This window comes from Sporosarcina sp. P34, assembly GCF_002743375.1.
Classification (GTDB): domain Bacteria; phylum Bacillota; class Bacilli; order Bacillales_A; family Planococcaceae; genus Sporosarcina.
This window is the reverse complement of the sequence record NZ_PDZC01000014.1, coordinates 1-57,671: the sequence shown is the minus strand read 5'-3', so window position 1 is coordinate 57,671 and position 57,671 is coordinate 1. Positions and strand designations below refer to the sequence as shown.

Sequence of the window (57,671 nt, the reverse complement as noted above, 5' to 3'; positions counted from 1 at the left end):
AAGTGACACTTACTGTACTTTAATTCTACATCTAAAAATAAGACGATAAGCTGTGCTGGAAATCGTGAATACACGACTTCCAGCACAGCCTTTTAATTCAGCGGAAGATACTTTCTATTTTTCCAACCCTTCAATTAATTTCACAATCGTAGCGGATGTCTCCATAATCTGCTCTTCATTCGATATAGCTGCTTTACCGTCACCCTTCTGCCTGCCATAATCACCAAAGCCTGCATGATTACCTCCCACTATCTCGACGAACTTCGCATCATGAGGCATACTAGACTTAGCCGCCTTAATCGCTTTCGCTTCCGCCACCTCATCATGACTGGCCCAAATTGACAGTACATCCACCGACGCTTCACTCAAATCCGTATGACTTCCGGGATAAGAAGCTAGTAACACGAGCGCAGAAATCTTTTCATGGCGAGATGCATAATCCGATGCCGTCACACCGCCTAGGGAATGACCTCCTATTACCCACATATCTATTTCAGGGTGATTACGTATCACCTTATCTGCTCGGTCAGGTGAGAAGATAGCCATCTTGAGCGGCAAATGGGGAATGATTACCGTGTAACCATGTTTAGCAATCTCCTTAGCCATGGGCGCGTATGCTTCAGCTTCTACTTTTGCTCCTTGATAAAAAATAAAACCTATGTTTTTCTTATTTAAGGCAGGCTCAAACACTAGCTCTTTTCCATTTGTAACTAGTACATCTGTATCTGATTGCAAATTTTCTTTAGCGTAAGCTTGTGCTTTATAATAAGAGTTAGCGAATAGGAAAAAACCCACCGCAATCATTAATAGGAGAACAGTTAATCCGATCAATAACTTGAATTTCCATGACCTCTTTTGTTTCATACTTGATCCTCATTCCAGTTTATTTCTTCACAATATCGATGAAATGTTTTAACACTCTAGCCGTCAGCCCCCAGACTGTATACTTGCCATATTCATAAAACCATTCTTCAAGCGAATGACTTCTGAATTTATACTGGTCTCCGTTCATAATCTTTTCAAACGGGAAATTATCCGGTGGAGCGATTTCAATCGATACTAAATGCATATACGGTTCATGTTCCTTTAACCACTTAAGCGGGATGGTAAATACCTCTTCCACTTCTTCTTTATTATAACTTCGAATGATTTCTTGATAATCAATGACCGCAACGAACGGATAAACGACGAATGAAGGAGATGCAATATACGGACTTAACTCTTCTATCATCCGTACCGTCTTCGGATCAATCCCGAGCTCTTCGTGCGTTTCCCGTAAAGCCGCTTCCATAGGCGATGCATCTGTTATATCGATTTTGCCACCGGGAAAACTGATGTCGCCCGGCTGTTTCCTCATCGTGAAAGCACGCACCTCAAATAGTACATGCCATTCCCCTTCCACTTCTACTAACGGAATAATTACAGCGGAACGGAACGCAGTCTCTTCCCCAATGAATAAAGATTTATTTTCATACAATTTATTTTGTAGTTGTTCTAAGTCCATGAAGTCCCCCACCTCATCGTTTTACTCTATCGTATCATTTCCAGATGAATCGTTAAAGAAATTAAAGGAGCTACCCTGTCAGAGCAACTCCTCATCCCATCTATATACGTTAGCGCTTCACTAATTTCCCCTGCACTACATAGCGTTTATCTTTACTATTCACAGAGTTATTGCAAGTCGACAGCGTCACAATCCGATCATCCAGTCCTACTTCAACAGGCATATCAATCAGAGAACGTGATTCGATTTCCTCGAGAAATCCCAAAAAATGTTCGTCCGTCTGAAAATCTGTTTCGATATAATAAAAGTCGATTGTCGTTTCATATGCTGCAAACACTTCAATATCGTATCCTTCATACAATGTATCTACGAAAATAATGGGGTGTTTGTCTGCATAGTCTTGCTCGCCAAATTTCTTCAAGCTACCGAACATCGTATCATTTCTCATCGCATGGCCATAGAGAACCGTGTTGCGGCTCATATCCTTAATGTCATTCCGATAATCCATGAAAACACTGCCTGCGCGACTACTTTCCCGTGTGAAGTTACGATTCAAGTAAAAGTCGTTGTCTTCGGCCTGCAAGATAGGGTTATGCAAATTGGTACCTTCTACTGAAATCCAGCCCACGATATCTGCATTTACTTTATGTAACTCTTCAAACTGTGGACGTATCGAACCTTCTTTCAAGGTTTCTTCTTTGACGTCTTCTGTTACCGCAACCTGGGCCGTGTTTTCTAATGCCACTTCATACATCTGTTGCGTTTCCTTCAACGAACTGGCTGATTCTACGTAAGTATACAAATACTGTGCTAGTAGATAACCCGAGTAGAGAAAGATTGCTAGATAAACGAAAGGCATCAGTTTCGACAGGCGTCTCTTCATCCGCTTACCTCCTAAATACCAAGGGACATCATATAAAGACCTAATTCGTCATCTTCCTTAAAGACCGCGTTAACTCCATATACTTCTTTAATGACATCCTTTGTAATGATGTCACGTGGCGGCCCTTCCGCGATGATTTGACCATTCTTCATCATAATGATCTCATCACTGTACCGAATCGCCTGATTGATATCATGCAATACCATGATGATGGTCAAGCCATAGTCTTCGTTCAATGATTTCACGAGCTCCAATAATTCAATTTGATAATAAATATCCAAATATGTTGTTGGCTCATCCAAGCAAAGTATTTCTGATTGCTGTGCCAAAGCCATCGCAATCCATACACGCTGACGCTCCCCACCCGACAATGCTTCTAAGTCATTATGTCGTTTGTCTGTCAGGTTCGTTACGGTTAATGCCCAATCTATAGCCTTGCGATCCTCTTCTTGGTTGCTCTGCAATAGTGTTTTATGAGGCAGCCGACCGAAGCCGACCAATTTTTCAATCGTCAAATCTTTTGGCACATCATTCTGCTGATAAACAATCGCTAACTTCTTCGCAAACTCTTTCGGCTTAAACATCACCAAATCGCGATTTTCCAGTGAAGCCGTTCCCGAAGTTGGCATAGTACTTCGGGAAAGTACACTTAGTAATGTCGATTTTCCACAGCCATTTGGCCCAATGATCGTCGTGACTTTCCCTTTAGAAATAGACGTCGAGACATTATCCAAATGATTCGTTATATTATCATGCGATACAATAATGCGCTTTATCTCCATAATAAGTCACTCTTTTCGCAGTAAGAATATTAAGAACGGTCCGCCGATGATCGCCATTAGCGTCGAAGCAGGTATTTCAAGAGGTGCCACGATTGTTCTACCGAGCGTGTCAGCTAACAAGATAATCAATGCTCCTAATAGTGCAGTAAACGGTATAAGGACCTTATGGTCATAGCCAACTAATCTGCGGGCAATATGCGGTACAAGTAAACCAACGAACGATATCACACCCGCCACTACGACCGAAATAGCTGCTAGTAAAACAGCTACTGCCGCAATGATTAAACGGGCACGCGCGACATGGAAGCCAATACTCTTTGCTGTCTTGTCTTGTAGTACTAATAAATTACACCAGCTATACAATGCAAACGCCAGAATCAGTCCGATAGTTCCGTATGTCGCAATGATCGAAACATCGCTCCACGTACGCATCGTTAAATTTGAACCGACAATACTTGAGGCTGAGACGTTCAACGAACCACCAAAGCTGATGAACGCTTCAGTGAGACCCGTAAACATCGCATTAATTGCAATGCCAACAAGAATTAATTTCAACGGGCTAAGATCGGATTTCCACGATAGTGCAAAGACGAGAAAACAAGCGAACGCCCCACCCATGAATGCAAATAAAGGCGTCATGAAAAAAAGCATCGGAAAGAGCGAAATAATGAATAACTGCACGAATGCCGCACCGGAAGATATCCCGATAATCCCTGCATCCGCAAGGGGGTTACGCATAACGGACTGCAGCAAGACACCCGAAACTGACAATGCCGCGCCTGCAAATATCGCCACAATCATCCGTGGAAAACGCAAATCACGAATGGCTTCCATTTGACTGTTGCCTTGTTCAAAGAGCGCGCTGAAAAACTCGAAAAATCCCATTTTAATACTACCTGTCGTAGCAGAATATACGATAGTTACAACAAGCAGCAGGGATACGATTACATAACTAGCAATTCTTTTTCTCATGACGGACTTCCTTTTCAAACGAAATTCATCGAGTTATCGATAGAATATCTTCATTAGCTCACTTAATGCTTCAGGTACTTGCAATGAAGCCGTTGTACCGAATAACTCTTCTTCCAAATCATAGACTTTGCCATTTTTCACTGCATCAAAATGCTTCCATACATCATTCGTTTGGAACTCTTCGTTGAACATTTCCACGACTTCATCTGGCATACCATGTGATAAACGCAAGATAATATCTGGATTACTATTATGAAGGTACTCCGTATTAGACGATAAGTATTCTGGATCTTGACCTTCCATTACATTCGTTCCACCCGCACGTTTCACGAGATCACCCGCGTAGGAGTTTTCCGTCGCGACTAAGTAACTTCCTGGAATTCCTAATAATATTAATACACTTGGACCTTTGCGATTCGCTGCTACTACTTCTGCGGCTTCTATCTTTTTCTGTAAGTCCCCTACTAATTTATCTGCTTGCGCTTTACGGTCATAGCGCTCTCCAAGACCTTGGATTTCTTGTATCATTGAATCAACACTTTGGAAGTTTAAAAATGTTGCCGGAATATTTAATTGTTCAAAGCCCGCTTCGAGGTCATATTCCAATGTAGAAACGGATAAAAAATCTGTTGGGTTCATTGATTTCACAATTTCCATATCGGGTGTCATCGCATTACCGATGGTTGGAAGCCCATCAAACCGACTCGCCATTTTTTTTTCTGTTTCAGGAATAGCGATGGCATCTATATCTAACTTATCTAGAATATCTGCGATGACTACAGTACCCGCAATAATACGTTGATCACTTGTTTCAGCTGTTTCACTTTTCGCGACAGTATCTGTTGGAGCGACTTTCTCTTCTTTATTATTTCCGCACCCTGCGAAAATCACTACTGTCATGATTACCAATGTCAGCCATATATATCTCCACTTTTTTTGCACAATGTACTCCTCCACTCGTTATTCATTACTCGTAACGTTATTTTTCTTTGTCAGTCGACGTATTAATAAGATGCCCGACAGAATACATAATGTGAACAATACGCCGATTTTCATTGTATCAAAGGGAAGCGTTTGTTCATCCTGTACATGAATGGCCAGCTCTTCCGGTTCGCTTGCTACTTGCGCAAATATCTCAGCTGGCTCTTCCTTCACATCGTCCACCGTACGATCAAATTCCAATTGCACTTCAGGAAGAAGCGGTGGTAACTCGTCTTGTTTTTGTTCTTTTTCTTTGGATGACTTTTCTATCTTCTTTTCTTTTTCGGTCATGGTTTGTTTAGGTGGAGAAGTGGTTTTTTTAGGTTGCTCAGTTCGTTTAGTTAATGACGAAACTGCTGTGTTGTTTGAAGGTACGTTGCTCAAAAACTTCGCTGTTTGTTGTGGATCGAAAGCAATTTGTAAAAACTCTTCCCGTATATGTGAGTTCTCAGCGTCCTCCACTTTCATCCAGATTCTAGTTCCCTTGTGGAAATCTTCTACTTCAAACTGCACAATACGCGTCTTGTTTTGCGATACCACTTTTGGTTCCACTAAATCGCCATGCTGCTCTACTGTGAAGCCTTTAACCTTACTCGGTTGAAGAATCTCTAACTGAGCAAAGTATCGATTATCACGTGTTACAACGCGCAGTACTGGATTGACGTATTCATTCATGGCCGAAGGTTTACCGTCTGAAAGCAATCGGTAGTGTACCGTATCATCACCTGACTGAATGGACTTAGCCGGTTGATTTTGGTCAATTTTCGGTAATGACTGCCCTTGAATCAATACTTCATATGAAAAGGATTGTTGCGTATTTTCCTTTCCTAAACGATATTTACCTGTAAGTTCGATCTTTTGATACATATCCTGTATATCAAACTGAACTAAATTTTCTGTCCGATTCAGTCGCGTGCTCGTTTTGTTTCCTTGCTGCATGGCAGTAATTTGTGTAAGGATATGATCTTTCTTTGCTGAAATGGATAATGTATAGCGATCTTCCTTAACAGTTAATGTGGCCTGCTTAGTAAATAAAAATTTTGCACCCTCGGCTTCATCTGATAGAAAACTTAGTTCAACTTGATATACATCATTTGCGATTTCTTTTCTTTCATTTGCGTTTACGGAATGAAAAGGAAGCCACGCAGAGATGAGTAGCAAAAGTAGAGGTAACAAAACTATTCTTTTCATTTCAGACGTACACTCCTTTACACATCATGTAAAACGACAGCAACTTCCCTCCGCTTTTGGAAACGCGAAAGGAAGTATCTGTGTTGATTCTTATTTTTCCATAAAGTTCAATGAACCGTTTAGGATTTTAGCCATTTGTGTGCGTTGTAATGAATCGCCAGAGTTGATCAAAACTTTACCATTCGGTTGTTTTGCGCCTGTCATGATTTTTTCTGCATACAACAAGGCAAATGCTTGCTTCGCTTCAGGATCTTTAATTGCTTTTCCATCTGCGTAGAATGGGAGTGTTGTATCACCTTTTTTAATTTCTTTACCTTCAGCATATTGAATTGCACGGTATAGCATCAATGCCCCTTGCTGACGAGTCAGTGTGTCATTCGGGTTGAACTTTGCATTCGATTGAACAATACCAGCTTTTGCGAGAGCATTTATTGCGTTGATACGCTCTTTGTCTGTGATCTTCCCTAAGTCCTGGAACCCTGCGGATGGAGCATCTTCTAATTTCAACGCACGTGCAACCATCAATGCGAACTGTGAACGTGTGATGTTGTTACGTGGATTGAACTTATCCGCACTTTTTACAATCCCTTTGTCAAGAAGTGCAAGAATCGCTTCTTTGTTAACGTCTTTTTCAATGTCTTTGAACGGATTTACAGTTGGTTTTGCACCATCTAGAGCAATTTGTACTTTGTGGTTTGAGTCATAATTAATAGGACCTTCATTGACAATAACGTGAATTTCAGCATTTACTAACTTCGTTAAATCCGCTACGTTGAATGTATATGTGCGTACGCCTGTTGATTTATCATCTGTTGCTACAGGTACATCCTTACCGGCAATTTTGAAGCCTTGGATATAGCCGCCTTTAGGGAATGTTACGGTTACTTCATTACTACCCGTTACTTTCTTTACAGATGCAACTGGCAACATGTAGTCATTCATGATAGATTCTTCATTCGTTCCATCTTTATATACTTTTACGTTCACATTGCTTATAGTTTCCGTGTCTGTGTCTGTTTTAGCGACTGTTGCACTCATATCAAATTCATACCACTTATCCATGTTAGCCGCTGGTACTACTACATGAATTCTACCTGAATATACTTTATCCGTAACTACTGGGAAAGTATAAGTAGTCGTGCCATCAGTATTTTTAACTTCCGTTGCATCGGCAAATTCTTCTCCTTGTTTCGTTTGAAAACCTGCAATCATCGGTGCTGATTTAGCTGCAACCGTTACCTTCGCATATGTTACTCCGTCTTTTTCAACTAAAGTACCTTGTGGCACGAGATGACTGCTAATTGCAGGCTCAGGTGTCATAGTTCCAGATTTATATACATTCAAATCAATTACTTGATCCACTGCTGCCGCTTGTTTCAAAGCCGACGTTGCTTGATCGCTTGTGCTAATCGGGCTAGCGGATGCCGCTGTTGGAATAGCGATAGAAGCTGCAAGTAATGAAGCAAGTACTACTTTCGTTGCGCGAGATGATGTTTTTTTCTTCATAATTATTGTTCCCCCTGTTTTCTTTGGAATCTAGTTTTATACAATAAAAATGCTGAACCTGCTAATACAATAATTAATAGGTACGGCGTTGAATCACTAGTTTGTGGATTCTTTACTGGTACTTGAGTAGTTGGTTTTTTTGTGACTGTACTGGTACTAGTGTTGGTATTTGTGTTTGGTGGTGGGGTGGTAGTTGTTGCAGGTTGTTTTACTGCCGGTGGTGTCACGGCGCTTTTATCCTCAAACACTAAATCAACTGTATACTCGTGGTGGTAATTAATATGTTCTACATCCACTTTCATTGGGATCTTCACTGGTTTTGATATATCACTTACGCTAAACTCTACAACACGCGTATCAGCTTTAAGATCTTCGTTAACTACTTCCGCTCCGCCTGCTGGCTCGAACTTCGTAATCCATGAACTGTTTTTAAGCGTTAGCTGTACAATAGCAGATCCATTCGTTACAGTGACAAGTGCTGGTTTTTGGAAATAATCATTTGCAATAGATGCATTAGTGCTGTCTGGCTGATTAACTTGGTAATTTAATTGCTGAGTACCGTCTGCAATTTTGGCAGATGCTTGCGGCAGACCTACTGTCAACACGAAAAAACTTACAACTAAAAAGTATAAAAATGCTTTTCTCACTTGGACATACTCCCTTCTCACTTGTTTATTTTTATGCTACATAAATCCACCAATGGATTTCCATTCACTGGGCATACTTCCACTTCTAAATTATCTCATAAATCACCCAATACATGAATCATTGCAACCTAATCATCGAGCGGTCTATGACAAATATGTGACATTCATAACACGCAAATGAGAATAGTTATCATTTAATATAGCCCGTTTTGTCTGTAATGTCAATTGGCATCTGGAAAATTATTTCAATGTAACTCATAAACTTTTCCACTAGTCACTAAATCAAAAACTTCGCATAGTCTAGATCGATACGGTTTATGGATGAAAGGAGAACTGTGATGAATATTCAGTCTTTCAATGGTGTCGTAATGGTTATAAATGAATTTTATACGGGGCAGAACAATGACGCTGGTTGCTACATGTTGATGACAGTCGATAATGGTAGAGGAAATGTCGTAAACTTTGTAGTAGGACCGACAACTTATTTTGTCAATCATGTAAAAATTAACGTAGGTGATCGCGTTACAGGATTTTATGATGCCGACGCTGCCACGCCTATGATCTATCCTCCTCAATTTGGAGCGGTAGTTATGGCCAAAGATTCTAAACGTGAAAATGTCAAAGTCGACTACTTCAATCGTCGCTTGCAAAGTAGTGATGGAACGCTTCAGCTTAATCTGTCTCCACAAACTGAAATACTTTCGACAAATGGTCAGTATTTCACAGGAAATATAGCAGATCGAACTTTGATCGTTATATATGGTGCAACTACAAAGAGTATCCCTCCCCAAACTACTCCACATAAAATTATTGTGATTTGTTCATGAATAGTGTACTTAGATAAAACAGAGACACGCTTCAATCAGCGTGTCTCTATTTATATGCAAAAAAATCGTTGTGTCGTCTTATAGATTTCTCTATATGCCTCATCAACAGTTACACCTTTAATTTTAGCGATACTGTGAATACTTTCATGCATCATAGAAGGATGTGTCAATTTATCTTTAAAAGAATGATCAAAAGGCCATGGCCCATCTGTTTCGACCATTAGCTGAGTGAACGGAACTTGTTTGACTAGATGTTGAATCTTTTCCCGATACGTAACTTCTGGCGTCACAGAAATCATATAACCGTTTGCGATAATTTGTTCCAATATTATATCGTCGCCTTTAAACCAGTGAAATTGCGCTTTCGAGATTGAATACTGTTCTAACATCTCACAAACAATAGCTGCATCTTCATAAACGGCATGTAAGGCAATTGGCAAGTTATATTTGGCTGCCTTCCGAACAAAAAGTTCCAACACATTTTTATATAATGCTACGTCTACGTTGGGTTGTTTTTGCCGCAAATAATATGGCAACCCTACTTCTCCAATCGCGGTGAGGTAACTTGCATGTTCATCAATCAATTGCAGAATTTCTGAAAGTTCTATTTCACTTGGTAACGCTTGTTCCGGATGATAACCTATTGCAGGTTTGACGCGCCTATCTATTTTCGATAGCTCTAATTGCTTAACTGAAGATGCGAAGTTATTTGAAACCGCCACTATGGCAGTCACATCATTCACATCTAACTCGCGCAAAATTTGAATTTGGTCTTCTTCTTCATACATATCTAAATGAATATGCGCATCGATTATACGTCTACTCAAAACTTATCACCCTCTTTCATGAATATGCTATGTTTCACGTGAAACGTTTCTCCGAGAATGAACCTAAACTATTATCTCAGCGTCATACTAATTTCCATTATGAAAAAGTAGGCGGTGACATATGAGTTTGTATACTTTACGCATGAAAACAATGAATGCAACACGACAACTTTTTATTTTCGGATGGCAACAAGCATTAGCTTGCATTTTTCCTGTTATGATCTTCAGCTCACTCGCGCTTACTCAAATCATATCTCTACCTTTCTTGCCACGATATGACTGGCTACTCATCATTTTTATCGGAACCCAGTGGTGGATGGTACGATCAGGACTCGAAACACGTGATGAACTTAAAGTGATTACGTTATTTCATATTATTGGTCTAACTTTAGAGATATTTAAAGTACATATGGGTTCTTGGTCTTATCCTGAAGAAGGTTATTTCAAAATTCTAGGCGTCCCTTTGTACAGCGGTTTCATGTATGCGAGCGTAGCGAGTTATTTATGCCAGGCTTGGAGGCGATTGCACGTCAACCTAATTAATTGGCCGCCGCTCTGGGCAGTTATTCCGCTTGCCATCGCGATATACGGAAACTTCTTTACTCATCATTATTGGATCGATATAAGATGGTGGTTATCCGCATTAGTACTAGTTATTTTTTGGCGTGCATCGGTTAGTTTTTGGGTAAGCGAGACACATTACCGTATGCCTTTATCCCTTTCATTCATATTAATTGGCTTTTTCGTTTGGGTAGCTGAAAATATTGCTACTTTCTTTGGGGCGTGGACTTATCCCAATCAAGGCGAGACATGGCATCTCGTTGGCATCGGCAAATTAAGTTCTTGGTTACTACTAGTCATCGTCAGTTTCCTCATTGTTGCGGTATTAAAACATATAAAAAAGGAATAGGTAAATACAGAGTAACAAGTAAATACTTTACTATACAATTTATCTTTAGAATAATTCATTGCATGGGAAATAAATGAACTTGCTATATCAAAAACGCAGCAAGCTTAAAAGCTTACTGCGTTTTGTATGATTAGTGTGTGACTGGTTCAGGGTAATCGAAGCCTTTCGTATCTACTTCAACCGTCTTCATCTTCTGTTCTTCGATAGGCTTATCCATAGCATCTGTTTCGTTAGCTACGATAGCATCTACTGTCTCCATGCCTTCTGTCACTTTACCGAAAGCTGCATACTCGCCGTCAAGTGAAGAGTTGTCGTCTGTCATGATGAAGAATTGTGACCCTGCAGAGTTCGGATCTTGCGTACGTGCAGTCGAAATCACACCGCGCTCATGTTTCATATTATTTTCAAAACCATTCGAAGAGAATTCTCCATCAATTGCGTATCCCGGTCCGCCTGATCCGTCACCGGATGAATCTCCACCTTGAATCATAAAGCCCGGAATCACACGGTGGAAAATCAAGCCATCGTAATAACCGTCTTCAATTAGAGAAATGAAATTCGCTACTGTATTCGGTGCAACAGTCGGCTCTAGTTCTAACACAATCTGCTCATCATTTTCCATCGTGATCGTCACGACAGGGTTCTCTTTTACATCTTTCGAGTAATCAACCGCTTCTTCTTTTGGTTGTTCTGTGGTTTCTTCTTTCGGTGTCTCCACTGTTTTTTCTTCATCTGCTCCCCCACACCCTACTAAAAGAATGGCCAGCGCCATCAAACTCAGTAGGAAATACAATGCTTTAGTACGCTTGAACATATCTATCTAACACTCCCTATTATTTTATATCTTCAGTGACCGCTTCCGGTTATGGTTTTACTGATCACGGTAACGTAATGCCAGTCCCTTCAGGAAGTTTCGAGCGTATCGATCACCACACGGTTTATAATTCCGATGACCTTCTTTACGAAGAACAGCACTTAATTCGTTTTTAGATATCGTAACACCTGTATTTTCTAAAATCTCCAGCATATCTTCACTTGTAAGAGATAATGCAATTTTTACTTTCTTCAGCAAAATATTATTGACATTACGGTGACCTTCTTCTGACATAAGAAATGGTTGTGGAGCATTAGCGGCATTTTCCGGTACTCCTCTTTTGGAGCTGATCAAGCCATTTAGAAATGACTCCAACGTTATGTTGTCAATTTCCTTTGCATATTCATTCATCTGCATTTCATCCGTACTATCTTCATTCGTTTTTGTCAGCATCTCTTTTACTTCCGCTCTGTTTGTCTTCAGTCCGCCTAATGCAAACATTTCTACGACAGCGGAATCTTTTAGATCTAGCGCGTAGCGTAATCTGCTTAAAATATCATTATTATTCATGTAATCACCTGTACCCTCTCTACTATATTGATGTGGTTCTTAGTATAGCTTGATTCGTTACAATTTGTCTTCATTCAGTCAACTAACGTTGAATCTGTCTCATGTTCAATTGTTTGCATAAACTGATCGCCAAAATTACAAATCGATGTAACGACTGGTTCCAATAATAAACCCACTTCACTTAATTTGTACTCCACTTTTGGCGGCACGACGGGATAGACATAGCGTGTAATGATTTTATCCTCTTCTAATTCTCGTAACTGTCTGATCAACATACGTTGATTGGCATCCGGAAGTTTTTTCTGTATTTCGCTCAACCTTAACGGTGTTTCGTGCAGTAAGCACCAGATAATAGCAATTTTCCAACGACCTCCTATGACAGACAAAGCCAAATCCTTGCTTGTAAAGTACTGCTTATCTTTATAATGAATGACCATATTGCTTCACTTCTTTCTATACTATTCATGTTCATAGTGACAAAAGAGTCAGTATTGCATGGTGAATTATAATATGTAATGATAGAAAAGTAAACACAATACAGTAAAAGAAAGAAGGGCTTCATTTGAAAAGTAGAGCAGCTGTAGCATTCAAACCTGGAGAACCACTTAAAATTGTAGAAATCGATGTAGAAGAACCAAAAGCTCATGAGGTATTAGTCAAAATTCTTTACACTTCTGTCTGTCACACAGACGCATATACATTATCAGGCGATGACGCAGAAGGAGTATTTCCTGCCGTTTTAGGTCATGAAGGCGCTGGTGTTGTTGTTTCAGTAGGTGAAGGAGTTACTTCCGTTAAACCTGGCGACCACGTTATTCCACTTTATACACCTGAATGCGGAAAATGTAAATTCTGTCTATCCGGTAAAACTAACCTATGTGGGGCAATTCGCGAAACACAAGGTAAAGGATTAATGCCTGACGGTACGACTCGCTTCTCTTACAATGGCGAACCGATTTATCACTATATGGGAACGAGCACTTTCAGTGAGTATACTGTCGTGTCTGAGATCTCTCTAGTTAAAGTGGAAGATCATAACGTACCACTTGATAAAGTTTGTCTATTCGGGTGTGGCGTCACTACGGGTATCGGAGCTGTTCATAATACAGCGAAGGTAGAAGAAGGTGCGGTTACGGCAGTCTTCGGTCTTGGAGCTATTGGTTTGGCTGTTATTCAAGGATTGAAGCAAGCAAAAGCAGGTCGTATCATCGCTATTGATATGAATGAAGATAAATTTGAATTGGCGAAGAAGATGGGCGCAACTGATTTCATCAACCCTTCTACATTCGATAAGCCAATTCAAGAAGTCATTGTAGACATGACGGACGGCGGAGTAGACTACAGTTTCGAGTGTATCGGTAATGTCGAAGTCATGAAAGCTGCTCTTGAATGTTGCCATAAAGGTTGGGGCGAGAGCATCATTATTGGCGTCGCAGCTGCTGGTAAAGAAATTCATACCCGTCCATTCCAACTAGTTACAGGTCGCGTATGGCGAGGTTCTGCATTTGGTGGAGTAAAAGGCAGAACCGAATTGCCAGGGATGATTGATGACTACATGGATGGTGAAATTGATTTAGATTCGTTCATTACACACCAATTAAACTTCACGGATATTAATGAAGCCTTTGATTTACTGCATAAAGGTGAATCAATTCGATCAATACTAACATATGGAGAGTGAGATCATGAGTCTAGAACGCGTTGAGCAAAGACGCTCTTTTGGTGGGGAACAAAACAAATACAACCATTATTCAGAAGTCCTCAAGTGCGATATGACATTTAGTATCTTCTTGCCGTCAAATAAAGAACAAAAAGAAATACCACTTATTTGGTTTTTGTCGGGATTAACATGTACGGATGATAATTTCAGTCAAAAAAGTGGTTTCCAAAGCTTGGCTGAAAAACATCAAGTAGCTGTAATTATTCCAGATACATCACCCCGCGGAGAAGATATAGCGGACGACGAGGCATTTGACCTTGGACAAGGTGCAGGCTTTTATCTAAACGCAACAGAAGAGCCGTGGGCTAAACATTATCAAATGTATTCGTATATAACGGAGGAACTACGTGAAATTGCCGCTACTCTAGTGCCTAATTTCTCTGGTAATGAAAGTATCATGGGCCACTCAATGGGTGGATATGGTGCATTGATGATCGGGATGAAAAATGCAAATCGTTTCAAAGCGATTTCAGCATTCTCTCCTATTTCAAGTCCAAGCGAGGTTCCTTGGGGAATTAAGGCGTTTACGGCTTACCTAGGGGAAGACAAAGCGGCGTGGAAAGAGTGGGACACTGCTGAACTGGTGAAGGAAGCAGGTATTCCACCCATCCTTATTACACAAGGAACTGCAGATGGATTTTATCCTGAGCAATTGAATGAAAAACCGTTCCTTGAAAATGCAAAGCAGTATGACCAAGCAGTGGAATATAACAAAGTAGACGGCTATGACCATAGCTACTTCTTCATCTCTTCCTTCTTGGAAGAACACTTTGATTTTCACATGAAGAACTTAAGGTAACATGAATACATTTTGATAGTTGAAGTAGCTACTGCTTCCAGAGGGTGACGCCTTCGGGGAGTGTGTCTTAAGCTCACCCATTAACAGTCCAAAACATTCACATTGCCACGCAGTGTGGATGTTTTTGTTTTTAAGGGTATATGAACTAAGATAGAAGAACGAAGTGAAAAATATATTACATAGGAGGGATAGCCACGATGGATCTAAAGAAATTGTTAGCCGATGAACGTGTGAAGCCGTATGTTCTGAAAGCTCGGTATGGTATTGAAAAGGAAGGACAACGCGTGGATCTCGATGGGCATTTGGCAACAACCGACCACCCCGCGAATATCGGAATGGGTGACGAGCACCCGTATATTCAACGCGACTTCTCAGAAACTCAAATGGAATTGATCACGCCTGTTCTGAACACACTAGATGAACTATTTAATTATCTATCAGGCATTCACGACGTCGCCTACCGTTCGATGGGCAAGAATGAAATGCTCTGGCCGTTAAGTATGCCCCCTGCTCTTCCTAAAAAAGAGGAAGATATCATGATTGCGAAGCTGAACAGTTTCGAAAATGTACTGTATCGTCGTTCACTCGCCAATTCATACGGCCGTCGTAAGCAAATGATTTGTGGAATTCATTTTAATTTTGAATTCAGTGACGAACTACTCCGCATGTTATTTGATTTACAATCGGATGTCGATGATTATCAGCAATTTAAAACGGATATTTATTTAAAACTGACTAGAAACTATTTGTATTATCGCTGGCTCGTCACGTATTTCTACGGTGCGTCCCCTACAAGTGAAGAAAACTTCTACGGATGCGACGATAAACCAGACGAACCAGTTAGAAGTATTCGAAGTAGCCGATTCGGCTATACGAATCATGACGATGTAAATGTGTCGTTCAGCACGATTCAAAAATATATTTCGGATTTATCTTCCGTAGTTAATCGAGGTTTGCTAGTAGAAGAAAAAGAGTTCTACACGGCTATGCGTTTACGTGGGAGTGATCGGGTCGCAGAATTCGAGCATACCGGTGTGCGTTATGTGGAGTTACGGAATATCGATTTGAACCCATTTGAAACAAATGGCATCAGCTATGAGCAAGCGGAATTCCTACATATATTCCTGCTATATCTACTACAAAAAGAAGAAAATCCCGAGAGCGATGAATGGGGTAAAGTAGGTGATGCTCGCAATGATGTTGTCGCGCTTGAACACCCATTATCGCATACACAGTTTGAAGCCGAAGCATATGAACTCGTTAACGAAATGGAACAGTTATCAAAAGATCTAGACTTCCCTGTTTCCGAAACATTATTTACAAATCTGAGAGAGATGCTTGCCGACCCTTCCAAAACCTTGGCAGGAAGACTTTATTCAGAAAGCCAAAAGACGAGTCAAAGCCAAGTAGCAACAGAAATTGCAAGGGAAACCTATAGTCAGCTATGGGAAAAGCCATACGAACTGACAGGCTTTACGGATATGGAGCTATCCACGCAGATCATGATGTATGATGCGATCCAGAAAGGCATCAAGGTAGAGGTCCTGGACCGCCATGATCAATTCTTAAAACTAAAACTGCGTGATCATATTGAATACGTGAAAAACGGTAATATGACGAGCAAAGATACGTATGTCTCTACGTTGATTATGGAAAATAAAACCGTGACGAAGAAAATTCTTCATCAAGCGGGCTATCATGTCCCGGGTGGCGAAGAGTTCAGTAATAAGAAAGAGGCTTTGCATGCCTATAAGATGTTTGCCAAGACACCATTTGTCGTCAAGCCCAAGACAACCAATTACGGACTTGGAATTTCCATCTTTAAAGACGGTGCCAGTTATGAGGACTATGAGACAGCGATCAATCTCGCGTTCGGAGAAGACTCTTCAGTTTTAATAGAAGAGTTCCTTGCCGGCACAGAGTACCGCTTCTTTGTGCTACACGATAAAGTACTCGCCGTCCTGTTGCGCGTGCCTGCAAACGTCACAGGAGACGGTATACACACGATTCAAGAATTGGTTGAAGAAAAGAACCGTGATCCACTAAGAGGTACAGACCACCGTACACCACTAGAGCTTATTCTACTGGGCGAACTTGAGGTTCTTATGCTGAAAGGTCAAGGCTATCAAATAGATTCCATTCCCGAAGACGGCGAGATCGTCTACTTACGTGAGAACTCCAACGTCAGTACTGGCGGAGACTCGATTGATGTAACCGATCAAGTTTCCGAAGATTATAAGAAGATTGCAGTAGATGCAGTAGCCGCTCTTGGAGCGAAAATTAGCGGCATCGATTTGATTATTGAAGACCTCGATGTGCCAGCAGCAAATCCAGGCGCGTATGGCATCATCGAAGCGAATTTTAACCCTTCGATGTATATGCATATTTACCCTTATAAAGGCAAAACACGACGGGTGACAACGGATATTTTGCATTACTTATTCCCAGAACTGTTATAAACTATTTTTGACTTTCTAAATGAAAATAATCGAATGGTAACTACACATCCATTATAAAACCTTAGTTGAACTACTAAAACAGGCCTATCCAGCTTATCTGGATAGGCCTGTTCATGTTTTATCAAGTCAATAAATCAATTAAAATGGATTTGTAGCAATGAAACTGGCTGTTTTCACGTACACACGTCGATGTAATTTCCTTGGCATGAATAGAAGCTTGTATGGCTACTTTGTAGAGTTAACTACTGTTCTATTCATCGTTCCTTTAGTTATTTTTAATGAACACAGTTTATTATCTTTAAACCTTATTTACTTATGATACAGTTCACCGTTATATAACTAAATGCGGTTATTTCTATAAAGGCTTATAGTATAAGCAAATTAATATTGATATCATAAAAGGCAGAGCCATCAAAAATCCAAAATACTATGAATTTTAGGAGGTAAAGTATGAGTAATTTATATTGGTATAGCCATAGTCTAAAAAATTATTTAACCTTTTCTAACCAAAAAATCATCTCTAAGGGCTTTCTACTAGTAGAAGAAATTTGTTCAACCCCATTTTTAAAACAGTTCCTTTTCCAAAAGGACAATCAACAAATACATGTCTATTTGTATGCAAGTGAAATTCAAGAAGAGATGTACTTATTCGTGCAAGAATGTGATGTAAAAGAAGTATTTATACATAATCTCAAATCAAAAGTATTCCAAGGTTTCCATTCTGATATTTTTATTACAGAGAAGGAGCCATTGAAAATAATTGAGGAAATTGAAAAGGCGATGAAATATAGTGAGGAAGATGAATACTTACACATTTATGGACAGCCAAGTTGGCATGGTGATGCCTTTATCGTTGGCAATCGCGCAGCATTACAAAGGTTAAGGAATACGATTAATCAAGCACTTCAATTTGGCGAAAAAAAAGAAGTGTTTTTCTCTGAAGATGAAGAAGGTTATAGTTTATATATATCATGTATAGATGATTCATTTGATCTTAGCCAATTAGACCCTCCCTATCATGACCCTGATATCTTTGAAAAGTACAAGCCTCCTGTTCCAGCATTTAAACAATACAAATTTCATGACTAAATTAAATATTAACCACCTAAATCGTTGTCATACCAACGCACTAGGTGGTCTATTTTACAAACCTCACTTATTTATGATATGGTTCTCCCTTAATAATCCGAAACCCACGGTAAATCTGCTCCACCAACACCAACTTCATCAGCTGATGCGGAAACGTCATCTTGGAAAAGGATAACTTCTCATTCGAACGTTGCAACACACTACTATGTAAACCAAGTGATCCGCCAATCACAAAGACAATCTTGCTTTTACCGTATGTCATCAATGAATCGATACTAGCTGCGAATTCCTCAGAAGTTTTCATTTTCCCGTCGATTGCTAGTGCAATGACATGCGCATCTGGTGCAATTTTTGCCAGAATTCGATCAGCTTCTTTCTTTTTCACGATTTCCATGTCGGCTTCGCTTAGAGTTTCAGGTGCTTTTTCATCCGCCACTTCGATTAATTGCATTTTTGCATAGCTATTCAGACGTTTCGTATACTCTTCTATTCCTTGTTTCAAATACTTTTCTTTTAACTTACCCACGGTCACAATTGATATATTCACAGTTTATCCACTCACCTTCCAAAAGTTATACATAATACTTATACACATATCCACAGACCTATCTACATATTGTGTCCGATTATTTGTTCCGCACTACATGTAAATCTTACTGATTATTGTATCACATCAATGTGGATAACTTTTCATTCGTTTTTCATTTTGAATAGAATGATCTTTTTACCATAAAAGATGAAAATGCCTCAACCTATTGACCTGTAAGGGATTGGCACTTGTCACTTTGATTTAAATTATTATTTTCTGAACACTTTCTTTTACACAATATTGTACACATTATTGTGATTTTATCCACAATTGGATAACTTCATAAAAAAATCAGGCATCGTAGCGCATTTTCGCTAGATGCCTGATGTGGACGGGAAGTTGTTCACTTTGTGGACAATATACATTCTCTTAGAATGTATTTCCGTCTTTCAACACCATTTCCAAGTCCAGTTTCTTTCCATCACGATAGACTGTAATTTTCAATGGATCGCCAATTTCTTTTTTATTATACAAATACTTACGTAGACTGACCATATCTGTCACTAGCTCATCATCCAACTGAACAATCGTATCATACTTCTTCACGCCTGCTTCTACTGCAGATGAATTCGGTATGACATCCGTTACAACAACGCCATCCGTTACTTCTTTAGGCAAGTTCAATGTCTGTTGCTGTTGCTGAATGGGAATTTGTCGAAGATCAAGTAACGATACACCCATTGTCGGACGGTTTACTTGCCCCGTTTCTTCCAAGTGTTCAATAATCGGTAATGCAATATTGATTGGAATAGCTAGTCCAATACCCTCTACTGTTGCTTCAGAGATCTTCATGGAGTTGATCCCGATCAATTGACCTGCCATGTTGATTAGAGCACCACCGGAGTTTCCTGGGTTGATCGCTGCATCTGTCTGTAAGACGTCAGCCTGCCAATCGACATTTCCATCTTTGTTTAAATCCATTGGAATCGAGCGGTCTTTACCTGAAATTACACCTACTGTAACAGATCCTGCAAAGCCAAGTCCTAATGGATTACCGATAGCAATGACTGTTTCTCCACGTTTTAATGCATCTGAATCACCGAATTCTACCACTGTATCGACGTGTTCCGCATCAATTTCAACTACAGCCAAGTCTGTCCATAGATCACTGCCGATTAATTTTCCTTCAACCTTCGTACCATCATCAAAACTGACTTCGAGTTGTTCGGAATTCTCCACGACATGGTGGTTGGTAACAATATATGCTTTGTCACCTTCTTTTTTATACAAGACACCCGAACCCGAACCCGCTTCTTGAGTAGACGTTGTGGAAGACCAAAAATCCTGGACCGTCTGGATATTCGTAATACCAACGACGGCATTTGCGACATTGTCTACGACTCCTGTCACCTCTGAAGAGATATCCATCGATACTTGTGCGTGCTCGGATGTAGTTTTACCTTCTGTTTTTTCGATCTTTGTAGTATCCTCATTACTCGATGTCCCCGTAGCATACATCATAGTTAAAAATACGATTAATCCACCCAATAATGCGCCAAGTAAACCTGGCCAAAAACTACCTCGGCGTTTAGGGTTGCGTTTGGGTTCCATCGGTGGAATCGGTTGTTGCCGTTCCATCTCCACTTTACTTTCTTCTCTTCTTTCATCATCCATTCGCATTTCCTCCTTATCAGATAGTATTCCTACATGTACTGTACCCCATTAACTCTTTGAAAATGCAAAAAGCCTCACTAATTTAGCAAGGCTTTTCGCATGTACTTCAGACTAGCACAAGCTCTGTAGATTCTGATGCATCCGTGTCATGCAAGTGGACAAATTCCCCTGCACGAATACCGCAGTCTTCAAGGGTCTGTGCTACGCTCATGCGCGCCAAGTCTTTCATATTATTATCTAGGCTAAGATGGGCTAAATAAATATGCGCTTCTTTTTGAGCTACTACTTCACTCATTGCAACAGCTGCATCCTCATTTGATACGTGGCCCACGTCACTTAGTATACGACGTTTTATGGACCACGGATAACGGCCCATCTGAAGCATGCTGACGTCGTGATTGCTTTCGAATACAAAGCTGTCAGCTCCTTGGATATGACCTTTCATACGATCACTAACATAACCTGTGTCAGTAATAATCGCTAGTTTACGATCACCTTCATTGAACGTATAGAACATTGGGTCTGCTGCGTCATGGGATACTGCAAATGATTGGATATCCAGTGAGCCAAATGTTTTCACCGTTTCCATGTCGAAGTGGAAACGCTGATCAACGGGAATCTCTCCTACAAGACCGTCCATCGCCTGCCACGTTTTGGCATTGGCATAGATTGGCGTTTTATACTTCCGGGCAAGTACGCCGATTCCTTTAATATGATCACTGTGTTCATGTGTGACGAAAATGCCGTCAATTTGTTTCATTGAGCGATTGATCGATCCGAGCAAACCTTCAACTTTCTTACCGCTCATGCCGGCATCTACAAGAAAAGCATGCTCATCTGTCTCTATATATATCGAGTTGCCTGTACTGCCACTCGCTAAAATGCTAAATCGCATGTGGAAAACTCCTATTCTTTTAATTCTTCTACTATATCCGATTGGAACTCGATGACCTTTCCTTCAATTGCATTGATGAAGTAATTCTCGATCGTCCCATCTTTCAATTTTACCTGAACATTCCACGTCGGTGCAAATACTTGAGTTTCCGTTAGTTGAACAAGTGTTGAATAACCTGACTTAACTTGCATAACGGTCGAATCAGGTTTTAAATAGCCACGTGTAACAAGAGAAGAGACCGCATCGTCTTGCGATAGTAAATCCTTTTTATGATTAAAACTTAGGAATTCATCGAGCATACTTTGTTCGTAATGCGTCACTTCGCCATCTTTACCCCAGTGTATAACGAGCATGGCATTCGGACTGTAGAAAATGGTTTCGTTCTTTACCCGTTGGAAAAATACAGCGCTCTGCTCCTCTTCATCTACATCCCATAGCACATAATCTTCGCCGTGGAGCACATACTTTTTTAAGAACTCGTCGAAGTAATATTCGCCTTTTCCTTCGGTCACTTTTACTGCTTTCTTCATGTGGGACAGTAATCGCGATTTTTCAACCAAGACGAATGATTGGTTACTTAACCCTTTTAAGCTTTCATTGGAAAAGGTGGCAATATGAGCCGACAAATATGAAACATCTTTTTTAGTGAAAGGGATCGGGTCATACGTAATATTCTCTAACGCCAATGTTTCTTCGATCGATGTTTTCCCGAGACTCTGCATATTTCCGACACTCATTTGTCTGTCTAAATAGAGCCAATACAAGAAGACATTTAGAATGGAAAAGACGATAATAAAGATGGTCTTGGTTCTATTCCAATCCAATTACGCCACCTCCTTGTAATTCTTCTGGAGTGTGGCGAAACCAGTTATCCTTGATAAGGTAATACCAGCAAGGTTGTAATATAAATAATTTGCGTTCTATATCATGGATCATATAATAACCGGGAGTGATTTCCTCAATTAAATCAAAGTTTAGCTCTTCCGATTCACGTAAAGACCCCGCCACTTCCACTCCTGAAGGTAGTTTCTCTTGTACCGGTTCGATGTTCACATCTAGTGAGTAATATGGTCGTATATATTTAAATACACGCATTTCTCCCCACGTCTCTGTGATTTCGCTTATGCCTGGTTGATCACTAAAGACTGGCAAACCATCAATATATAGTTGGAACCGGACATAACGGGAATATGGATTCATATAGGCATAGCGGAACTCATCCGTCCAGCCACCATGTTCATTGATAAAGTCGATAGTATTCAGCAACAACTCCGAAGGTAGCGCGAACTCCTGACTCTCCACTGCAGGCATGACATAACTCAACCTTTTAATCTCGGTATCGACATTCATGAACGCGTGGTCATCTCCGTATTCTTCGTGGGTTGGATTCACTTGATTACGACGAACAGCTTTAGGGTCACTGAACAGTGCGTCACGGAAACGTAATGGATTGATTTCTTCCTGGTAATACGTATTACGCGTAATGGTTATTGGATCTTTTGGCACCGCAAGAAATGGTGCATTGCCACGATCAATTTCTGCATATTCGTCGAATGACTGACCCACATCAACTACATTGCGCAGAAAGCTAGTTTTATTCGGTAGCGTCACTTGTACCTGATAATGCAAGCCGCTCACTTCACTCAGTAAATGAATAACTGGCGCTTGTGTGGATTGACTCCAGTCAATGACCAAACGATTAAAGGTAGCTTCGGGAATGTTCACGTCGTCGACTGGCAATACATTGTCATAGACTAGCATGGGCACTTCCCCCGTGAAGTAGAGCGCCATTTGACTCGGTTGGCGTAAGGTTTGTGCAATATTAAACTTATTCATGTCCTGTCTAACTAGCTGTAGATTAGATAAATCCCATGTATTCATTTCTTTCAGGATTCTGTCGATTTTTTCGGCATCTGTAGAGCCTAGTATCTGATCTTTTAAATTGGTAATTACTTTATATGGCTTTATGATTTCATCGATTGTTTTCTTCTCAGATATGGATATATCAACAGTCTGCAGTTGTTCCATCGGTTCATAATTTGGTGAATAGTTCCAAACCTCAAAAGTAAACAGAACACTGAGTGAGACGAGCAACAACAATACAATGGATTTAATTATTTCGATGTATTTCAATCCCACTCACCATCCTCTTGTTGTTCAAATGGTAGCTTGAAGAAGATTGTCGTTCCTTTTCCTTCCTCACTCTGCGCCCAAATATCTCCTTTATGCGCCACAATCATTTCTTTAGCGATTGCGAGGCCCAGACCGGTCCCGCCAAGTGCACGAGAACGAGCTCTATCTGCACGATAGAAACGATCGAAAATTCGATTGACATTGGACTTTGGTATACCCATTCCATCATCTGAAATCATCACTTTAATATAATCACCTGATATCGTTACACCGAAGCGAACTTCCCCACCATCTGGCGAATACTTCAAAGCATTTGAAATAATATTGTCTAGTACTTGCGTTAGTTTATCGGTATCGATTTCCACGAATAGACTGCTTGAATACAAATTCCGTGTGAATCGTACATTTTGCGACTTAGAAAATTCAAAGCGCTCGATAACCGCATTAAAGAATCGGTTAAATTCCACCCATTCTTTATTCAATTCATATTCTTTACTATCCATACGTGAAAGTTTTAGTAAGTCATTTACGAGACGGATCATTCGCTCGGTTTCATTTTGCGTAACATGTAAGAAGTTTGGAGCGATTTCCTCATTACGCCATGCCCCTTCTGCCAATGCGTCTAGATAGCTACGCATTGTAGTGAGTGGTGTTCGCAGTTCATGTGAAACATTTGACACGAACTCCCGACGTTCCATATCAATTTTTTCTTGCTCGGTATTATCGTGCAATACGACAATCAAGCCGTTTACAAATCCTGTTTCACGCTGGGTAACGGAAATTGTTGCACGTAAAATATATGCTTGATCTTCTGTACTGAAATCCAGTGGAATTGATTCTTTCATCTGGATGAGCTCTTCAAACGTATACTCATCGTCTATACCAAGAATACTGGCGATAGGGCGATTTATAACAAGATCGTTCGTTACTCCAAGCATCTGCAGAGCGGAATCGTTAATTAAGCTAACTCTTCCTTTTCGGTCAGTCGAAATGACACCGTCTGTCATGTTTTCCAGAACCGAAGCCAACTTTCGCCTTTCGCTCTCAGTAGTGGATTGAGATTCTTGCAACTGATTGGTTAAGTGATTGAATGCGATGGCCAGTTGCCCCATCTCATCTGATCCATATACTTTAACCTTTCGGGTGAAGTTCCCTTTTGCCATCGCTTGCGCTTGTCTTCGCATGTCGGATATTGGCCGGGTAAATGCCCTGGCAATGAAGATCCCAACTAGTATTGTAATGGTAAGGGAGACGGCTGCTGCCCCCGCTAATATCCTATTGATTTCTTCAATTTGTTGAAAAACGGATTCAATATTGGCTTCTACATAGAGCGAGCCCACAATTTCATTGCCGTTAAAGATCGGTTTGGCTAAGGAAAGCACGCGATTATGAGATTGCGGATCAATCGTCACAACATCTTTCATGGTCTCTGACGTTATAGACTTTCGCACATTATCATTGGTCGAATGTTGCCCTACCCTCATCTGATTTTCGAAAGAGGACGTCGCTAGAATACGATACTTTGGATTGATAACCCGTATTTCAATAATGTCATCTGATGTGAACTCGACCAAGACATTTTTTAAGCTTTGTTCTAGTGTAGGATCATTGTCTTTACGTTTTTTTGTAATTTCTTCTCGCACACTAAACTCCACTAAATTCATCCGGTCTACAATTGAATTCGTAAAGTTATCTTTAAGTGTTTGTTCCAATTCACGTGCAAAGTACAGCCCGATAATCTGCATGGAGACAAGTATAAGCAGGACGTAAATCAAGACAAACTTGACTTGAATCGACCGGAAAAAACCTACTTTATGCATAGTGGCTTACTCCTGTTCCGGATCACGCAAGTAATAACCTACCCCACGTCTTGTGACAATCCAATTGGGATGGCTCGGTGTATCTTCAATCTTTTCCCGAAGACGTCGAATCGTTACATCGACTGTTCGTACGTCGCCGAAATAATCATAGCCCCATACAGTTTGCAGTAGATGCTCACGTGTCATCACCTGACCGATATGTTTTGCCAAGTAATACAATAATTCAAATTCACGATGTGTCAGTTCGATTGTCACTCCACGCTTTTGAACGTAGTATGCATCCGGTTGGATGACAAGTTGACCCACCGTAATATCGTTCGTTTCTTCCTCTTGATCTTCCGCTATAGTTCTTGCATGACGACGCAAGTTGGCTTTGACCCGGGCAATTAACTCCCTTGTACCAAATGGCTTCGTAACATAATCATCTGCGCCTAGTTCAAGCCCTAAGACTTTATCGATTTCTGAGTCTTTGGCTGTCAGCATGATGATCGGAAAATCATATTTTTTTCGTACTTCCCTACAGACTTCCATGCCATCACGTTTAGGAAGCATAATATCGAGAAGCATAAGGTCCGGCTGAATTTCTTCTACTCGGTTGATCGCATCTTCACCGTCGTATGCGCAAAAGACGTTGAAGCCCTCCTTTTTTAAGTTAAATTCTATGATGTCTGCGATGGGTTTCTCATCGTCTACGATAAATATAGTTTTGTTTTGCATGATTTGTTCCTTTCTCACCCTAATAGGCGATCATTTTTTTAGCTACGTTTTTGTTCCACGACAAATTTATACGATATACACTTGTGTGGCATAGCGAACACGTATCTATCTTTTCTATGGTTAGAACCTTATTCTACAGCTGTAATATATCATTCCATATCCTTTAACTCTATCACGATTTGTGCAAAATCGCACTTTTTCAGGCAGGGACGGCTTGCTTGAAACGATAAAAAAACAGCGCGTCCTTTTCTATGGTCATAGAAGAAGAACGCGCTGTTTTATTCGTAAGACGGTGGTGATTCATGCTGGCTCCAATCGATATTGAGGAATTTATTGTATTCCTTTGCAAATGCCAACGTCACGGTACCGGTTGGACCGTTACGTTGTTTGGCAATAATGATTTCGATCATGTTTTGCATTTCAGTTTCTTTGTCATAGTAATCTTCCCGGTAAAGGAAGGAAACGATGTCGGCATCTTGCTCAATACTCCCCGACTCTCGAAGATCGGACATCATAGGTCGCTTGTCTTGACGTTGTTCAACTCCCCGTGATAGCTGTGATAGTGCAATGACTGGGATTTTTAGTTCACGTGCTAGTCCTTTTAATGAGCGGGAGATCTCAGATACTTCTTGTTGACGGTTGTCACTACCACGACCGCTTCCCATGATTAGTTGCATATAGTCAATCATCACCATGCCGAGACCATGTTCTTGTTGTAGCCGTCTACATTTTGAACGAATTTCATTGACTCGCAGACCTGGAGTGTCATCAATAAAGATCCCTGCATTTGATAATGACCCCATAGCCATTGTTAGCTTGCGCCAATCGTCCGCTTCGAGAGTACCCGTACGCAGTACTTGCGCGTCAATATTTCCTTCTGCACATAACATACGCATGACCAGCTGTTCAGCACCCATCTCGAGACTGAAGATCGCGACGTTTTCTTCTGTCTTCGTTGCCACGTTTTGCGCTACGTTCAACGCAAACGCAGTTTTACCGACAGACGGACGAGCCGCCACGATAATCAAATCATTACGTTGGAAACCTGCCGTGATCTTATCCAAATCACGAAAGCCGGTTGGAATACCTGTTACGTCACCTTTACGTGTATGTAATAATTCAATATTGTCATACGTCTCCACTAATACATCTTTGATATGACGGAAGTCGCCAGCGTTTTTCCGACTGGACACTTCCATCATTTTCTTCTCAGCTTCACCAAGTAAGGCTTCTACTTCATCTTCCCGTGTATAACCGTCTTCAACAATGTCCGTTGCAACGCGGATTAATCTGCGCAGTAATGCTTTTTCATCTACGATATTAGCATAATAGACAATGTTTGCAGCAGTCGGAACTGCATTGGCAAGCTCTGTGATATATGAAATACCTCCAACGTCTTCAAGCTCATTTTTTACTTTGAGCTCTTCGGCGATTGTCACCAAATCGACCGGCTGGCCACGGTCATTTAGTATAAGCATAGTTTCAAAAATCTTTTTATGTGCGATTCGATAAAAATCTTCCGGCAACAATATTTCAGATGCAGTAATCAGTGCTTGTGGTTCTAAAAATATTGCCCCGAGGACCGACTGCTCTGCTTCGTTGTTATGCGGAGGTGTGCGCTCGATCATCTGGTTCAAGCTATTATCTCCTTATCATTCTTCTGTAACATGCACTTTAAGCGTCGCTGTTACATCAGGGTGTAATTTGATCGGAATATTTGTAAAACCTAGTGCACGAATTGGCTCAGGTAATTCCATCTTGCGGCGGTCTACTTTAATTTTGTTTTGCTTTTCTAACGCTTGGGCGATTTGCTTTGATGTGATAGAACCAAATAGACGACCATCTTCACCAGTTTTCGCCTGTAGCTCTACAGTCAACTGTTCGACTTGCTCTTTTAATTCTTTAGCTTCTGCCAATTCCGCAGCTGCATCTTTCATTTGGCGATCCTTCTGACCTTGCAACTTACTTAAATTACCCGGAGTTGCCTCAACTGCTACATTATTTTTTAATAAAAAGTTTTGTGCGTATCCAGTTGAAACCTCTTTCACTTCGCCTTTTTTACCTTTTCCTTTAACGTCTTTTAAAAAAATAACTTTCATCATTCATTTCCCCTTTCTACATATTGATCTAGTACGTCCTTTAACATCGTGATGGCTTCATCCATCGTATCTACGCTTAACTGGCAAGCAGAATTCGTTAAATGACCGCCACCACCCAATTCTTCCATTATAACTTGAACATTCAATTCACCCAATGAGCGGGCACTAATACCAATTTTCCCATCATCACGCTTTGCGACGACGAATGAAGCGGAAATGCCCTGCATAGTCAGCAAAATGTCAGCTGTCTGTGCGATTAGTACGGAGCTGTGGACCACTTCCTCTTGTCCTCGCGCAATCGCAATATCGCCATTGCCCACGAATTCTACAGTCTCAATTAATTTTGATCGTTCAATATACGTCTCAATATCTTCTTTTAATAAACGCTGTACTAGCACGGTATCGGCACCATTCGTCCGCAAATAAGAAGCGGCTTCAAATGTCCGAGAACCTGTCCTAAGTGTAAAGCTTTTCGTATCAACGACAATACCCGCTAGCATCACTGTCGATTCCAGCATCGTCAACTTTTCGTTCTTTGGCTGATACTCCAGCAATTCCGTTACAAGCTCCGCTGTCGAAGATGCATATGGTTCCATATAAACGAGCACAGTGTTATTGATAAACTCTTCTCCACGTCGATGATGGTCGATTAATACAACCTTCTGTGCCTTGTCCAGTATTCGCTCATCAATCACCATACTCGGCCTATGCGTATCGACAATAACGACCAATGAACGCTCCGTCATCAATTCCAATGCCTCTTCAGGCATCAACATGTGATCATACAATTCTTCATCTTGCTGCACTTCATCCATCAAACGACTGACACTAGCATCAAGCTGGTCGAAATTAACGACAACATAGCCTTCAACACCGTTCATTTTTGCCATCTTGCGTACACCAATCGACGCACCAATCGCATCCATGTCAGGCATTTTGTGACCCATGACGAACACGCGGTCACTATCTTGGATTAAATCACGTAGTGCATGTGAAATAACTCTTGCACGCACCCGTGTGCGCTTTTCAACAGGGTTTGTCTTACCACCATAGAATTTAATTTTTCCATCATGGTGTTTAATCGCTACTTGGTCACCGCCACGTCCGAGCACTAAATCCAAGCTCGATTGTGCTAGTTCACCGAGTTCTGTAAGCGACGTAGTGCCTGTCCCTACCCCAAACTCAATGTAAGAGATACGCTGTGTTTAGACGTGTTCTCACGAATCGTATCGAGCAATGAAAACTTAGTCTTCTCCAATAATTCTAAAGTACCTTCATTGAAAACAGCCAAGAAGCGCTCAGAAGAAATTCGTTTTACGAAGATCCCATATTCATCTGCCCATTGATTGACCAATGAAGTAACAAGGGAGTTCATCTGGCTTCGTGTCTGGTCGTCCATCGTCTGAGACAGTTCATCATAGTTATCAACCAACAAAATCCCAATCGTTGTTCGATCAGCATAATAAAGGGATTGCATCTTCATACGTTCTGTTACGTCAAATAGATAGATCAGTTTCTCTTCTGGTTTGTAGTAGACACGGTATGAGCGATCATTTAATACAATGACGTCTTGCTCACTGTCTTCTCTAATCACTTGACGGAATGCTTCATTCATTTCGTAAAGCTGTGACCCTATCCAAGTCTTGTCAGGATAAATGGAGGTAATAAATGGATTGACCCATTCGATTAATTGCTTATCATTCAGCAAAATAATACCGATTGGTAATTCCAGTAACGCTTCTTCTCCTACCCTTTTCATTCGATAGGATAATGTTTCAATATATTTCTCAGTTTCCAGGTAATTATCATTCTCTACTTTCCAAGCAATGCCTAGTGCAAGCGCATAAGCGATGGAAAAAAACAGTCCAATCCAAAAATTCAATAGCATTAGTAGTACGGAACCTACCGCACCAAGTAAAGACAAGAATGCTAATGGAATTCGTATCCCGCGTTTTTTATAAAATAAATTCACTATCTCATCTCCTACGCTCTCTTGTCTTTATCTATCCACGTACGAATGTTAATGGCGATATCCAAAACACCCAACATTACGGTAAAGGGACTGAGGAACATGGCGAATAATGTAGCTAGCACATTGACGATTATTGGAAGCTTCATCTTGCGCAATGCATAGTAAATTAACGCCAAACCTTGTAAGAAGAATAAGAATCTAAAGATGAGAATGGCATTTGCCTCCAGTAGATAAAACATCGTTCCTTGTTCCGGCTGCGACAAAACGGAAATCAACAGCAGTGCTAGATAAACCAATACTGTTGCAAATGGAAGGCGCATAGTAAGGAATGAAGCAAATTTAGGAACTTCAAAACGCAAACGTGTTGCAACCGCCAAAATTGGCATAACGAACAGATAAGCTGTTACAAAAACAGATAAGATGAACAGTGAAGGCACAATAGTTTGGTAATACGTAAATGCCTCTGCCAAGGTTCGTTCTATATCTCCAGTTGAATCTCCCATTCCCGACATGATCACAAGCGCTTCTTGCTGAATAGTTGAAAATTGTTGCATCAGCTGTTCAATCGGATTAATTTTCATGAACCACACAGTACCAAGATACAATAGACTCAATAAGATGAGCAATGTGACACCTGTTGCCATATATACATAAAGTTTCGTCTTGCCCGTCCGCACGGTATCACCAATAACGAATCCAACTGCACTTAATACAACCGCTGCTGGAATGGAAAGTAAACCGCCAATCAATAATGTGATAAGCCATGTACACATCGCCATCATCAGTGTAGATGTTCGGTCATAACGCAAACGATAAATCGTAATGGGCAATGGAACGAGCAATATTGTCAATAAGCCGAGTAATGGTACGTATAAAGTCATTGCCAGTAATATGGCAAAGAGTGCTACCATCATCGCACCGTACGTAATTCTACTTGCTTGATCTTGCATATCTACGCCCCAATTCATTCTTTGCTTCTTTTGCCGCCTGTCAATCATAAGAAGACAAAGTGTTACATTCCTAAATTCATATAAAGTGACAATCATCCTTCTAATTGTATCATGATTCGATGTGAAATCAAAAGTACAGGCAGTTGCGCTTTCCAGTAAAATGGATGCGTAATGTACTTTGGAATATAAGGCTTTCGTAATAAATAAAAAACCGCCACTGACTGAATAATTCAGTCAGTGGCGGTTTATATATTACCGCTCTTCAGATACGAACGGAAGTAGTGCCATGATGCGTGCACGTTTAATTGCAATCGTCAATTTACGTTGGTATTTAGCGCTTGTACCAGTAACTCGACGAGGCAACATCTTTCCGCGCTCAGAGATAAACTTCTTCAACAAATCTACATCTTTATAGTCGATGTGCGTAATGTGGTTAGAAGTAAAATAGCAAACTTTACGGCGTTTGCGACCTCCACGACGTGGTGCCATAATTGTTGTCCTCCTTCCTATTTACGTATCCAGTGAACCGTTCTATCAGAATGGCAAGTCATCATCTGTTACTTCAATCGGACCGCCGCCTGGTTGGAATGGATCATTATCGACACGTGTCATATTTTGCTGATTCGGTTGGTAGGATTGCTGGTTATTGTATCCTTGTCCCTGGTCTTGAGAAGGTGCGTTATAAGAAGGCGCTCCCCCACCATAAGATGGCGTTTGCTGACGTTCTGTATTGGCTCCTCTTGGTTCCAGGAATTGAGTACTATCCGCAACAACTTCTGTCGTGTAAACACGCTTACCGTCTTGACCTTCGAAGCTGCCCGTCTGTATACGACCATCTACTCCGGCTAGACTTCCTTTTCGTAAATAATTCGCGATATTCTCAGCCTGTTTACGCCAAGCTACACACGTGATGAAATCTGCTTCCCGTTCTCCTTGGGCATTAGCGAACGCACGGTTCACTGCCAATGTAAAACGTGTTACAGCAATTCCAGTCTGTGTGTATTTCAGCTCAGGATCTTTTGTTAATCGGCCAACTAAAACGACACGGTTTATCATTCAGAATCAAACCTCCCTCATCATAAATTTTAAAACTTTATATCAGATTACGCATCTACACGAATTGTCATATGACGAATGATACCTTCGTTGATGTTCGCTAAACGTGTAAATTCATCGATTGCTTCTGCACCAGCGTTAGCAGTTACTAATTGGTAGTAACCTTCACGTAAGTCGTCGATTTCGTAAGCAAGACGACGCTTGCCCCACTCTTTCGACTCGATGATTTCCGCTCCGTTTGAAGTTAGAACAGTATCAAAGCGTTCAATCAACGCTTTTTTCGCATCCTCTTCAAGAGTTGGGCGCATAATGTACATAATTTCGTACTTTCTCATCAATAGTCACCTCCTTATGGACTTGGGCCCTACTTTTACAAGTGGGCAAGGAGTAAGTAAAATTTAATATTACTCACATCAGTACATGTTATCACATTGCAATTGGAATATCAACCACTAATATACTATACTAAATGAATAGAAGGAGTGATCTCGCATGGAAAAACAGCAGCCTGTGATTGTCGAGCTTGATTTACAAAAAATAGCGAAGCAAAGTCTTTGGCTTACTCTCCTACCGCTCATAGCACTTTTAATAATCCGTGGTCTGTTACAAGGTGGACTATTTCTGTCTTTTTCAGTGTGGTATTTTATCTATGCTTTGGTCGGATATATTTTATTGATTGTTATACATGAGTTTTTTCATTTGCTCGGTTTCCGATTTTTTTGTAATGTGCCGTGGAAGAACATGGCGTATGGCGTCAATTTGAAGATGGGGGTTGCGTATGCTACCGCAGATCAGTTGATGGACAACAAAGGCATTCGCAAAGCGTTGTTACTGCCCTTTTGGATGACGGGTGTGTTGCCTGCCATTAGTGCATTGTATTTCAATGATGGTGTGCTGTTGCTGTTAGGTGCGATGCTAATTGGCGGGGCAGCTGGAGATTTTGCGATGTACAAGGAATTAAAGAAATTTCCAGATGATGCAATGGTGAGGGATGATCCAGAGCTACCAAAGTTGTATGTGTACCCTGTTGAATGAAATAAAGAGGCTGGAGTTGCCGTCTCCTTTTACCCCTTACTTAACTTTCCACTAAGGATCTAAGTCGTTCTTGACCTCAACCAACTTCAAATCAAAAAAAGCTGATCCCCACGTGGAGAATCAGCCTTTCGTGTTATACGTTAAAACGGAACAACATGACGTCTCCGTCTTTAACGACGTATTCTTTACCTTCCAAACGAACCTTGCCAGCCTCTTTTGCTGCTGTCATGGAACCATGCTCGACTAAGTCGTCGTAGGCTACTGTTTCCGCACGGATAAATCCGCGTTCGAAGTCGGTATGAATTACTCCAGCACATTGCGGTGCTTTCATGCCCTTACGGAATGTCCATGCACGAACTTCTTGCACACCCGCTGTGAAATACGTAGCAAATCCAAGTAAGTTGTAAGTTGCTTTAATCAACTGATCAAGACCGGATTCTTTGATGCCTAGCTCTTCAAGGAACATTTCCTTCTCATCGTCTTCAAGCTCAGCCATCTCTTCTTCAATTTTCGCACAAACTACGATTACTTCTGCATTGTCCTGCTCTGCAAAGTCACGAACCTGTTGTACGTAGGGATTATTGTCCGCATCTGCAATTTCATCTTCTGAAACGTTCGCTACATATAACATTGGTTTAATCGTTAATAGATGCATACCTTTAACGACTTGTAGTTCATCATCCGTCAAATCAACGGAACGAGCTGCCATTGAATTTTCAAATGCATCACGTAACTTCAGTAAAATCGGCTCTTCGACCATTGCTTCTTTGTCTTTTTGTTTCGCCATCTTGGAAACACGCGCTAAACGCTTATCTACACTCTCCATATCTGCCAAGATCAATTCCAAGTTAATGACTTCGATATCATCAATTGGATTTACTTTCCCTGATACGTGTGTAATGTTTTCATCTACGAAACAACGGACTACCTGACAAATCGCATCTACTTCTCGAATATGTGAAAGGAACTTGTTACCAAGACCTTCACCTTTACTTGCACCTTCTACAATCCCCGCAATATCAGTAAATTCGAATGCAGTTGGAACCGTCTTTTTCGGTGTGACGAGCTCAGTTAATTTATCCAAACGCTCATCTGGCACTTCAACTATTCCTACGTTTGGGTCAATCGTACAGAACGGATAGTTCGCTGCCTCTGCTCCTGCTTTTGTGATTGCATTAAATAAAGTTGATTTTCCCACGTTCGGAAGACCTACAATTCCAGCCGTTAACGCCATTATTCCCACACCTTTCTTATCTATCCAAAGCTTACATTATTCGTTAGTCAACCACTTCATTATAAGGACAATACGCTAAATTGTCCATGTGTTCTCAAGACTCGTTCTTCAGTAGAATCTTTTTCATCTTCTTAGCAAACTCATTACGCGGAATCATAACGCTATGTCCACAGCCTTCACATTTAATGCGAATATCCGCACCCATTCGGATGATTTTCCAAGCATTTGTTCCACACGGGTGCTGTTTTTTCATCTCTACCACATCATGCAAATTAAATTCTTTGGCCGCCATTGTGTGAATCTCCTTCCCTCTGTTCTTCACGTATTACCATTCGTGGATAAGGCATTTCAATTCCATTCAAGTCCATGAATTTCTTTAAGTCCTGTCGAAGTTTACGACCTACTCCAAAATTAGCAACCGGCTCTGTTTCCGCGGCAATACGTAGCAAGATTCTTGAAGGTTCCATACTTTGTACGCCTAACACCTCTGGTACACCAATAACTTCTGAATAACGTTCTTTTGGTAACTTTTTAAGGAATTCTTTGATTAATTCTTCAGCATGGTCAATATCCGTTTCATAGGATAACGCCAGATCAAGTAAGACCATTGAATTCGTGACAGAGAAATTAATGACTTCGCCTATTTGACCGTTAGGTACTGTATATAATTCACCGCCGTACAATGCAATCTTCGTTGTGCGAAGCCCGATTTCCATGACGGTTCCTTCACCTGAATTAATACGTACATAATCCCCTACTCCAAATTGATCTTCAAAAATAATGAAGAATCCAGATATGACATCCTTCACTAAACTCTGGGCTCCGAAACCGACAGCAAGACCTAGCACACCCGCACCCGCAAGAAGACCTTTTACATCTATTTTAAATTCCGTCAAAACAGCCAAAATAGCAGAAAAATAGACAATGTATTTCAATGCATTTTCCAAAAGTTTAATCATAGTTTTTTCACGTCGCTCTGTCTTACGCATCGGACTTTTTAGCTTAATGGAGAAAAATCGGCGAATCAATACTTGTCCAACTTTTACCACGATACTTGCCACGACAATAATTAAAGTAATGCGAATTGCAAAGAATCCAGTGCCTAGCCAAAAATCTGCGTCAAATAGAGTTCCTTTTACCTGTCGAACTGCTTCGTCTAAAACTTCCAGGTTTTCTTTCACTTCTTCTTGTGTAGTAGAAGTTGATGCCATTGAAAGAAATCCTCCTTTCGTATAAACCCTTACCCCTGAGGATATACTGCACAGCAATACCTGCGCAGAATACATTTCAGCGTAAATACAACACAAAGGATAGGTGTCGCCCTATGTATACAGCTGAACCCTCTTCTTATCATTACCGTCTTTCTAGTAAAGAAACCGGTGTCGTGTGGAAATTAAGTTCTTATTTCATGCAACATATCCCTTTTAAACAACAACCCATCATTTTTTATTGTATCGGAACTGATCGTTCTACTGGCGACTCTCTCGGTCCTTTGACAGGCTCCTACTTGTCAGAGCTAAGCCTATTCCCATATACAGTAGTTGGCACGTTACAAGAGCCATTGCACGCCCTTAATCTACAACAACGCATTGAGCTCACGAAGTCCTTATACCCCGATGCTTTTGCAGTGGCGATCGACGCCTGCCTAAGTAAGAAGGACGCAGTTGGTGACCTATTGTTTCATAGCGGCCCTATTGCACCAGGGAAAGCCGTGGGTAAAGAACTTCCCCTAGTGGGTGATGTATCAGTTAAAGGAATCGTCAATGTGAGTGGTTTCATGGAGCAAGCTGTTTTACAAAGCACTCGTCTTCATCTGCCATTTGAAATGAGTCGTATGATTGGTCGGGCCTTACAATTAGCACATCATCGTCAGCCGTCAAAAAGCATATACAATCGTTACGATGACCGCAACTACCGCAATACCTGGGATGAAATTAGCTACTCGGATTTTAGTCAAGCCGATTAGATTTAATCCGATTGCCGCAATCATCAAGCCACCTGTAGCTGTCATTTCAGAAATGAATAACTGCATTAATTCATCTGGAACAAATCGACTGAGGATGGTAGCAAGAAAGGTGATACTACCTTGGTAAATCAATAGAGGGATGGTAGCAAATGCTACACCAATACCTAATGTAGAACTAAAGATGATGGAAGTGAATCCGTCTAATATGCCTTTCATTATTAAAACGTTGTGATCATTACGGAGACCACTATCAATAGCCCCAATGATTGCCATGGAACCCACACAAAAAAACAACGTAGCCGTAACGAATCCTTGTGCAATTCCCTGTCCTTCTCTTTTAGACGGTAACTTTCCTTCAATCCATCGTCCCAATTGGTTAACTTTTTGATCGAGGTCAATCCATTCGCCAAGGATTGCCCCAATCACAATACTAAGAATGACGATGACAATTTGTGTGGTTTCAAATGTCATTTGTAAACCAATTGCCACTACGGCCATTCCTATTCCGTACATGATGGTTTCTTTCATACGTTCCGGTATTCCGTATAAAAACCTACCGATTAATGTACCGATAATAATCGTAAATACATTAAATAATGAGCCAAACAATATCATATAGTCACGTCCAAGTTCTTTTCAAGAATAAAACCTATTTTGCAATGAAAGCAAAATAGGTTTGTGTGTCATCACTCGGCGTTCAATAATTCAAGAATACGTTCAAAGTCTTCATCAGAGTGAAACTCAATTTCGATTTTACCTTTTTTCTTCGTTTTCTTGATTGTTACATTTGTACCAAATTGTTCACGCAGTGTGTTTTCCTGTGCTTCAATAAATATATCTTTTTTCTTTTCTTTCTTAGTTTCACGTGGAACATCTTCATTTAAATGTTGAACCAATTTTTCCAATTGACGGACATTCAGCCCTTCCGTCTTGGTTTTTTCGGCAATAGCTATGATTTGCTCTTTTTTACGCAACCCGAGAAGTGTACGACCATGTCCCATTGAAAGTATTCCATGGGAAATGTCTTTCAAAACTTTCTCCGGTAACGCGAGTAAACGAATGTGGTTGGCAATGTGCGGTCTACTCTTGCCGAGTCTAAAGGCTAGTTGCTCTTGTGTTAGCTTCAGACTTTCCATTAAACTTTGGTATGCTTCCGCTACTTCAATTGGAGATAAGTCTTCACGCTGCAAGTTCTCAAGAATGGCCATTTCCATAGACTGTTCATCTGTTAGATCTCGTACGACTGCCGGAATCTCTTTTTTTCCTGCCAGTTCAGAAGCACGGAATCTTCTTTCCCCTACAACAATTTCATACTGCGTCCCTACACTTCGCACGATAATTGGTTGTAGAACACCGTGTTCCTTAATTGACTCACTTAATTCATTCAACGCCACTTCATTGAATTCTTTACGTGGCTGATATGGATTAACTTTAATGCTTTTTAGACGTAAAAGCTCTACTTTTTCCAATGTTTCACGAGGAAATAATGCATTAAGACCTTTACCTAGACCTTTACTCATTCTCCACCACTTCCTTTGCCAGCTCTGAATAAACTTCCGCACCTTTGGATCGTGGATCATATAATATAATTGGCTTACCATGACTTGGCGCTTCACTTAACCGAACGTTACGAGGAATGATTGTTGTATACACTTTGTCTTGAAAGTATTTCTTTACTTCTTCAATAACTTGTATGCCTAAATTGGTCCGGGCATCAAACATCGTCAATAGTACCCCGTCAATATAAAGTGCTTCATTTAGGTGTTTTTGAACGAGGCGGATCGTACTGAGCAGTTGACTAAGTCCTTCGAGCGCATAGTATTCACACTGTACAGGAATTATGATTGAATCCGAAGCCGTCAATGCGTTCAACGTTAACAGACCAAGAGATGGAGGACAGTCAATAATGACATAGTCATAGTCATCTTTAATGTCTTGAATTGCGTGTTTCATGCGAACCTCACGTGATATCGTAGAAACTAGCTCAATTTCAGCTCCCGCAAGTGAAATGGTAGCAGGTACAATTTCAAGATTTTCAATATCCGTTGGTAGAATAACTTCACGTACTGGCACATCATCAATTAACATATTATAAATACAGTTTTGTACATCACCTTTGTTCACACCGACCCCGCTCGTCGCATTTCCTTGTGGATCGGAATCAATCAAGAGCACTTTTTTGCCTAAATGGGCAAGGCATGCACTTAAGTTTACGGAAGTCGTCGTTTTTCCGACTCCGCCTTTTTGATTTGCTATAGCAATAATCTTACCCACTCTTGCACCTGCTTTCTTTCCTATTTCGTTTGTCTTACTAGTATACCAAAGTTTTACTCGTGGTTACCTATGTTTGAAATTCCTGACAAAGAATATGTTCTATGTGGTCTATTTCAGTTTATCATTTTCACTGGATGAACTCTATTGATATATAAGAAAACTCTTGCTAGTTAGTCAGCAAGAGTTTCCATTCATCACTTTTTACATATTTTCACCGTAATCGTGTAGTATTCTTCAGAATCCACTTCCTCGGCGGCTACTTCAATCCCGCTCTTGGATATCAGTGCAAGGGATTCTCGCAAGGTGTTCACTGCAATACGAATATCCTTGCTCACGGATTTTTGTCGAGACCCGCGTCTTCTTGCAGGTTGCACTTTCTCAACTGATTCCGTTGGAAATAATATTTCTTTAATCCTAGCTTCTAAATCCTTGACATTGTATTGGTTTATTTTAATTTCTTCCAGCACTTCCACCTGAAGAGTAGGTTCTTTTAACGGTAATAATGCACGTGCATGACGTTCAGATATCTTTTTTTGTAAAATTGCTGTTTGAACCGGTTCAGGTAACTTCAACAAACGCATTTTATTTGCAATTGTAGACTGTCCTTTACCAAGACGTTGCGCCAATGCTTCCTGTGTCAATTCATGTAACTCTAACAAACGTTCATAGGCATGCGCTTCTTCAATTGCCGTTAGTTCTTCACGTTGCAAGTTCTCAATTAATGCAATCGAGGCTGTCTCTTTATCATCTAAGTCACGCACAATTGCCGGTACTTCCGTCCAACCAAGCTTACGCATTGCCCGAAATCTTCGTTCCCCTGCGATGATTTCGTATGATCCATCTTCTTTCGTTCGAATAACAATAGGTTGAATAACACCATGTGTATGAATGGTTCTAGCAAGTTCTTCAATTTTTTCCTCATTAAAAATTGCCCGTGGCTGGTATTGATTCGGTGTAATTAAATCAATTGCAATTTGTGCTACCTTCTCCAGATGATGAACATTCACTTCTTCTATTGTAGTCATCTTTTCTCCCCCACCAAAAAAACGCGAAAAAGTACTTTTCAACCCCTACACCACCTTTTCGAAACTATTCCCTTTTTACTCTTCTATAAAATTGTTTCACGTGAAACATTTCCCACAGTTAGTTTGCTGTAATCGGTGTTTTATTAGGCACTCCTGGCTTTCTAGGATATTTCTTAGGTGTCTGCTTTTTCTTTTCAAATACAAAGATATGACGTTCGCTATCTTCTTCTGGTAATAGAAATTCATGTTCATTCTGTAAAACTGCCCCAAGTAATTTTACAGCTCGAGTAGCATCTTTCATTTCTTCAGATGCGGCTGCACCTTTCATAGAAACAAAAAGTCCTCCTTGTTTGACGAGCGGAATACAAAGTTCCGATAATACCGATAACCGTGCTACTGCACGTGCAGTCACCACATCGAACTGTTCACGGTACTTGGGGTTACGACCAAATTCTTCTGCTCTTGCATGGACGAACGCCACATTTTCAAGCTTTAACTCCCCAGCCAAGTGATTTAAAAATGTAATACGTTTATTCAATGAATCTACAATCGTCACGTGTAAGTGTGGGTAGATAATCTTCAACGGGATACTTGGAAAACCTGCGCCGGCACCTACGTCGCAAACAGATTCATATTTTGTGAAGTCCACGTAAAATGCACTTGTAATGGAATCATAGAAATGCTTTAGATATACGGAAGGTGCGTCCGTAATTGCCGTCAAGTTCATCTTTTCATTCCACTCAACCAGTACTTCAAAATAGCGTGTAAATTGTTGCTTCTGTGCATCCGACAACAGAAAGCCTTTCTCTTGCAGAGCCTCGTAAAATTGTTCTTCTGTCATGTTCTCATTCCTTTTCAAAAAGACTGACGCTACAAAGCGCCAGTCAAAGACTCAACCGGATACTTTCGCAATTTTTCCTTGTTCAATATAGACAAGCAAAATGGAGATATCTGCTGGATTGACACCCGAAATGCGTGATGCCTGCGCAATCGACAATGGTTGTACCTCTTTAAGGTTTGCCTTTGCTTCTTTCGCAATGCCTGAAATTGCATCATAATCAATGTTCTCTGGAATCCGTTTATTCTCCATCTTTTTCATCCTTGCTACTTGCTGCATGGACTTTTCGATGTATCCTTCATACTTAATGAAAATTTCCACTTGTTCCGCCACTTCTTCGCTAATTTCTTCAAGTGGTGGGACTACTTTACACAATTCGCTATACTTCATTTCCGGCCGCTTCAGTAAATCAGCCGCTTTCATTGGTTCACGAAGTGCCGTTCCATTGACTCTAGCAATAATTTCTTGGATCTCTTCGGTCGGTTTCACAGTCACCTTGCGTAAATGATCAATTTCCGCCTCGATTTGTGCCTTCTTCGCTAAAAATTTCGTGTGGCGCTCTTCACTAATCATTCCATTTTGGTAACCAATTTCCGTCAGACGCATATCGGCATTATCATGACGAAGCAAGAGGCGATATTCCGCTCGTGACGTCAGAAGACGATACGGTTCACTTGTACCTTTAGTGACCAAGTCATCAATTAGTACGCCAATATACGCATCACTACGTCCAAGAACGACTTCTTCCTTACCAAGCACGTTGCATGCTGCATTAATACCGGCCATCAATCCTTGTGCCGCGGCTTCTTCATATCCCGAAGTTCCGTTAATTTGGCCAGCCGTGTACAAATTCTTAATTTTTTTCGTTTCCAACGTTGGCCATAGTTGTGTTGCAATTATAGAATCATACTCAATCGCATAGCCAGCACGCATCATTTCAGCCTTTTCAAGTCCCGGTACGCTCGCAATTAGGCGATGTTGTATATGCTCTGGAAGACTTGTTGACAATCCCTGCACATATACTTCTCTTGTATTACGACCTTCAGGCTCTAGGAAAATCTGGTGACGTGACTTGTCCGCAAAACGTACAATTTTATCTTCAATAGACGGACAGTAACTTGGTCCTTTTCCTTTAATCATACCCGAATACATTGGAGATAAATGAAGATTTTCATTGATGATTTCATGTGTTTCGGGAGTGGTATACGTTAACCAACACGGTAGTTGATCCATAATGTATTCCGTTGTTTCATAACTGAACGAACGCGGCACGTCGTCTCCCGGCTGAATCTCTGTCTTGCTGTAATCAATTGTATTGCTGTTGATACGTGGAGGAGTTCCTGTTTTAAATCGAACCGTCTGTAGACCAAGTTCCTGCAGATGTTCCGCCAGTTTGATGGATGGCATTTGATTATTCGGCCCACTAGAGTATTTTAGATCTCCAATGATAACCTCACCGCGTAAAAATGTACCTGTTGTAATAATGACAGTCTTTGCACGGAAAATTGCACCGATCTGTGTCACTACGCCTTTTATTTCATCTTCTTCGACGATTAACTGCTCGACAACCGCTTGACGAATTGTCAAATTCGGTTCCTCTTCCAGTATCCGCTTCATTTCTTGCTGATATAGTACTTTATCCGCTTGTGCACGCAAAGCACGCACTGCCGGGCCTTTCCCTGTGTTCAATAAACGCATTTGAATATGCGTTTTATCTATGACCTTTGCCATCAAGCCGCCCAGTGCATCTATTTCACGCACTACGATACCTTTTGCAGGTCCTCCTAATGAAGGATTACATGGCATGAAAGCAATCATGTCTAAATTCATTGTTAAAACTAATGTCGATGCGCCCATCTTGGCTGATGCGTAGGCTGCTTCTGCGCCTGCGTGTCCAGCTCCAATGACGATACAATCGAACGTGCCTGCTTCAAATTGTGGCATGTTCGTTCATCCTTCCCATATATAAAATCATTATTTTCCGAGGCAGAACTTCGAGAACAACTCTTTAATTAAACTATCTTGAACGGTATCTCCGATGATTTCACCAAGAATTTCCCATGTACGTGTTACGTCTATTTGAATCATGTCAACAGGAACACCTGCCTGCGCTGCTTGTACCGCATCGTCAATTGTATTGCGTGCTTGTTTTAGTAACGAAATATGACGGGCATTGGATACATACGTCAGGTCATTGGATTCCAATGAACCTTCAAAGAACAGGGCAGCTATCGCTTCTTCTAACTCGTTAATACCTTGCTCTTGCAATATAGAAGTAGTAATCACGCGATCTCTTCCTGCGATTTCATAGACTCGCTCTAGATCAATCTTTGCTGGTAAATCTGTTTTATTGACGATGACAAGCATATCCATACCAGCAACGGCTTCAAATAACCGTTCATCTTCGTCTGTTAACGCCTCAGAATTATTAACCATCAATAGAATGAGATCCGCTTCTTTCAATACCTTCCTTGAACGTTCCACACCAATCCGCTCGACAATGTCTTCCGTCTCCCGAATTCCTGCAGTATCGACAAGACGCAAAGGAACTCCACGAACGTTGACATACTCTTCTATAATATCACGGGTAGTACCCGCCACATCAGTAACGATCGCTTTGTTTTCTTGCACTAAGCTGTTGAGTAATGATGACTTTCCAACGTTCGGACGTCCAACAATTACGGTAGATAATCCTTCACGTAAGATCTTTCCTTGCTGTGATGTACGCAATAAATCATCAATCTGATTCATTACCCACGTTCCTTTTTCAACCATCAAAGGAATCGTCACTTCTTCTACATCATCATACTCCGGGTAATCTATATTAACTTCCACTTGTGCAAGTGTCTCGAGTAGCGCCTGTCGCAATTCACCGATCAAATGAGATAGTTTTCCCTCCATTTGATTAAGCGCAACGTTCATGGCCTTATCTGTTTTGGCCCTGATCAAATCCATAACGGCTTCAGCCTGGGATAAATCAATTCGACCATTAAGAAATGCTCGTTTAGTGAACTCGCCGGGTTCTGCTAATCTAGCCCCCTCCGTCAATACTAACTGGAGAACTCTATTGACGGAAGTGATGCCTCCGTGACAGTTAATCTCCACTATGTCTTCGCGCGTGAAGGTCTTTGGTGCTTTCATGATCGACACCATGACTTCCTCCACTAACTCTTCGGTGGCGGGGTCGTGTAAATGTCCATAATGAATCGTATGCGATGGTTGTTCGCAGAGTGGTTTAGCTGCCGGTGACTGAAATATACGGTCTGCAATCTTCCATGCTTCATCGCCGCTCAGACGAACGATGGCAATTGCTCCTTCTCCCATGGGAGTGGAAATGGCGGCTATCGTATCAAAATGCAAGTTTTTCACCTTCCTGGCTTTGTTGTGCACATGTGCATATCTTTTATAGCGAATACTACTTTCTAACAACCTATATTATCATAAATCGTCGGAATCTCCTAGCACGCGAATTTAAAACGTGTGGATAAATTCAGGAATTTTGAACTAAGCGTCATGGTAATTTATCATGTGCTAGCAGTCGACAAAGAACACTGTCGTTTCAAGCTTTCTAGTGTAGAAAGTTTCTTAAAATAAAATGCGTGATGGGGAAAATAATCCGGGAAATGAATGTGATTTTGGGTGGAATTTGAAGTACTAGTATGTGTCCCTAGTTAGACGCGTAACGCATTATACTTACTAAATAGTTTTCTATTTTTTCGATGACAATAAAAATCCCGCAGAAAACCTCTGCGGGATTAGTCTTATTCGATTCCTTTAATGACGATGTGTCGGTATGGATCCTTTCCTTCCGAGAATGTCTCAATATCGAGTCTGAGTGACAACGCATTATGGATGACTTTTCTCTCGTAGGAAGGCATAGGTTCAAGCGCAACCTGACGTTTTGTACGTACTGCACGGTCCGCCATCCGATCTGCCAGTTGCTCGAGTGATTGCTCGCGGCGCTCACGGTAATCTGCAACATTCACTCTAACAATTTTGAATTGTTTTGTTGCTTTATTGGCTACGAGTTGCGCTAATTGCTGGATTGCATTAAGCGTTTGCCCTCTTTTACCTATTAAGAATGCTGCTTTTTTACTTTCAAGCTGGAAATTGATGTACTTTCCTTTAGTTTCGAACGTAATCATCAAGTCTTCAATGCCCATTTCTTTGGCCATGTCCTCAATGTACTGCTTCGTTTCTTCAATAGCATCTTTTTCATTGTAGACGTCGGTTTCATGTACTCTTGTATTTTTCTTTGTATCCATTACGGGTTCCGATTGCTCGGCTTTATTTTCAGGCTGCTGAACCACTTCCCGTGGCTCAGTAACGGAGGCTACTAATTCACTTTCATCTGTAAGCGTCTGTGCTGGTTCAGTTACTCGTGTGGTGTGAATTTTAGGCTCTGGCTCTGATTTCTCTAGGACGGTTACCAGGACTTCTGCTTGTTTTACCCCGAAACCAAGAAAACCTTTCCGACCGTTTTCCACTACCTGTACCTCTACTTGTTCTATTGTTACACCTAGGTCCTGTAAAGCCGATTCTATTGCTAGCTCAACGGTTGCTGCCCTTTGTGTAAGTTGCTTCATTTCTTTTTCCCTCCTGCTTTCACTACTTCGACGTTTTTTGGTTTATCGAACGGCTTGTAGATGAAAATATTTTGGAGCAGTGAAATGATATTTCCGACGATCCAGTATAAAGCGAGAGCTGCCGGTAAGAATGAACCAAATACCATAATCATAAATGGCATGATGTACATCATCATCTTCATCTGTGGGTTATCCATTGCAGGTCCTGTACGTAGAACCGTTAATTGGAACAATCCAGCGATGATGGCAAATAGAATACTTGGTGAACCAAGTGCAACACCTAGGAAGTTGCCTAACTCAATCGTTGGCGTAGCATTCATCCGGCTGATGGCATGGTAGAAACCAATAAATATTGGCATTTGGATGATAACCGGTAGGCATCCTGCAACGGGATTAATCTTTTCATTGATCATCATCTGTTGCATTTCCTCTTGATACTTTTTCTGTGTGACAGCGTCTTTTGATTTATATTTCTCTTTCAACGCTTTAAGTCTAGGTTGAATTTCCTGCATACGCTTCGAACTTTTCGTTTGTTGAATAATCAATGGAAGTAATGCTGTACGAATAATTGCTGTGACAACGATGATAGCTAGTCCATATGTTCCTAACCAGGATTTGAACTTTATAATCAATGAAACAAGCGGCCAAACAATATATTCGTTCCAAATTCCTGTACTCTCTGCCGTGATGGGCTTTTGAAATTCCGAACAACCCGCCATAAAGACGGCAACTACAACAAGTAGTGAAAGGAACACTAATTTCTTTTTCAATGTTTTTTCCCCCAAACAGTCGCAAGATCATTTTAAAAGTTTTTTTCAGTGTAACATGATGGCTTTAATCGTTCTACATCTAGGTAGAGCTTTGATTTCACTTAAAGACTTTTGCAATTTTTAAAACATGTCTCAGATTTTTTTTGGTCGTATGGAAATCAAGCGTGGCAGCTTGATTTCTTGCGATAATAACATAATCTAGATCAGGCTTGATCTCATCATTCATTTCCAGGAATGATTGTCGAATGTAGCGCTTAATCCTGTTACGCGTAACAGCATTTCCGACCTTTTTGCTGACGGATAGGCCAATTCTGAACTCTTGCTGGTCTTCCTTCTTATAGGTATAGACAATAAACTGTCGGTTAGCAAAGGACTTTCCTTTTTTAAATACCGTTTGAAATTCTTTATTTTTTTTTATTCGCTGGCTTTTTTTCACACTAACACCTGCTTTAATTTTCTACCGTCGTAATCTACTGATCCGCTACTATGGAAGAGACCCAATATTCTTATCGAATCGCACGAATAGCTAAAAAAAAGACCACTGATGTCAGTGGCCTTATGCTGAAAGAACTTTTCTTCCTTTACGACGACGAGCTGCTAAGATTCTACGGCCGTTTTTCGAACTCATTCTTTGGCGGAAGCCGTGGACTTTAGCGCGTTTACGTTTATTTGGTTGGAATGTACGTTTCATTTCGTAAGACACCTCCTGCTTTGATTGTCTCTTTTCCTACTGTGACAGTCTTGAATAGTATAGCGATTCAGTAAAAGAATGTCAATGCTTTTCTATTCCTTCGCTCGGGATCCACTTGTAATAACTTTCACTTTCACTAAAGACTTATCCACAAAGGTAGAAAGTTTTATTCTGGATGAATTGTTCACGACTAAAATTGTGGATTTTTTAATCTGGCAATTGTCGACAAGTTTTTCACATATTCAGACCTGTGGATAACCACTTTATGCACAGGTAAGGGGATTGTGCATAAATCATCAGACTCCTTGTCAATAATCAGTTTCCCTGTTACAATTAAAAAGCTTTTGTTGTGTATATATTTTATAACCAAAATCTTATCCACATATGTGAATACAGTGTGGATAGTTTTTTCAACACTTTTCGATAATTTTTATCCACAGCCCTGGATACTGTGCATAAGCGGATTCCGGGCTTTTTAATATTTCATTGTAAAGGAGGCACACGATTGGAAAATCTATCAGGTTTATGGGAAGAAGTATTGAAGAATATTGAAGCTAGGGTTTCGAAGCCTAGTTTTGAAACGTGGTTAAAATCGACTAAATTGCTAACGTATGAAGCAGAAAATGCAACTATTTCTGTTCCAAACTCATTCGCCAAAGATTGGCTCGAAACGCATTACGTCCATTTAATCACGGGAATTTTATCCGAACTGACAGGTGAAGATCGAATCGTTGAGTTTATTGTTCCGCAAGACGTGGCAGAGAACGATATTAAATTGCCAAAAACACAGCCAAAACCTGTAGAAAAAACACCAATGGCCAACTCGGCTGGAATGCTAAATCCGAAGTATACCTTTGACACGTTCGTTATTGGGTCCGGTAATCGCTTTGCGCATGCAGCTTCATTAGCAGTTGCTGAAGCACCTGCCAAAGCTTATAATCCACTCTTTATATATGGGGGAGTCGGGTTGGGAAAGACACACTTAATGCATGCAATCGGTCATTATGTACTGGAGCAAAACCCTGCATTGAAGGTTGTGTATTTATCATCTGAAAAATTTACGAATGAGTTTATTAACTCCATACGAGACAATAAAGCCGGTGATTTCAGAGACCGCTACCGCAGCGTAGATGTCCTGTTAATTGACGATATTCAATTCATAGCTGGAAAAGAACAAACGCAGGAAGAGTTCTTCCATACATTTAATACTTTGCATGAAGAATCAAAACAAATTATTATTTCCAGTGATCGTCCACCAAAAGAAATCCCTACACTGGAAGATCGTTTACGTTCCCGCTTTGAATGGGGGCTGATTACAGACATTGCACCGCCTGATCTTGAAACGAGAATTGCAATACTACGTAAAAAGGCGAAAGCGGATGGCTTAATCGACATTTCAAACGACGTCATGTTGTACATTGCTAACCAAATTGACACCAATATTAGAGAACTTGAAGGGGCGCTGATCCGTGTCGTTGCTTACTCTTCACTAGTAAATGCGGATGTTACTACTGATTTGGCAGCCGAGGCATTAAAAGATATTATTCCAAATTCCCGTCCGCGGATTATATCCATTCTAGACATCCAAAAGGCTGTCGGAGAGCACTTTAACATTAGGTTGGAAGACTTCGTAGCGAAAAAAAGGACCCGAGCTATAGCATTTCCACGTCAAGTTGCGATGTATTTATCAAGAGAACTGACAGACTCCTCTTTACCGAAGATTGGTTCAGAGTTTGGCGGTCGTGATCATTCAACTGTTATTCATGCGCATGAGAAGATTTCCAAACAGCTCGATGAAGACAAAGCATTGCTACAAGACGTCCAAGATATTAAAAAGGTTTTAGGAAGAGCCTAATGAACTGTGGATAACTGTGGACAAGTAGTGCACGCTCGTCCACTTGTTATACACATGTGGGAAACTATGACTCTTATACATTTGGAGGGCTTTTCCACATATCCACAGGCCCTACTACTATTACTACTATATTTAATTACTTAATTATTATTATATAAGCGAGGTATCGATATGCAGTTTGAAATTATGAGAGATAGATTATTGGATGGATTAAGCGATGTTGTTAAAGCAATCAGTTCAAAAGTGACAACACCTATTTTGACAGGTATCAAATTAGAAATTACTGAAAAGGGATTGACGATGACTGGAAGTGATTCAGATATTACGATATCCACTTTCATTCCAGCAGAAGAAGATGGCACACAGATTATTCAAGTGATCCAACCAGGCACTTTAGTGTTACAAGCAAAGGTCTTTAACGAGATTATTCGCAAACTACCAACGAATGAAGTGATGGTTGAGTTACGTGACGGAATGAAAACACATATTCGTTCTGGACAGTCTGAATTTCATATTATTGCCCAAAGTGCTGATGAATATCCTATATTGCCCGATGTAAAAGATGCGGAGCGTTTTGAAATGCCTGCCGACTTGATGAAATCACTTATTAGAGAGACGGTATTTGCAGTATCCCAACAAGAGACCCGTCCAGTTCTGACAGGTGTTCAATGGATTATGAAAGAGCAAGAGCTTTACTGTATCGCAACGGATAGTCATAGATTGGCCAGAAGGATCATGACACCCGAGATTCAAGCAAGCTCACCATTCAATGCAGTTATTCCAGGAAAAAGTCTTCAGGAACTAAGCAAAATATTGCCTGACGACGCTACGGCAGTAGAAATTTTTATTGCGAATCAACAAGTATTATTCAAGCTCCATAATGTCTTGTTCTATTCAAGACTATTGGAGGGGAATTACCCTGATACATCACGTCTAATTCCTACTGAATACAAAACGTCCATTACGATTAATGGACGCAATTTATTGCAAGCAATTGATCGTGCATCTTTATTAGCCCGTGAAGATCGGAATAATATCGTGCACTTCTCAACAGACGGTAGTCCACATGTGCAAATCTCTTCTAACTCGCCAGACGTCGGAAATGTAGAAGAGTTGGTAGAAGCTGTGCATATCGAAGGGGAGCCTTTGAAAATCTCATTCAGCGCGAAATATATGATGGATGCCTTAAAAGCAATTGATGGCCAAGATCTAAAGATTCACTTCACTGGCAGCATGCGCCCGTTCATCTTAAAGTCAATTGATAGCGAAGCCATTCTACAATTAATTTTACCGGTTAGAACGTTTTAATCCGTAACTAAAGAAAATATCTTGCAATAGGGTAGTCAACATGTTGGCTACCTTTTTACTTATTGCAAAAAGTTAGGTAAACTAGAGGGACAGAATATTTTATGAGGGATTGAATTAAAAATGGAGACAGTACAGTTTGATACGGAATATATAACGCTAGGCCAATTATTAAAAATGACGAATGTTATTAGCTCAGGTGGAATGGCTAAATGGTTTTTAGGCGAAAACATTGTGTACGTAAACGGTGAGCCGGAACAACGACGAGGTAAGAAATTATATGACGGAGATGTAGTAAATATTCCGGGTGCAGGAAAATTCAAACTGTCAGCGGATGAATCTGGACAGTCGGATGCATATTGATCGGCTTAAACTAACGAACTATCGAAATTATGAGTCCCTGGAATTAAAATTCTCTCCTACGATGAATGTATTGATCGGTGAAAATGCACAAGGAAAAACCAATGTCATGGAGGCCATTTATGTATTGGCGATGGCAAAATCTCACCGTACAACAAACGATCGTGAACTTATACGCTGGGAACAAGAGTGTGGTAAAATAGAAGGGGATGTCCAACGTAAATTTGGATCTATGCCGTTAGAGCTGACGATTTCTAAAAAGGGAAAAAAGGCTAGGGTCAATCATTTGGAACAAAACCGTTTGAGTATGTACGTTGGCCAGATGAATGTAGTCATGTTTGCGCCTGAAGATTTAAATATCGTAAAGGGCAGCCCCCAGCTGCGCAGGCGTTTTTTAGATATGGAAATTGGACAGATATCGAGAGTTTATTTGCACGACTTGGTCAATTTCCAAAAGATATTAAAGCAACGAAATGCCTTGTTAAAGGCAAATCGAGGTAAATTGGATCTCCAGGATGTTATGTTCGATATTTACACGGAACAGTATATTCAAGTAGCAGTTCAAATTATTCGAAAACGTTTTTACTTTATGGAATTGCTACAAAAGTGGGCAAATCCGATCCATCAAGGAATTTCACGCGGTCTTGAAACACTAGAAGTTTCATATGGGACTTTAAAAGACCTACATTCTGGGCAGACTGCTGAAGAGATGGAAACAATTTTTGCAGATCAGTTAAAAAGTGTGCGAAGACGCGAATTAGAACGAGGGCTTACATTGATAGGTCCACATCGTGATGATTTGCAGTTTTTTGTCAATGGGTACGATATTCAGACATTTGGTTCGCAGGGGCAGCAACGGACGACCGCCCTTTCTTTAAAACTCGCGGAAATCGAGTTAGTAAAACAAGAAGTGGGCGAGACTCCAATTTTATTGCTTGATGATGTGTTATCAGAATTGGACGATTACCGACAGTCACATTTGCTCAGTACTATGCAGGGACAAGTACAAACATTTGTGACAACAACCAATATCGCGGGAATAGATCATAATACGATCCAGGAAGCAGCCATTTTTGAAGTGCATGACGGATCCGTTTCACAGAGAAAATAAATGGTTGTGGTTTGATAGTTTTGGAAAGGAAAGGTGAAAACCTTGGCAATGGAAGAAAAGGATATGCAGACAGCTTATGATGCGAGTCAGATACAAGTGTTGGAAGGCCTTGAAGCTGTCCGTAAACGTCCTGGTATGTATATTGGGACAACGAGTGCAAAAGGGCTTCATCATCTCGTATGGGAAATTGTAGACAATAGTATCGACGAAGCTCTCGCAGGTTATTGTGATCATATTGAAGTAACGATAGAGAAAGATAACTGGATTAAGGTATCCGATAATGGTCGTGGAATTCCAGTAGGCATTCAGGAATCAACGGGTAGACCAGCTGTTGAAGTCATCATGACTGTACTCCACGCAGGGGGTAAGTTCGGCGGTGGCGGATATAAAGTTTCTGGCGGTTTGCACGGCGTAGGATCTTCAGTTGTCAATGCTTTGTCAGAGAAAACAGAAGTCTACGTTAAAGTGGATAAAAAGTTATATGCAATTAAGTTTTCTAGAGGTCCTGTCTCAAAGGAACTTGAAGTCATTGGTGAATCGGATGAGACCGGCACTACAATCCGTTTCAAGGCGGATCCCGAGATCTTTACCGAAACAACGGTATACGAGTACAGCATATTAGCAACACGTTTGCGTGAACTTGCCTACTTGAACCGTGGCCTGCGTATTACCATTACCGATGAACGTGGCGAAGAACCTGTATCCGAAGTGTTTCACTATGAAGGTGGAATTAAATCCTATGTTCAGCATTTGAACGAAAAAAAAGAGCCGATTTTTGAAGACCCTATTTACATTGAAGGCGAACGCGATGGTATTACCGTTGAGGTCGCTATGCAATACAACAGCGGCTACGGTGAAAACTTATTGTCATTTGCTAATAATATTCATACGTATGAAGGTGGAACACACGAGCAAGGTTTCAAAACTGCATTAACTCGCGTGATTAACGACTATGCACGTAAAAATGGCTTATTGAAAGAGTCAGAAGACAATCTGACGGGGGACGACGTGCGTGAAGGACTGACGGCTATCGTCTCAATCAAGCACCCTGATCCTCAATTTGAAGGCCAAACAAAAACAAAATTAGGTAACTCGGAAGTCAGCACGATTACGAATTCATTGTTTTCTGAAGCACTGCAACGTTTCTTAATTGAAAATCCAGTAGTAGCACGTCAGGTAGTTGGCAAGAGTACGATGGCGGCAAGAGCACGTATGGCTGCGAAGAACGCCCGTGAATTGACACGTCGAAAATCAGCGTTGGAAATCTCGAGTTTACCAGGGAAACTATCGGATTGTTCTTCAAGGGATCCAGCTATCAGTGAGTTGTATATTGTTGAGGGTGACTCTGCCGGAGGATCGGCGAAGAATGGTCGTGATCGTCACTTTCAGGCGATTTTGCCATTACGAGGAAAAATCCTCAATGTCGAAAAAGCACGTTTGGACCGTATTCTTGGAAACGCAGAGATTCGTATGATTATTACGGCACTCGGTACAGGAATCGGTCCCGAATTTAACTTAGATAAAGCTCGTTATCATAAGCTTGTCATCATGACAGATGCCGACGTGGATGGTGCCCATATTCGTACGTTATTATTAACCTTCTTCTTCCGTTTCATGCGTCCGCTAATTGAAGCAGGTTACGTATATATTGCACAGCCACCACTTTATCGTGTGCGCTCAGGAAAAAGAGAAGAGTATTGTTACGATGAAGAAGCATTGCAGGCGATTTTGAGCAGTATGCCCGCCTCGCCAAAGCCAGATATCACACGATACAAAGGTTTAGGTGAGATGAATCCCGAGCAACTATGGGAAACAACAATGGATCCTGATAAACGCACATTCTTGCAGGTCCGTATGGATGATGCAGTGGAAGCAAATGAAACGTTTGAAGAATTAATGGGTGATGAAGTAGAGCCACGCAGAAAGTTCATTGAAGATAATGCAGTTTACGTGCAAAACATTGATACTTGATGAATCGTAAACGGCTTATAAAGCAATGACTGAACTTATAGATGTAAGTGGTGAAAGGAGCATGACAACATGGCAGATTTGCCAAAAGGCGGAGTGCAGGAAATAAATATTAATACAGAAATGAAGACCTCATTTCTAAACTATGCGATGAGCGTAATCGTTTCTCGTGCCCTTCCGGATGTTCGAGATGGTTTAAAGCCCGTACATCGCCGCATTTTGTATGCTATGCATGATTTGGGTATCACTGCGGAAAAACCGCATAAAAAGTCAGCCCGTATCGTAGGTGACGTTATTGGTAAGTACCACCCGCATGGTGATAGTGCGGTATATGACACGATGGTACGAATGGCCCAAGATTTCAGTTATCGCTACATGCTAGTAGATGGACACGGTAACTTTGGTTCTGTTGATGGTGACGGAGCAGCTGCAATGCGTTATACAGAGTCACGTATGTCGCGTATCGCGATGGAATTGTTGCGTGATATCAATAAAAATACGATAGATTTCCAAGCAAACTATGACGAGCAGGAAAAAGAACCTGTAGTCTTGCCGGGTCGTTATCCGAACTTATTGGTAAACGGTACATCGGGAATTGCCGTAGGTATGGCAACAAATATCCCGCCCCATCACCTTGGCGAAACGATTGACGCTGTACTTGCTTTGGCAGAGAATAGCGCAATCACAACCGAAGAATTGATGGAAATTATTCCAGGCCCCGATTTCCCAACTGGCGGTATAATTCTCGGCCGTAGTGGTATTCGTCGCGCTTATGAAACAGGCCGTGGGTCACTGATCATCCGTGGTAAGGCAGAAATTGAGACGGCTGCAAATGGCCGCGAAACAATTATTGTCAGTGAAATTCCATTTCAAGTGAATAAGGCAAAGTTAATCGAGAAAATTGCAGAGCTCGTGCGCGATAAAAAGATTGACGGAATTACACACTTAGCAGATGAATCGGACCGTACAGGTATGCGTATTGTTATTGAAGTACGGCGGGATGCCAATGCCAATGTATTGTTAAATAATCTGTATAAACAAACTGCCTTGCAGACTAGTTTTGGGATCAATATGCTTGCACTGGTAGACAAGCAACCAAAAGTATTGTCATTGAAGGAAATTCTATACCATTACTTAGAACACCAAAAGATAGTCATTCGCCGTCGTACACAATTTGATTTGAACAAAGCGGAAGACCGAGCACATATCTTGGAAGGATTACGTATAGCGCTTGATCATATCGATCGGATCATTGCACTAATCCGTGCATCCAAAACAACGGCTGAAGCAAAATCAAACTTAATGGAGACATTTGAGTTATCTGATCGCCAGTCCCAAGCTATTCTCGATATGCGTTTGCAACGCTTGACTGGACTGGAACGGGATAAAATCGAGTCCGAATACCAAGAGTTGTTGACACTTATTGCTGAATTGCGTGCAATTTTGGCGGATGAACTAAAACTAATTGAGATAATTCGTGAAGAACTAAGTGAAATTAAAGAGCGTTTTGCTGACGAACGTCGTACGGAGATTATGCTTGGTGGTTCTGAAATGCTAGAAGATGAGGACTTGATTCCAGTGGAAAACTCCATTGTGACATTAACTCACCAAGGGTATATTAAGCGTCTACCAGCCAATACGTATCGCAGTCAGAGACGTGGTGGTCGTGGAATCCAAGGCATGGGCACGAATGAAGATGACTTTGTAGAGCATCTACTAAATACCTCCACGCATGACACAATTTTACTGTTTACGAGCAGAGGCCGTGTATTCCGTAAAAAAGGCTATGAAGTTCCTGAATACAGCCGGACTGCCAAGGGATTGCCAATTATTAACCTACTTGACTTCCAAAAAGGTGAAAAGGTTACGGCAATGATCCCGATTGACGAGTTTACTGAAGATCATTATTTATTCTTCTCAACAAAACAAGGTGTTATTAAACGTACGTCGATAATGGACTATGCCAATATTCGTGCGAACGGCTTGATTGCTTTAGGATTGCGTGAAGATGACGAACTGATCTCCGTAAGATCAACTGATGGTACGTCAGATATTGCGATCTGTACAAAACATGGTATGATGATTCGCTTTGATGAAGAAAGTATTCGTCCGCTTGGCAGAACCGCCGCTGGTGTCCGTGGTATTAGATTACGTCAAGAGGATGAAGTAATTGGCATGGACATAGTAGATGCAGGAGACGATATTCTTGTAGTTACGGAAAAAGGTTACGGTAAGCGCACGCCTGAAAGTGAATACCGATCCCAATCACGTGGCGGTTATGGATTGAAAACTATGCATATGACGGATCGAAATGGTGCTATTGTTGCGATGAAATCAGTTAACGGAGAAGAAGACTTGATGTTAATAACGATTCACGGGATCTTAATTCGTATGTCAATTGGCGATATTTCTATATTTGGCCGATCTACACAAGGCGTTCGACTCATTCGATTGGCTGATGAGGAACGTGTAGCAACGGTCGCAAAGGTAGAAAAGGACGATGACCTTGAAGACGATTTGGATGATGAACTAGAGGAACACTTGGAAGTAACTGAAGAAGAACAACTAGACACAGACACAGAGGACTAATGAAAAGTTATTGAAGGGGCGTAATACGTCACTTCAATAACTTTTTTACTTTTAGTAGGAGAATTTACTCAGATATCTATCCATATAATTGAGAATATTATATGATAATAGATAGAGCGATGAGGAAAATAGGTGAAAGCATTGGATATTTACAAAGAGGTTAGTGATTTAAGACCAGGTAGTATTCTAAAAGAGGATCTCTACGCTAATACAAGAAATCCAATTATGGCGAAAGGCACTAAGTTAATGCTAGAGCATTTCGAAATTCTCCATTCATTTGACATTACACGCGTGCTGGTCGAATCAAAGGCACTCAGTAAGACAGAACAAGAATCGGTAGAGCAAGCGACTGATGTAAAGTTAACTCCAGAAGTGGAAAAGTTGATGAACCAAAGCGTCCCTAGAAAGTCGAGATCTTTGGAAACGCTATACGATGAAGCGGTGGAATCATACAGAAAAGAATTTGTCAGCTATAGATCTGGTAAAAAATTAGATGTTGCAGCAGTACGTACAATTGTTTTACCTTTGATTCAAGCATTTTTAGAGAATAAGGAATATGTCAGAAGACTAAATGAGTTTGCTACATTGCAAAACTATCGTGCTCATCACTCCATCAGTGTAGGCATTCTAGCAGCTTTGATAAGTGAGGCAATGGGGTATCCAAGAGGGCAAGTGCTACAAATTGGTATAGCAGGCGTACTGGCAGACAGTGGTATGGCGAAAATTGATGAAAAAATTATTGATAAAGTGGCATTTCTAACAAGTGAAGAGTTAAGTGAAGTGAAAAAACATGTCATTCACAGTTTTCAAATGGTCAATGACTCTCCATTGGTACGTCAGGAAATGAAAGTAGCAATCCTGCAGCATCACGAGCGTTTTGACGGTAGTGGTTATCCAAGGGGACTAAAAGGACAGGAGATAACGGAAATCTCTCAAATACTCTCAGTGGCAGATGTGTACCACGCTATGGCATCTGAAAGGCCATATAGACAGAAGGAGAGTTCATTTAAAGTAATCGAGTTAATGAGGGAAGAAGAGTTTGGTAAGTTTGATATGAAGGTAATTGAAGTACTTCATGAATTGATCAACAAGCTGTCCATTGGAACAAAAGTAAAACTGACGACTGACGAACTAGCAGAGGTCATTTACTTGCACCGTGATTTCCCCTTACGTCCCATTGTTAAGATACTAGATACAGGCACACATGTTGATCTATCATCTAATAGAAAAATTTCTATTGTTAAGACCTTTTAATATAATAACTTAGTAAACGATGTAGGAAATGAAGAAGATCAAGCGGGTACGGGGCTATTACATTACGGTAATGCAGTAACTTCATATCCGCGTATCGCTGTAGGTACGCGGTTTTCAATATCTATTTAAAAGAATTGATAAAAAGACTTGCATTCCTATAAACGTGGTGGTATATTTATAAGCGTCGCATCAAGCAGTCGCGAAAACATCACACTTAACAAGAAAAACTTTTTAAGTAAAAGTGTTGACAACGAAGTGATGAGATGTTAATATTAGAAAGTTGCCTCTTACGAGAGACCAACCGAATGAACCTTGAAAACTGAACAGCAAAACGTTAACGAAATACAGTTTGTGCATCTTACGGTGACACAAACAAAAGATGAGTATCTTAATTGATGCCAGCAAATGAAACTCGAGCTAATCGAATTTCTCTTATGGAGAGTTTGATCCTGGCTCAGGACGAACGCTGGCGGCATGCCTAATA

At 40.8% G+C, this 57,671-nt stretch carries 56 protein-coding genes and 1 pseudogene (1 of these 57 running past the window's edge); 16 read left to right on the top strand and 41 right to left on the bottom strand.

Annotated features, from left to right (window positions below):
* Positions 1–23, top strand: the 3' end of a protein-coding gene (locus CSV63_RS15330; protein ID WP_099696587.1) for an organic hydroperoxide resistance protein. It extends 400 nt beyond the left edge of the window; only the last 23 of its 423 coding nucleotides appear in the window; the start codon falls outside the window, past its left edge; the stop codon is at positions 21–23.
* A 91-nt stretch (positions 24–114) separates the two neighbouring features.
* On the opposite strand, the gene CSV63_RS15325 is transcribed toward CSV63_RS15330, so the two are convergent.
* The 9 genes from CSV63_RS15325 to isdC form a co-directional block, all read right to left on the bottom strand.
* A complete protein-coding gene (locus CSV63_RS15325; protein WP_099696586.1) occupies positions 115–864 on the bottom strand; it encodes an alpha/beta hydrolase in 750 nt (249 codons plus the stop codon).
* Positions 865–883: 19 nt separating this feature from the next.
* Entirely contained in the window at positions 884–1,504 is a 621-nt protein-coding gene (locus tag CSV63_RS15320) for an NUDIX hydrolase (protein WP_099696585.1), read from the bottom strand.
* 109 nt (positions 1,505–1,613) lie between these two features.
* Complete coding sequence (srtB, locus tag CSV63_RS15315; protein ID WP_099696584.1) at positions 1,614–2,387, bottom strand: class B sortase; 774 nt, start codon at positions 2,385–2,387, stop codon at positions 1,614–1,616.
* 11 nt (positions 2,388–2,398) lie between these two features.
* Positions 2,399–3,169: an ABC transporter ATP-binding protein gene (locus tag CSV63_RS15310; RefSeq protein WP_099696583.1), complete on the bottom strand. Its 771-nt coding sequence runs from the start codon at positions 3,167–3,169 to the stop codon at positions 2,399–2,401.
* A 6-nt stretch (positions 3,170–3,175) separates the two neighbouring features.
* On the bottom strand, positions 3,176–4,141 hold the full coding sequence (locus CSV63_RS15305; protein ID WP_099696582.1) for a FecCD family ABC transporter permease: 966 nt from the start codon (positions 4,139–4,141) through the stop codon (positions 3,176–3,178).
* A gap of 33 nt (positions 4,142–4,174) precedes the next feature.
* Positions 4,175–5,083 carry a heme ABC transporter substrate-binding protein IsdE gene (gene isdE / locus CSV63_RS15300; RefSeq protein WP_233192151.1) on the bottom strand — a complete coding sequence of 303 codons (909 nt, stop codon included), beginning with the start codon at positions 5,081–5,083 and terminating at the stop codon, positions 4,175–4,177.
* Between the two features lie 18 nt (positions 5,084–5,101).
* The gene (locus tag CSV63_RS15295) at positions 5,102–6,313 is read right to left on the bottom strand and encodes an NEAT domain-containing protein (protein WP_099696580.1); all 1,212 of its coding nucleotides are present in this window, start codon (positions 6,311–6,313) and stop codon (positions 5,102–5,104) included.
* A 90-nt stretch (positions 6,314–6,403) separates the two neighbouring features.
* Entirely contained in the window at positions 6,404–7,819 is a 1,416-nt protein-coding gene (locus CSV63_RS15290; protein ID WP_099696579.1) for an NEAT domain-containing protein, read from the bottom strand.
* Positions 7,820–7,821: 2 nt separating this feature from the next.
* The gene (gene isdC / locus CSV63_RS15285) at positions 7,822–8,466 is read right to left on the bottom strand and encodes a heme uptake protein IsdC (RefSeq protein ID WP_233192149.1); all 645 of its coding nucleotides are present in this window, start codon (positions 8,464–8,466) and stop codon (positions 7,822–7,824) included.
* Between the two features lie 335 nt (positions 8,467–8,801).
* On the opposite strand from isdC, the gene CSV63_RS15280 reads away from it, so the two are divergent.
* A complete protein-coding gene (locus CSV63_RS15280; RefSeq protein WP_099696577.1) occupies positions 8,802–9,293 on the top strand; it encodes a hypothetical protein in 492 nt (163 codons plus the stop codon).
* Between the two features lie 50 nt (positions 9,294–9,343).
* Here the strand turns inward: CSV63_RS15280 and CSV63_RS15275 are convergent, their stop codons facing one another.
* The gene (locus CSV63_RS15275; RefSeq protein WP_099696576.1) at positions 9,344–10,120 is read right to left on the bottom strand and encodes a TatD family hydrolase; all 777 of its coding nucleotides are present in this window, start codon (positions 10,118–10,120) and stop codon (positions 9,344–9,346) included.
* 151 nt (positions 10,121–10,271) lie between these two features.
* Here CSV63_RS15275 and CSV63_RS15270 point away from each other — a divergent pair, with 151 nt between their 5' ends.
* Positions 10,272–11,030 (top strand): DUF817 domain-containing protein, encoded by a 759-nt coding sequence (locus tag CSV63_RS15270; protein WP_099696597.1) that lies wholly within the window; start codon positions 10,272–10,274, stop codon positions 11,028–11,030.
* A gap of 130 nt (positions 11,031–11,160) precedes the next feature.
* On the opposite strand, the gene CSV63_RS15265 is transcribed toward CSV63_RS15270, so the two are convergent.
* From CSV63_RS15265 to CSV63_RS15255, 3 genes are all read right to left on the bottom strand, one after another.
* Positions 11,161–11,844 carry a peptidylprolyl isomerase gene (locus CSV63_RS15265; protein ID WP_099696575.1) on the bottom strand — a complete coding sequence of 228 codons (684 nt, stop codon included), beginning with the start codon at positions 11,842–11,844 and terminating at the stop codon, positions 11,161–11,163.
* A 57-nt stretch (positions 11,845–11,901) separates the two neighbouring features.
* Positions 11,902–12,414: a YehS family protein gene (locus tag CSV63_RS15260; RefSeq protein ID WP_099696574.1), complete on the bottom strand. Its 513-nt coding sequence runs from the start codon at positions 12,412–12,414 to the stop codon at positions 11,902–11,904.
* 74 nt (positions 12,415–12,488) lie between these two features.
* Entirely contained in the window at positions 12,489–12,851 is a 363-nt protein-coding gene (locus CSV63_RS15255; RefSeq protein ID WP_099696573.1) for a winged helix-turn-helix transcriptional regulator, read from the bottom strand.
* A gap of 125 nt (positions 12,852–12,976) precedes the next feature.
* Here CSV63_RS15255 and CSV63_RS15250 point away from each other — a divergent pair, with 125 nt between their 5' ends.
* The 4 genes from CSV63_RS15250 to CSV63_RS15235 all read left to right on the top strand — a co-directional run bounded on the left by CSV63_RS15250 (position 12,977) and on the right by CSV63_RS15235 (position 18,481).
* Positions 12,977–14,095, top strand: coding sequence for an S-(hydroxymethyl)glutathione dehydrogenase/class III alcohol dehydrogenase (locus tag CSV63_RS15250; RefSeq protein ID WP_099696572.1), 1,119 nt, complete (start codon positions 12,977–12,979; stop codon positions 14,093–14,095).
* Between the two features lie 4 nt (positions 14,096–14,099).
* Entirely contained in the window at positions 14,100–14,933 is an 834-nt protein-coding gene (gene fghA / locus CSV63_RS15245; protein ID WP_099696571.1) for an S-formylglutathione hydrolase, read from the top strand.
* Between the two features lie 197 nt (positions 14,934–15,130).
* Complete coding sequence (gene gshAB / locus CSV63_RS15240) at positions 15,131–17,392, top strand: bifunctional glutamate--cysteine ligase GshA/glutathione synthetase GshB (protein WP_099696570.1); 2,262 nt, start codon at positions 15,131–15,133, stop codon at positions 17,390–17,392.
* Positions 17,393–17,842: 450 nt separating this feature from the next.
* The gene (locus CSV63_RS15235; protein ID WP_099696569.1) at positions 17,843–18,481 is read left to right on the top strand and encodes a hypothetical protein; all 639 of its coding nucleotides are present in this window, start codon (positions 17,843–17,845) and stop codon (positions 18,479–18,481) included.
* Positions 18,482–18,548: 67 nt separating this feature from the next.
* Here CSV63_RS15235 and rlmH read toward each other — a convergent pair whose 3' ends face one another.
* From rlmH to rpsF, 14 genes and pseudogenes are all read right to left on the bottom strand, one after another.
* Positions 18,549–19,028: a 23S rRNA (pseudouridine(1915)-N(3))-methyltransferase RlmH gene (gene rlmH / locus CSV63_RS15230; RefSeq protein ID WP_029054359.1), complete on the bottom strand. Its 480-nt coding sequence runs from the start codon at positions 19,026–19,028 to the stop codon at positions 18,549–18,551.
* A 411-nt stretch (positions 19,029–19,439) separates the two neighbouring features.
* Positions 19,440–20,684 carry a S1C family serine protease gene (locus tag CSV63_RS15225; RefSeq protein ID WP_233192147.1) on the bottom strand — a complete coding sequence of 415 codons (1,245 nt, stop codon included), beginning with the start codon at positions 20,682–20,684 and terminating at the stop codon, positions 19,440–19,442.
* A 106-nt stretch (positions 20,685–20,790) separates the two neighbouring features.
* On the bottom strand, positions 20,791–21,579 hold the full coding sequence (locus CSV63_RS15220; protein ID WP_099696567.1) for an MBL fold metallo-hydrolase: 789 nt from the start codon (positions 21,577–21,579) through the stop codon (positions 20,791–20,793).
* A gap of 11 nt (positions 21,580–21,590) precedes the next feature.
* Positions 21,591–22,403: a two-component system regulatory protein YycI gene (locus CSV63_RS15215; protein ID WP_099696566.1), complete on the bottom strand. Its 813-nt coding sequence runs from the start codon at positions 22,401–22,403 to the stop codon at positions 21,591–21,593.
* The gene (locus CSV63_RS15210) at positions 22,390–23,718 is read right to left on the bottom strand and encodes a YycH family regulatory protein (RefSeq protein WP_099696565.1); all 1,329 of its coding nucleotides are present in this window, start codon (positions 23,716–23,718) and stop codon (positions 22,390–22,392) included. Before CSV63_RS15210 ends, CSV63_RS15215 begins: the two co-directional genes overlap by 14 nt.
* On the bottom strand, positions 23,709–25,532 hold the full coding sequence (gene walK / locus CSV63_RS15205) for a cell wall metabolism sensor histidine kinase WalK (RefSeq protein WP_099696564.1): 1,824 nt from the start codon (positions 25,530–25,532) through the stop codon (positions 23,709–23,711). Before walK ends, CSV63_RS15210 begins: the two co-directional genes overlap by 10 nt.
* A 6-nt stretch (positions 25,533–25,538) precedes the next feature.
* Positions 25,539–26,249 (bottom strand): response regulator YycF, encoded by a 711-nt coding sequence (gene yycF / locus CSV63_RS15200; protein WP_099696563.1) that lies wholly within the window; start codon positions 26,247–26,249, stop codon positions 25,539–25,541.
* Between the two features lie 278 nt (positions 26,250–26,527).
* Positions 26,528–27,877 carry a replicative DNA helicase gene (dnaB, locus tag CSV63_RS15195; protein ID WP_369823868.1) on the bottom strand — a complete coding sequence of 450 codons (1,350 nt, stop codon included), beginning with the start codon at positions 27,875–27,877 and terminating at the stop codon, positions 26,528–26,530.
* Between the two features lie 24 nt (positions 27,878–27,901).
* Positions 27,902–28,348 (bottom strand): 50S ribosomal protein L9, encoded by a 447-nt coding sequence (rplI, locus tag CSV63_RS15190; protein ID WP_099696561.1) that lies wholly within the window; start codon positions 28,346–28,348, stop codon positions 27,902–27,904.
* Positions 28,348–30,320: pseudogene (locus CSV63_RS15185) on the bottom strand (DHH family phosphoesterase). The gene rplI and the pseudogene CSV63_RS15185 overlap by 1 nt, the downstream one beginning before the upstream one ends.
* An 11-nt stretch (positions 30,321–30,331) precedes the next feature.
* On the bottom strand, positions 30,332–31,288 hold the full coding sequence (locus CSV63_RS15180; protein ID WP_158233976.1) for a YybS family protein: 957 nt from the start codon (positions 31,286–31,288) through the stop codon (positions 30,332–30,334).
* Between the two features lie 234 nt (positions 31,289–31,522).
* Positions 31,523–31,759: a 30S ribosomal protein S18 gene (rpsR, locus tag CSV63_RS15175; RefSeq protein ID WP_099635880.1), complete on the bottom strand. Its 237-nt coding sequence runs from the start codon at positions 31,757–31,759 to the stop codon at positions 31,523–31,525.
* A 45-nt stretch (positions 31,760–31,804) separates the two neighbouring features.
* Entirely contained in the window at positions 31,805–32,326 is a 522-nt protein-coding gene (gene ssb / locus CSV63_RS15170) for a single-stranded DNA-binding protein (RefSeq protein WP_099630353.1), read from the bottom strand.
* A gap of 47 nt (positions 32,327–32,373) precedes the next feature.
* Positions 32,374–32,661 carry a 30S ribosomal protein S6 gene (rpsF, locus tag CSV63_RS15165; RefSeq protein WP_085132250.1) on the bottom strand — a complete coding sequence of 96 codons (288 nt, stop codon included), beginning with the start codon at positions 32,659–32,661 and terminating at the stop codon, positions 32,374–32,376.
* Positions 32,662–32,818: 157 nt separating this feature from the next.
* Here rpsF and CSV63_RS15160 point away from each other — a divergent pair, with 157 nt between their 5' ends.
* Complete coding sequence (locus CSV63_RS15160; RefSeq protein WP_099696559.1) at positions 32,819–33,361, top strand: DUF3267 domain-containing protein; 543 nt, start codon at positions 32,819–32,821, stop codon at positions 33,359–33,361.
* A gap of 133 nt (positions 33,362–33,494) precedes the next feature.
* Here the strand turns inward: CSV63_RS15160 and ychF are convergent, their stop codons facing one another.
* From ychF to CSV63_RS15145, 3 genes are all read right to left on the bottom strand, one after another.
* Positions 33,495–34,595, bottom strand: coding sequence for a redox-regulated ATPase YchF (gene ychF, locus CSV63_RS15155; protein ID WP_099696558.1), 1,101 nt, complete (start codon positions 34,593–34,595; stop codon positions 33,495–33,497).
* Positions 34,596–34,689: 94 nt separating this feature from the next.
* Positions 34,690–34,887, bottom strand: coding sequence for a DUF951 domain-containing protein (locus CSV63_RS15150; protein ID WP_099675924.1), 198 nt, complete (start codon positions 34,885–34,887; stop codon positions 34,690–34,692).
* A complete protein-coding gene (locus CSV63_RS15145) occupies positions 34,868–35,806 on the bottom strand; it encodes a mechanosensitive ion channel family protein (RefSeq protein WP_233192145.1) in 939 nt (312 codons plus the stop codon). The genes CSV63_RS15150 and CSV63_RS15145 overlap by 20 nt, the downstream gene beginning before the upstream one ends.
* A gap of 113 nt (positions 35,807–35,919) precedes the next feature.
* Here CSV63_RS15145 and yyaC point away from each other — a divergent pair, with 113 nt between their 5' ends.
* On the top strand, positions 35,920–36,561 hold the full coding sequence (yyaC, locus tag CSV63_RS15140; RefSeq protein ID WP_099696557.1) for a spore protease YyaC: 642 nt from the start codon (positions 35,920–35,922) through the stop codon (positions 36,559–36,561).
* Here yyaC and CSV63_RS15135 read toward each other — a convergent pair.
* The 11 genes from CSV63_RS15135 to rpmH form a co-directional block, all read right to left on the bottom strand.
* The gene (locus tag CSV63_RS15135) at positions 36,472–37,176 is read right to left on the bottom strand and encodes a DUF554 domain-containing protein (protein WP_099696556.1); all 705 of its coding nucleotides are present in this window, start codon (positions 37,174–37,176) and stop codon (positions 36,472–36,474) included. The genes yyaC and CSV63_RS15135 overlap by 90 nt on opposite strands.
* A gap of 71 nt (positions 37,177–37,247) precedes the next feature.
* Positions 37,248–38,081: a ParB/RepB/Spo0J family partition protein gene (locus CSV63_RS15130; RefSeq protein WP_099696555.1), complete on the bottom strand. Its 834-nt coding sequence runs from the start codon at positions 38,079–38,081 to the stop codon at positions 37,248–37,250.
* The gene (locus tag CSV63_RS15125; protein ID WP_099696554.1) at positions 38,074–38,835 is read right to left on the bottom strand and encodes a ParA family protein; all 762 of its coding nucleotides are present in this window, start codon (positions 38,833–38,835) and stop codon (positions 38,074–38,076) included. The genes CSV63_RS15130 and CSV63_RS15125 overlap by 8 nt, the downstream gene beginning before the upstream one ends.
* A gap of 194 nt (positions 38,836–39,029) precedes the next feature.
* Positions 39,030–39,902 (bottom strand): nucleoid occlusion protein, encoded by an 873-nt coding sequence (noc, locus tag CSV63_RS15120; RefSeq protein ID WP_099696553.1) that lies wholly within the window; start codon positions 39,900–39,902, stop codon positions 39,030–39,032.
* Between the two features lie 76 nt (positions 39,903–39,978).
* Positions 39,979–40,701, bottom strand: coding sequence for a 16S rRNA (guanine(527)-N(7))-methyltransferase RsmG (gene rsmG, locus CSV63_RS15115; RefSeq protein ID WP_099696552.1), 723 nt, complete (start codon positions 40,699–40,701; stop codon positions 39,979–39,981).
* Between the two features lie 51 nt (positions 40,702–40,752).
* On the bottom strand, positions 40,753–42,642 hold the full coding sequence (gene mnmG / locus CSV63_RS15110) for a tRNA uridine-5-carboxymethylaminomethyl(34) synthesis enzyme MnmG (RefSeq protein ID WP_099696551.1): 1,890 nt from the start codon (positions 42,640–42,642) through the stop codon (positions 40,753–40,755).
* A 30-nt stretch (positions 42,643–42,672) separates the two neighbouring features.
* Positions 42,673–44,058: a tRNA uridine-5-carboxymethylaminomethyl(34) synthesis GTPase MnmE gene (mnmE, locus tag CSV63_RS15105; RefSeq protein ID WP_099696550.1), complete on the bottom strand. Its 1,386-nt coding sequence runs from the start codon at positions 44,056–44,058 to the stop codon at positions 42,673–42,675.
* A gap of 401 nt (positions 44,059–44,459) precedes the next feature.
* Positions 44,460–45,284 carry an RNA-binding cell elongation regulator Jag/EloR gene (gene jag / locus CSV63_RS15100; protein WP_099696549.1) on the bottom strand — a complete coding sequence of 275 codons (825 nt, stop codon included), beginning with the start codon at positions 45,282–45,284 and terminating at the stop codon, positions 44,460–44,462.
* A complete protein-coding gene (gene yidC / locus CSV63_RS15095) occupies positions 45,281–46,054 on the bottom strand; it encodes a membrane protein insertase YidC (RefSeq protein ID WP_099696548.1) in 774 nt (257 codons plus the stop codon). The genes jag and yidC overlap by 4 nt, the downstream gene beginning before the upstream one ends.
* 97 nt (positions 46,055–46,151) lie before the next feature.
* Positions 46,152–46,490: a ribonuclease P protein component gene (rnpA, locus tag CSV63_RS15090; RefSeq protein WP_099696547.1), complete on the bottom strand. Its 339-nt coding sequence runs from the start codon at positions 46,488–46,490 to the stop codon at positions 46,152–46,154.
* A 120-nt stretch (positions 46,491–46,610) separates the two neighbouring features.
* Positions 46,611–46,745 carry a 50S ribosomal protein L34 gene (gene rpmH, locus CSV63_RS15085; protein ID WP_029054388.1) on the bottom strand — a complete coding sequence of 45 codons (135 nt, stop codon included), beginning with the start codon at positions 46,743–46,745 and terminating at the stop codon, positions 46,611–46,613.
* A 505-nt stretch (positions 46,746–47,250) separates the two neighbouring features.
* Between rpmH and dnaA the strand changes: the two genes are divergently transcribed.
* The 7 genes from dnaA (at position 47,251) to CSV63_RS15050 (ending at position 57,187) form a co-directional block, all read left to right on the top strand.
* Positions 47,251–48,600 (top strand): chromosomal replication initiator protein DnaA, encoded by a 1,350-nt coding sequence (gene dnaA / locus CSV63_RS15080; protein ID WP_099696546.1) that lies wholly within the window; start codon positions 47,251–47,253, stop codon positions 48,598–48,600.
* A 171-nt stretch (positions 48,601–48,771) separates the two neighbouring features.
* Complete coding sequence (gene dnaN, locus CSV63_RS15075) at positions 48,772–49,908, top strand: DNA polymerase III subunit beta (protein ID WP_099696545.1); 1,137 nt, start codon at positions 48,772–48,774, stop codon at positions 49,906–49,908.
* A gap of 120 nt (positions 49,909–50,028) precedes the next feature.
* A complete protein-coding gene (gene yaaA / locus CSV63_RS15070; RefSeq protein ID WP_099632556.1) occupies positions 50,029–50,268 on the top strand; it encodes a S4 domain-containing protein YaaA in 240 nt (79 codons plus the stop codon).
* A complete protein-coding gene (gene recF, locus CSV63_RS15065) occupies positions 50,258–51,376 on the top strand; it encodes a DNA replication/repair protein RecF (RefSeq protein WP_099696544.1) in 1,119 nt (372 codons plus the stop codon). The genes yaaA and recF overlap by 11 nt, the downstream gene beginning before the upstream one ends.
* Before the next feature lie 48 nt (positions 51,377–51,424).
* Positions 51,425–53,347 carry a DNA topoisomerase (ATP-hydrolyzing) subunit B gene (gyrB, locus tag CSV63_RS15060; protein WP_233192144.1) on the top strand — a complete coding sequence of 641 codons (1,923 nt, stop codon included), beginning with the start codon at positions 51,425–51,427 and terminating at the stop codon, positions 53,345–53,347.
* A 69-nt stretch (positions 53,348–53,416) separates the two neighbouring features.
* Complete coding sequence (gene gyrA / locus CSV63_RS15055) at positions 53,417–55,933, top strand: DNA gyrase subunit A (RefSeq protein WP_099696542.1); 2,517 nt, start codon at positions 53,417–53,419, stop codon at positions 55,931–55,933.
* A gap of 132 nt (positions 55,934–56,065) precedes the next feature.
* A complete protein-coding gene (locus CSV63_RS15050) occupies positions 56,066–57,187 on the top strand; it encodes an HD-GYP domain-containing protein (RefSeq protein ID WP_099696541.1) in 1,122 nt (373 codons plus the stop codon).
* The last annotated feature ends 484 nt before the right edge of the window (positions 57,188–57,671 follow it).

Coding starts and splice junctions, on each gene's coding strand:
- CSV63_RS15325 (WP_099696586.1), bottom strand. CDS start 864: ATGAAACAAAAGAGGTCATGGAAATTCAAGTTATTGATCGGATTAACT.
- CSV63_RS15320 (WP_099696585.1), bottom strand. CDS start 1,504: ATGGACTTAGAACAACTACAAAATAAATTGTATGAAAATAAATCTTTA.
- srtB (WP_099696584.1), bottom strand. CDS start 2,387: ATGAAGAGACGCCTGTCGAAACTGATGCCTTTCGTTTATCTAGCAATC.
- CSV63_RS15310 (WP_099696583.1), bottom strand. CDS start 3,169: ATGGAGATAAAGCGCATTATTGTATCGCATGATAATATAACGAATCAT.
- CSV63_RS15305 (WP_099696582.1), bottom strand. CDS start 4,141: ATGAGAAAAAGAATTGCTAGTTATGTAATCGTATCCCTGCTGCTTGTT.
- CSV63_RS15295 (WP_099696580.1), bottom strand. CDS start 6,313: ATGAAAAGAATAGTTTTGTTACCTCTACTTTTGCTACTCATCTCTGCG.
- CSV63_RS15290 (WP_099696579.1), bottom strand. CDS start 7,819: ATGAAGAAAAAAACATCATCTCGCGCAACGAAAGTAGTACTTGCTTCA.
- CSV63_RS15270 (WP_099696597.1), top strand. CDS start 10,272: ATGAATGCAACACGACAACTTTTTATTTTCGGATGGCAACAAGCATTA.
- CSV63_RS15265 (WP_099696575.1), bottom strand. CDS start 11,844: ATGTTCAAGCGTACTAAAGCATTGTATTTCCTACTGAGTTTGATGGCG.
- CSV63_RS15260 (WP_099696574.1), bottom strand. CDS start 12,414: ATGAATAATAATGATATTTTAAGCAGATTACGCTACGCGCTAGATCTA.
- CSV63_RS15255 (WP_099696573.1), bottom strand. CDS start 12,851: ATGGTCATTCATTATAAAGATAAGCAGTACTTTACAAGCAAGGATTTG.
- fghA (WP_099696571.1), top strand. CDS start 14,100: ATGAGTCTAGAACGCGTTGAGCAAAGACGCTCTTTTGGTGGGGAACAA.
- gshAB (WP_099696570.1), top strand. CDS start 15,131: ATGGATCTAAAGAAATTGTTAGCCGATGAACGTGTGAAGCCGTATGTT.
- CSV63_RS15235 (WP_099696569.1), top strand. CDS start 17,843: ATGAGTAATTTATATTGGTATAGCCATAGTCTAAAAAATTATTTAACC.
- CSV63_RS15225 (WP_233192147.1), bottom strand. CDS start 20,684: ATGGATGATGAAAGAAGAGAAGAAAGTAAAGTGGAGATGGAACGGCAA.
- CSV63_RS15220 (WP_099696567.1), bottom strand. CDS start 21,579: ATGCGATTTAGCATTTTAGCGAGTGGCAGTACAGGCAACTCGATATAT.
- walK (WP_099696564.1), bottom strand. CDS start 25,532: ATGCATAAAGTAGGTTTTTTCCGGTCGATTCAAGTCAAGTTTGTCTTG.
- yycF (WP_099696563.1), bottom strand. CDS start 26,249: ATGCAAAACAAAACTATATTTATCGTAGACGATGAGAAACCCATCGCA.
- dnaB (WP_369823868.1), bottom strand. CDS start 27,877: ATGATCGAGCGCACACCTCCGCATAACAACGAAGCAGAGCAGTCGGTC.
- rplI (WP_099696561.1), bottom strand. CDS start 28,348: ATGAAAGTTATTTTTTTAAAAGACGTTAAAGGAAAAGGTAAAAAAGGC.
- CSV63_RS15180 (WP_158233976.1), bottom strand. CDS start 31,288: ATGAATTGGGGCGTAGATATGCAAGATCAAGCAAGTAGAATTACGTAC.
- rpsR (WP_099635880.1), bottom strand. CDS start 31,759: ATGGCACCACGTCGTGGAGGTCGCAAACGCCGTAAAGTTTGCTATTTT.
- ssb (WP_099630353.1), bottom strand. CDS start 32,326: ATGATAAACCGTGTCGTTTTAGTTGGCCGATTAACAAAAGATCCTGAG.
- rpsF (WP_085132250.1), bottom strand. CDS start 32,661: ATGAGAAAGTACGAAATTATGTACATTATGCGCCCAACTCTTGAAGAG.
- CSV63_RS15160 (WP_099696559.1), top strand. CDS start 32,819: ATGGAAAAACAGCAGCCTGTGATTGTCGAGCTTGATTTACAAAAAATA.
- ychF (WP_099696558.1), bottom strand. CDS start 34,595: ATGGCGTTAACGGCTGGAATTGTAGGTCTTCCGAACGTGGGAAAATCA.
- CSV63_RS15150 (WP_099675924.1), bottom strand. CDS start 34,887: ATGGCGGCCAAAGAATTTAATTTGCATGATGTGGTAGAGATGAAAAAA.
- CSV63_RS15145 (WP_233192145.1), bottom strand. CDS start 35,806: ATGGCATCAACTTCTACTACACAAGAAGAAGTGAAAGAAAACCTGGAA.
- yyaC (WP_099696557.1), top strand. CDS start 35,920: ATGTATACAGCTGAACCCTCTTCTTATCATTACCGTCTTTCTAGTAAA.
- CSV63_RS15135 (WP_099696556.1), bottom strand. CDS start 37,176: ATGATATTGTTTGGCTCATTATTTAATGTATTTACGATTATTATCGGT.
- CSV63_RS15130 (WP_099696555.1), bottom strand. CDS start 38,081: ATGAGTAAAGGTCTAGGTAAAGGTCTTAATGCATTATTTCCTCGTGAA.
- rsmG (WP_099696552.1), bottom strand. CDS start 40,701: ATGACAGAAGAACAATTTTACGAGGCTCTGCAAGAGAAAGGCTTTCTG.
- mnmG (WP_099696551.1), bottom strand. CDS start 42,642: ATGCCACAATTTGAAGCAGGCACGTTCGATTGTATCGTCATTGGAGCT.
- jag (WP_099696549.1), bottom strand. CDS start 45,284: ATGAAGCAACTTACACAAAGGGCAGCAACCGTTGAGCTAGCAATAGAA.
- rpmH (WP_029054388.1), bottom strand. CDS start 46,745: ATGAAACGTACATTCCAACCAAATAAACGTAAACGCGCTAAAGTCCAC.
- dnaN (WP_099696545.1), top strand. CDS start 48,772: ATGCAGTTTGAAATTATGAGAGATAGATTATTGGATGGATTAAGCGAT.
- yaaA (WP_099632556.1), top strand. CDS start 50,029: ATGGAGACAGTACAGTTTGATACGGAATATATAACGCTAGGCCAATTA.
- recF (WP_099696544.1), top strand. CDS start 50,258: ATGCATATTGATCGGCTTAAACTAACGAACTATCGAAATTATGAGTCC.
- gyrB (WP_233192144.1), top strand. CDS start 51,425: ATGGAAGAAAAGGATATGCAGACAGCTTATGATGCGAGTCAGATACAA.
- gyrA (WP_099696542.1), top strand. CDS start 53,417: ATGGCAGATTTGCCAAAAGGCGGAGTGCAGGAAATAAATATTAATACA.